Source organism: Carnobacterium divergens (assembly GCF_900258435.1).
GTDB classification, from domain to species: Bacteria; Bacillota; Bacilli; order Lactobacillales; family Carnobacteriaceae; genus Carnobacterium; species Carnobacterium divergens_A.
Map to the genome: position 1 here is coordinate 2,292,835 of NZ_LT992558.1, position 57,671 is coordinate 2,350,505.

Annotated in this window: 57 protein-coding genes and 1 pseudogene (1 of these 58 running past the window's edge); 21 read left to right on the forward strand and 37 right to left on the reverse strand. The window is 35.2% G+C overall.

Annotated features, from left to right (window positions below):
- Positions 1 to 487 precede the first annotated feature (487 nt).
- The 4 genes from CDIMF43_RS11555 to CDIMF43_RS11570 form a co-directional block, all read right to left on the reverse strand.
- The gene (locus CDIMF43_RS11555; protein WP_109842073.1) at positions 488 to 1,015 is read right to left on the reverse strand and encodes a GNAT family N-acetyltransferase; all 528 of its coding nucleotides are present in this window, start codon (positions 1,013 to 1,015) and stop codon (positions 488 to 490) included.
- A gap of 86 nt (positions 1,016 to 1,101) precedes the next feature.
- The gene (locus CDIMF43_RS11560) at positions 1,102 to 2,448 is read right to left on the reverse strand and encodes a glucose-6-phosphate isomerase (protein WP_034568603.1); all 1,347 of its coding nucleotides are present in this window, start codon (positions 2,446 to 2,448) and stop codon (positions 1,102 to 1,104) included.
- Positions 2,449 to 2,573: 125 nt separating this feature from the next.
- The gene (locus tag CDIMF43_RS11565; protein ID WP_034568601.1) at positions 2,574 to 2,963 is read right to left on the reverse strand and encodes a hypothetical protein; all 390 of its coding nucleotides are present in this window, start codon (positions 2,961 to 2,963) and stop codon (positions 2,574 to 2,576) included.
- Positions 2,964 to 3,061: 98 nt separating this feature from the next.
- Positions 3,062 to 3,439: a CvfD/Ygs/GSP13 family RNA-binding post-transcriptional regulator gene (locus CDIMF43_RS11570; RefSeq protein WP_074401803.1), complete on the reverse strand. Its 378-nt coding sequence runs from the start codon at positions 3,437 to 3,439 to the stop codon at positions 3,062 to 3,064.
- Positions 3,440 to 3,610: 171 nt separating this feature from the next.
- Here CDIMF43_RS11570 and CDIMF43_RS11575 point away from each other — a divergent pair, with 171 nt between their 5' ends.
- Positions 3,611 to 4,786 (forward strand): MalY/PatB family protein, encoded by a 1,176-nt coding sequence (locus tag CDIMF43_RS11575; RefSeq protein WP_109842074.1) that lies wholly within the window; start codon positions 3,611 to 3,613, stop codon positions 4,784 to 4,786.
- 39 nt (positions 4,787 to 4,825) lie between these two features.
- Here CDIMF43_RS11575 and CDIMF43_RS11580 read toward each other — a convergent pair whose 3' ends face one another.
- Together CDIMF43_RS11580 and CDIMF43_RS11585 are read right to left on the reverse strand one after the other, a co-directional pair.
- Complete coding sequence (locus tag CDIMF43_RS11580) at positions 4,826 to 5,683, reverse strand: ROK family protein (RefSeq protein WP_034568596.1); 858 nt, start codon at positions 5,681 to 5,683, stop codon at positions 4,826 to 4,828.
- Positions 5,684 to 5,812: 129 nt separating this feature from the next.
- On the reverse strand, positions 5,813 to 6,403 hold the full coding sequence (locus CDIMF43_RS11585; RefSeq protein ID WP_034568594.1) for a peptidylprolyl isomerase: 591 nt from the start codon (positions 6,401 to 6,403) through the stop codon (positions 5,813 to 5,815).
- A 161-nt stretch (positions 6,404 to 6,564) separates the two neighbouring features.
- Here CDIMF43_RS11585 and CDIMF43_RS11590 point away from each other — a divergent pair, with 161 nt between their 5' ends.
- Entirely contained in the window at positions 6,565 to 7,062 is a 498-nt protein-coding gene (locus CDIMF43_RS11590) for a divergent PAP2 family protein (RefSeq protein WP_074401800.1), read from the forward strand.
- A 133-nt stretch (positions 7,063 to 7,195) separates the two neighbouring features.
- On the forward strand, positions 7,196 to 8,203 hold the full coding sequence (locus tag CDIMF43_RS11595) for an NAD(P)/FAD-dependent oxidoreductase (RefSeq protein WP_193553786.1): 1,008 nt from the start codon (positions 7,196 to 7,198) through the stop codon (positions 8,201 to 8,203).
- Positions 8,204 to 8,244: 41 nt separating this feature from the next.
- On the opposite strand, the gene CDIMF43_RS11600 is transcribed toward CDIMF43_RS11595, so the two are convergent.
- Positions 8,245 to 8,481 carry a DUF1450 domain-containing protein gene (locus CDIMF43_RS11600; protein ID WP_034568588.1) on the reverse strand — a complete coding sequence of 79 codons (237 nt, stop codon included), beginning with the start codon at positions 8,479 to 8,481 and terminating at the stop codon, positions 8,245 to 8,247.
- A gap of 129 nt (positions 8,482 to 8,610) precedes the next feature.
- On the opposite strand from CDIMF43_RS11600, the gene CDIMF43_RS11605 reads away from it, so the two are divergent.
- Both CDIMF43_RS11605 and CDIMF43_RS11610 read left to right on the forward strand, forming a co-directional pair.
- Positions 8,611 to 9,123 carry a phosphatidylglycerophosphatase A family protein gene (locus CDIMF43_RS11605; protein WP_109842076.1) on the forward strand — a complete coding sequence of 171 codons (513 nt, stop codon included), beginning with the start codon at positions 8,611 to 8,613 and terminating at the stop codon, positions 9,121 to 9,123.
- Between the two features lie 129 nt (positions 9,124 to 9,252).
- Positions 9,253 to 9,897, forward strand: coding sequence for a DedA family protein (locus CDIMF43_RS11610; RefSeq protein WP_199198186.1), 645 nt, complete (start codon positions 9,253 to 9,255; stop codon positions 9,895 to 9,897).
- Positions 9,898 to 9,912: 15 nt separating this feature from the next.
- On the opposite strand, the gene CDIMF43_RS11615 is transcribed toward CDIMF43_RS11610, so the two are convergent.
- The 4 genes from CDIMF43_RS11615 to CDIMF43_RS11630 all read right to left on the reverse strand — a co-directional run bounded on the left by CDIMF43_RS11615 (position 9,913) and on the right by CDIMF43_RS11630 (position 13,498).
- On the reverse strand, positions 9,913 to 10,542 hold the full coding sequence (locus CDIMF43_RS11615) for a TIGR01906 family membrane protein (protein ID WP_109842077.1): 630 nt from the start codon (positions 10,540 to 10,542) through the stop codon (positions 9,913 to 9,915).
- A complete protein-coding gene (locus CDIMF43_RS11620; protein ID WP_109842078.1) occupies positions 10,539 to 11,306 on the reverse strand; it encodes a TIGR01457 family HAD-type hydrolase in 768 nt (255 codons plus the stop codon). Before CDIMF43_RS11620 ends, CDIMF43_RS11615 begins: the two co-directional genes overlap by 4 nt.
- A 13-nt stretch (positions 11,307 to 11,319) precedes the next feature.
- On the reverse strand, positions 11,320 to 12,027 hold the full coding sequence (locus tag CDIMF43_RS11625; RefSeq protein WP_109842079.1) for a YutD family protein: 708 nt from the start codon (positions 12,025 to 12,027) through the stop codon (positions 11,320 to 11,322).
- A 91-nt stretch (positions 12,028 to 12,118) separates the two neighbouring features.
- Positions 12,119 to 13,498 carry a bifunctional metallophosphatase/5'-nucleotidase gene (locus CDIMF43_RS11630; RefSeq protein WP_109842080.1) on the reverse strand — a complete coding sequence of 460 codons (1,380 nt, stop codon included), beginning with the start codon at positions 13,496 to 13,498 and terminating at the stop codon, positions 12,119 to 12,121.
- Between the two features lie 163 nt (positions 13,499 to 13,661).
- Here CDIMF43_RS11630 and CDIMF43_RS11635 point away from each other — a divergent pair, with 163 nt between their 5' ends.
- Positions 13,662 to 14,153, forward strand: coding sequence for a methylated-DNA--[protein]-cysteine S-methyltransferase (locus CDIMF43_RS11635; protein WP_109842081.1), 492 nt, complete (start codon positions 13,662 to 13,664; stop codon positions 14,151 to 14,153).
- Between the two features lie 21 nt (positions 14,154 to 14,174).
- Here CDIMF43_RS11635 and abc-f read toward each other — a convergent pair whose 3' ends face one another.
- Positions 14,175 to 16,007: a ribosomal protection-like ABC-F family protein gene (abc-f, locus tag CDIMF43_RS11640; protein WP_109842082.1), complete on the reverse strand. Its 1,833-nt coding sequence runs from the start codon at positions 16,005 to 16,007 to the stop codon at positions 14,175 to 14,177.
- A 111-nt stretch (positions 16,008 to 16,118) separates the two neighbouring features.
- Entirely contained in the window at positions 16,119 to 16,277 is a 159-nt protein-coding gene (locus CDIMF43_RS13635) for a hypothetical protein (RefSeq protein WP_156099050.1), read from the reverse strand.
- Between the two features lie 236 nt (positions 16,278 to 16,513).
- Here CDIMF43_RS13635 and CDIMF43_RS11645 point away from each other — a divergent pair, with 236 nt between their 5' ends.
- From CDIMF43_RS11645 to rarD, 12 genes are all read left to right on the forward strand, one after another.
- Complete coding sequence (locus CDIMF43_RS11645) at positions 16,514 to 17,242, forward strand: amino acid ABC transporter ATP-binding protein (protein ID WP_074401790.1); 729 nt, start codon at positions 16,514 to 16,516, stop codon at positions 17,240 to 17,242.
- 19 nt (positions 17,243 to 17,261) lie between these two features.
- Positions 17,262 to 18,053 (forward strand): transporter substrate-binding domain-containing protein, encoded by a 792-nt coding sequence (locus CDIMF43_RS11650; protein ID WP_074401789.1) that lies wholly within the window; start codon positions 17,262 to 17,264, stop codon positions 18,051 to 18,053.
- A gap of 23 nt (positions 18,054 to 18,076) precedes the next feature.
- Positions 18,077 to 18,724 carry an amino acid ABC transporter permease gene (locus CDIMF43_RS11655; RefSeq protein WP_109842083.1) on the forward strand — a complete coding sequence of 216 codons (648 nt, stop codon included), beginning with the start codon at positions 18,077 to 18,079 and terminating at the stop codon, positions 18,722 to 18,724.
- 17 nt (positions 18,725 to 18,741) lie between these two features.
- A complete protein-coding gene (locus tag CDIMF43_RS11660) occupies positions 18,742 to 19,392 on the forward strand; it encodes an amino acid ABC transporter permease (protein WP_034568567.1) in 651 nt (216 codons plus the stop codon).
- Positions 19,393 to 19,522: 130 nt separating this feature from the next.
- Positions 19,523 to 20,497, forward strand: coding sequence for an ABC transporter ATP-binding protein (locus CDIMF43_RS11665; RefSeq protein WP_109842084.1), 975 nt, complete (start codon positions 19,523 to 19,525; stop codon positions 20,495 to 20,497).
- Positions 20,497 to 22,011 carry an ABC transporter permease/substrate-binding protein gene (locus tag CDIMF43_RS11670; protein WP_109842085.1) on the forward strand — a complete coding sequence of 505 codons (1,515 nt, stop codon included), beginning with the start codon at positions 20,497 to 20,499 and terminating at the stop codon, positions 22,009 to 22,011. Before CDIMF43_RS11665 ends, CDIMF43_RS11670 begins: the two co-directional genes overlap by 1 nt.
- A 141-nt stretch (positions 22,012 to 22,152) precedes the next feature.
- A complete protein-coding gene (locus tag CDIMF43_RS11675; protein WP_109842086.1) occupies positions 22,153 to 22,797 on the forward strand; it encodes a response regulator transcription factor in 645 nt (214 codons plus the stop codon).
- Between the two features lie 67 nt (positions 22,798 to 22,864).
- Entirely contained in the window at positions 22,865 to 23,923 is a 1,059-nt protein-coding gene (locus tag CDIMF43_RS11680; RefSeq protein WP_162532945.1) for a sensor histidine kinase, read from the forward strand.
- An 80-nt stretch (positions 23,924 to 24,003) separates the two neighbouring features.
- A complete protein-coding gene (locus CDIMF43_RS11685) occupies positions 24,004 to 24,942 on the forward strand; it encodes an ABC transporter ATP-binding protein (RefSeq protein ID WP_074401782.1) in 939 nt (312 codons plus the stop codon).
- A gap of 27 nt (positions 24,943 to 24,969) precedes the next feature.
- A complete protein-coding gene (locus tag CDIMF43_RS11690) occupies positions 24,970 to 26,085 on the forward strand; it encodes an ABC transporter permease (protein WP_109842088.1) in 1,116 nt (371 codons plus the stop codon).
- The gene (locus tag CDIMF43_RS11695) at positions 26,086 to 27,237 is read left to right on the forward strand and encodes an ABC transporter permease (RefSeq protein ID WP_109842089.1); all 1,152 of its coding nucleotides are present in this window, start codon (positions 26,086 to 26,088) and stop codon (positions 27,235 to 27,237) included.
- A gap of 118 nt (positions 27,238 to 27,355) precedes the next feature.
- Positions 27,356 to 28,258, forward strand: coding sequence for an EamA family transporter RarD (gene rarD, locus CDIMF43_RS11700; RefSeq protein ID WP_074401779.1), 903 nt, complete (start codon positions 27,356 to 27,358; stop codon positions 28,256 to 28,258).
- A gap of 174 nt (positions 28,259 to 28,432) precedes the next feature.
- Here rarD and CDIMF43_RS11705 read toward each other — a convergent pair whose 3' ends face one another.
- Entirely contained in the window at positions 28,433 to 30,691 is a 2,259-nt protein-coding gene (locus tag CDIMF43_RS11705; RefSeq protein WP_109842090.1) for a putative mucin/carbohydrate-binding domain-containing protein, read from the reverse strand.
- A gap of 1,225 nt (positions 30,692 to 31,916) precedes the next feature.
- Here CDIMF43_RS11705 and CDIMF43_RS11710 point away from each other — a divergent pair.
- Complete coding sequence (locus CDIMF43_RS11710; RefSeq protein ID WP_135017071.1) at positions 31,917 to 32,198, forward strand: hypothetical protein; 282 nt, start codon at positions 31,917 to 31,919, stop codon at positions 32,196 to 32,198.
- Between the two features lie 111 nt (positions 32,199 to 32,309).
- Here CDIMF43_RS11710 and CDIMF43_RS11715 read toward each other — a convergent pair whose 3' ends face one another.
- From CDIMF43_RS11715 to CDIMF43_RS11775, 13 genes are all read right to left on the reverse strand, one after another.
- Positions 32,310 to 35,216, reverse strand: a complete 2,907-nt coding sequence (locus tag CDIMF43_RS11715; protein ID WP_109842092.1) for a DEAD/DEAH box helicase — start codon at positions 35,214 to 35,216, stop codon at positions 32,310 to 32,312.
- Positions 35,213 to 35,611, reverse strand: coding sequence for a (deoxy)nucleoside triphosphate pyrophosphohydrolase (locus CDIMF43_RS11720; RefSeq protein ID WP_109842093.1), 399 nt, complete (start codon positions 35,609 to 35,611; stop codon positions 35,213 to 35,215). The genes CDIMF43_RS11715 and CDIMF43_RS11720 overlap by 4 nt, the downstream gene beginning before the upstream one ends.
- A gap of 103 nt (positions 35,612 to 35,714) precedes the next feature.
- Positions 35,715 to 37,484, reverse strand: a complete 1,770-nt coding sequence (locus tag CDIMF43_RS11725; protein ID WP_109842094.1) for a DUF6119 family protein — start codon at positions 37,482 to 37,484, stop codon at positions 35,715 to 35,717.
- Positions 37,485 to 37,547: 63 nt separating this feature from the next.
- Complete coding sequence (locus CDIMF43_RS11730) at positions 37,548 to 38,444, reverse strand: hypothetical protein (RefSeq protein WP_109842095.1); 897 nt, start codon at positions 38,442 to 38,444, stop codon at positions 37,548 to 37,550.
- Between the two features lie 19 nt (positions 38,445 to 38,463).
- Positions 38,464 to 39,801 carry a deoxyguanosinetriphosphate triphosphohydrolase gene (locus tag CDIMF43_RS11735; RefSeq protein WP_109842096.1) on the reverse strand — a complete coding sequence of 446 codons (1,338 nt, stop codon included), beginning with the start codon at positions 39,799 to 39,801 and terminating at the stop codon, positions 38,464 to 38,466.
- Positions 39,802 to 39,992: 191 nt separating this feature from the next.
- Positions 39,993 to 40,955, reverse strand: coding sequence for an alpha/beta fold hydrolase (locus CDIMF43_RS11740; protein WP_109842097.1), 963 nt, complete (start codon positions 40,953 to 40,955; stop codon positions 39,993 to 39,995).
- Positions 40,942 to 41,598 carry a TetR/AcrR family transcriptional regulator gene (locus tag CDIMF43_RS11745; RefSeq protein WP_109842098.1) on the reverse strand — a complete coding sequence of 219 codons (657 nt, stop codon included), beginning with the start codon at positions 41,596 to 41,598 and terminating at the stop codon, positions 40,942 to 40,944. The genes CDIMF43_RS11740 and CDIMF43_RS11745 overlap by 14 nt, the downstream gene beginning before the upstream one ends.
- Before the next feature lie 113 nt (positions 41,599 to 41,711).
- The gene (locus tag CDIMF43_RS11750) at positions 41,712 to 42,695 is read right to left on the reverse strand and encodes an aldo/keto reductase (protein WP_109842099.1); all 984 of its coding nucleotides are present in this window, start codon (positions 42,693 to 42,695) and stop codon (positions 41,712 to 41,714) included.
- Between the two features lie 170 nt (positions 42,696 to 42,865).
- Positions 42,866 to 43,243 (reverse strand): DUF488 domain-containing protein, encoded by a 378-nt coding sequence (locus tag CDIMF43_RS11755; protein ID WP_109842100.1) that lies wholly within the window; start codon positions 43,241 to 43,243, stop codon positions 42,866 to 42,868.
- A gap of 27 nt (positions 43,244 to 43,270) precedes the next feature.
- Positions 43,271 to 44,665 carry a M24 family metallopeptidase gene (locus CDIMF43_RS11760; protein ID WP_199198170.1) on the reverse strand — a complete coding sequence of 465 codons (1,395 nt, stop codon included), beginning with the start codon at positions 44,663 to 44,665 and terminating at the stop codon, positions 43,271 to 43,273.
- Positions 44,666 to 44,805: 140 nt separating this feature from the next.
- Complete coding sequence (locus tag CDIMF43_RS11765; protein WP_109842101.1) at positions 44,806 to 45,159, reverse strand: DUF2200 domain-containing protein; 354 nt, start codon at positions 45,157 to 45,159, stop codon at positions 44,806 to 44,808.
- A gap of 70 nt (positions 45,160 to 45,229) precedes the next feature.
- Positions 45,230 to 45,976, reverse strand: coding sequence for an SDR family oxidoreductase (locus CDIMF43_RS11770; RefSeq protein WP_109842102.1), 747 nt, complete (start codon positions 45,974 to 45,976; stop codon positions 45,230 to 45,232).
- Between the two features lie 60 nt (positions 45,977 to 46,036).
- The gene (locus CDIMF43_RS11775) at positions 46,037 to 46,603 is read right to left on the reverse strand and encodes a DapH/DapD/GlmU-related protein (protein WP_109842103.1); all 567 of its coding nucleotides are present in this window, start codon (positions 46,601 to 46,603) and stop codon (positions 46,037 to 46,039) included.
- A 117-nt stretch (positions 46,604 to 46,720) separates the two neighbouring features.
- Between CDIMF43_RS11775 and CDIMF43_RS11780 the strand changes: the two genes are divergently transcribed.
- Complete coding sequence (locus CDIMF43_RS11780) at positions 46,721 to 47,587, forward strand: LysR family transcriptional regulator (RefSeq protein ID WP_109842104.1); 867 nt, start codon at positions 46,721 to 46,723, stop codon at positions 47,585 to 47,587.
- 102 nt (positions 47,588 to 47,689) lie between these two features.
- Here CDIMF43_RS11780 and truA read toward each other — a convergent pair whose 3' ends face one another.
- The 6 genes from truA to CDIMF43_RS11810 all read right to left on the reverse strand — a co-directional run bounded on the left by truA (position 47,690) and on the right by CDIMF43_RS11810 (position 52,626).
- A complete protein-coding gene (gene truA / locus CDIMF43_RS11785; protein ID WP_109842105.1) occupies positions 47,690 to 48,430 on the reverse strand; it encodes a tRNA pseudouridine(38-40) synthase TruA in 741 nt (246 codons plus the stop codon).
- A gap of 324 nt (positions 48,431 to 48,754) precedes the next feature.
- Positions 48,755 to 49,255, reverse strand: coding sequence for a GNAT family N-acetyltransferase (locus CDIMF43_RS11790; protein ID WP_109842106.1), 501 nt, complete (start codon positions 49,253 to 49,255; stop codon positions 48,755 to 48,757).
- A gap of 78 nt (positions 49,256 to 49,333) precedes the next feature.
- Positions 49,334 to 49,771, reverse strand: a complete 438-nt coding sequence (locus CDIMF43_RS11795; RefSeq protein ID WP_109842107.1) for a GNAT family N-acetyltransferase — start codon at positions 49,769 to 49,771, stop codon at positions 49,334 to 49,336.
- 242 nt (positions 49,772 to 50,013) lie between these two features.
- Positions 50,014 to 50,325: a serine O-acetyltransferase gene (locus tag CDIMF43_RS11800; protein WP_109842108.1), complete on the reverse strand. Its 312-nt coding sequence runs from the start codon at positions 50,323 to 50,325 to the stop codon at positions 50,014 to 50,016.
- 107 nt (positions 50,326 to 50,432) lie between these two features.
- A complete protein-coding gene (locus CDIMF43_RS11805) occupies positions 50,433 to 51,182 on the reverse strand; it encodes a hypothetical protein (protein ID WP_233218323.1) in 750 nt (249 codons plus the stop codon).
- Positions 51,175 to 52,626: an ATP-binding protein gene (locus CDIMF43_RS11810; protein ID WP_109842109.1), complete on the reverse strand. Its 1,452-nt coding sequence runs from the start codon at positions 52,624 to 52,626 to the stop codon at positions 51,175 to 51,177. The genes CDIMF43_RS11805 and CDIMF43_RS11810 overlap by 8 nt, the downstream gene beginning before the upstream one ends.
- Positions 52,627 to 53,351: 725 nt before the next feature.
- Here CDIMF43_RS11810 and CDIMF43_RS13930 point away from each other — a divergent pair.
- Positions 53,352 to 53,495: pseudogene (locus tag CDIMF43_RS13930) on the forward strand (site-specific integrase); the annotation flags it as partial.
- Positions 53,496 to 53,630: 135 nt separating this feature from the next.
- Here CDIMF43_RS13930 and sufB read toward each other — a convergent pair.
- The 4 genes in view from sufB to sufD are tightly spaced (at most 37 nt apart) and all read right to left on the reverse strand, a layout consistent with a single transcriptional unit that may run on beyond the window.
- Positions 53,631 to 55,025 (reverse strand): Fe-S cluster assembly protein SufB, encoded by a 1,395-nt coding sequence (gene sufB, locus CDIMF43_RS11815; RefSeq protein WP_109842110.1) that lies wholly within the window; start codon positions 55,023 to 55,025, stop codon positions 53,631 to 53,633.
- A gap of 37 nt (positions 55,026 to 55,062) precedes the next feature.
- Entirely contained in the window at positions 55,063 to 55,530 is a 468-nt protein-coding gene (gene sufU / locus CDIMF43_RS11820) for a Fe-S cluster assembly sulfur transfer protein SufU (protein ID WP_109842111.1), read from the reverse strand.
- A complete protein-coding gene (locus CDIMF43_RS11825) occupies positions 55,517 to 56,752 on the reverse strand; it encodes a cysteine desulfurase (RefSeq protein ID WP_109842112.1) in 1,236 nt (411 codons plus the stop codon). Before CDIMF43_RS11825 ends, sufU begins: the two co-directional genes overlap by 14 nt.
- Positions 56,749 to 57,671, reverse strand: the 3' portion of a protein-coding gene (gene sufD, locus CDIMF43_RS11830; protein ID WP_074401746.1) for a Fe-S cluster assembly protein SufD. The gene runs 364 nt beyond the window's last position; 923 of the gene's 1,287 nt are visible here — the last part of the coding sequence; its start codon lies off the right edge, out of view; it ends in the stop codon at positions 56,749 to 56,751. Before sufD ends, CDIMF43_RS11825 begins: the two co-directional genes overlap by 4 nt.

A 57,671-nucleotide genomic window follows, 5' to 3' on the forward strand; every position in this document is an offset into this window, starting at 1 on the left:
CACTAATTTGTTTGTTTCTCTTGACCTAGTCAAGAGACCCTACACATTTGGTTCGTCTTACTTTGTTCAGTTTTCAAAGGTCTAAGTTGTTTCGTTGTCGTTTTAACAACTTCTATATAATAACATCTTGCTAGAAGCTTGTCAACACTTTTTTGAATAAATATTTTTTTGACTGAATAATTATTCATGATCGTCTCCGTCTTTAATTGGCGACTTAGAAATATTATCACATTCAACGAATGTTTGTCAATACTTATTTAAAAACATTTTTCAATGTATCTTTAAGAGTTAGTAGCTCTTAGCGACATCAACTACTATACCAAGTTTCTGATTATTGGTCAATAGAAATCCACACATTTTTATACATTTTTTTAATAAGACGTACATTTCCATTTATTATTATGCTTTCATACTGTATTATCCAGTATCTTAACCAATTAAGACTCTCTTTACATACGTGTTTATTAATAAGTTAGACTGCTTAAGGTTAGCAATCTAACTTATATAAATTAAAATCTGCTATCTGTTCTCCAGCATTATGTTGATAGATCGTTTTATAAAAATTAAATCCAGCATCTTGGTATAACTTATTTAACACTTGATTATCCGCAATACAATCCAATCGAATTTCTTTTTTATTTTCTTTTTTACTATATTTTTCAACCTCCGTCAGAATTTTCATCGCTATCCCTTGACCTGAATAATGACGATTAATCGCTAATCGATGCAAGTAAAAAAAATGATCACTCTTGTCTACTCCCCAAAGTTCTTGGTCCCATGAACTTTGTTTGTTCCACAATATACACATGCCTACTGGAGAATTTTCCATAGTGAAATAAAATACGTCTCCTCTTTCAATCGCTGATTTTGTATCGTGATTATCCTTTCCTTCTAAAATACCATTCCATTGCTTGGAACCTTTTGATTTCAACCATTTTGCAGATTCTATTAACAATTCAGTAATCAGGGGGTACTCATTCATATTGGCTTTGTTTAACTTTAGTTGTGTATCCATTTTTCCCTCTTTTCTTCTATAGTAAGATATAAAAATAGACATGCACTTTTAAGTACATGTCTATTTAGTTTGTTTAATGAGATATTTTATAGACGTTCATTTAATTCTTTTGCTAACTCTTCGAAACCAGGTTTGCCTAAAAGGGCGAACATATTTTTTTTATAAGCTTCAACTCCTGGTTGGTCGAATGGATTGACACCATTTAAATAACCTGAAATTCCTACTGCAATTTCAAAGAAGTACATCAAGTAGCCTAATGTGTACGCGTCTGTTTCTGGAATTGTAACTAACAAGTTCGGAACTTCTCCATCTGTGTGTGCCAATAATGTTCCTTGGAATGCTTTTGTGTTTACAAAATCAATTTCTTTTCCTTGTAAATAACCTAGACCGTCTAAGTCTGATTCTGTTACTGGGATTTTAATATCATGACGTGCTTTGTCTACTTTGATAACTGTTTCAAAGATATTGCGACGTCCTTCTTGGATATATTGTCCTAGGGAGTGTAAATCAGTTGAAAAGTTTGCACTTGATGGATAGATGCCTTTTTGGTCTTTTCCTTCTGACTCTCCGAATAACTGTTTCCACCATTCTGAGAAGTATTGTAGACTTGGTTCATAGTTGATTAAAAGCTCGGTTACTTTTCCTTTGCGGTATAAAGCATTACGAACAGCTGCATATTGATACGCTTCGTTTTCTTCTAGTTTATCACTTGAATAAGCAACGCTGGCGTCAGCTGCACCTTTCATTAAAGCATCAATATCTGCTCCACTTGCTGCGATTGGCAATAATCCAACGGGTGTTAAAACAGAGAAACGTCCGCCTACATCATCTGGGATAATAAACGATTCGTATCCTTCTGCGTTGGCTTCTTCTTTTAAAGCGCCACGTGCTTTATCTGTTGTTGCATAAATACGTTTTTTAGCTTCTTCTGCTCCGTATTTTTTAATTAGTAATTCTTTAAAGACGCGGAATGCGATTGCAGGTTCTGTTGTTGTCCCTGATTTTGAAATGATGTTTACTGAGAAATCGCGGTCACCAATTACTTCAATTAAATCATGTAGGTAACTTGAACTAATGCTATTTCCAGCAAAGAAAATTTGTGGTGCTTTACGGTCTTCTTTGCCTATTAGGTTATAGAATGAGTGGTTTAAAAAGTCTAAAGCAGCTTTTGCTCCTAAATAAGAACCGCCAATACCAATTACAATCAGGATTTCAGAATCTGATTGAATTTTTTTAGCTGCAGCTTTAATTCTGCTAAATTCTTCTTTATCGTAAGCAGTTGGTAAATCAATCCACCCTAAGAAGTCACTGCCTTGTCCTGTTCCTTTACGTAGCATCTCATCTGCAGTTGTTACTTGTTGTTGTAAGTAATCAACTTCGTGTGGTTGTAAAAATTGGTCGATTTTTGAATAATCAAATTGAATATGTGGCATATTTTACCCTCCGATATTAAATTTTACAAGCTTTGTATTCCCTTTCTACTTTAGTAGTTTTTGAAGGAAAATGCAAGAAAAAACAGGAAGTTCTTTTAAATAAGAGCTTCCTGTTTTAGTTATATTTAAAATTGTGGTACTCCTGAGATTTCCCAAGTTTTCAATGCATCTCTCAACGCACTTGTGTGCTGCCATGACAAATTGGATTCTGAAGGTTTTAAAAGCATTTCTAAATTTTCCATTTCTTTTGGCATTTCAAAGACAAATAAAGGAATTCGCATGTCATCTACTACGGCATTTGTTAGTTCAAATAAATTTAATGATGAGACTTCAATGGTTAATTTCTCTTTTAAATCTTCTAAAATACTGGCTAAACCAGTTCTATCTTTTGATAGTTTTGTTGCCGGAAAAGAAAAGTCATCTGCTTTGCCAGACTGATTGGCAACTAAAAATACGGACTTTCCATCCTTATCAAGAGCCATTACGGTTCCTGCAACCCATTGTTTCTCAATCATTTTATATGCACCCCACACTATAATTTTAACTTCTAGAAATAGTACAATTTGTATCATAACATAATTTTTTAAAATTAAAAGCTCTAATTAATAATTAATTAATTGTTTCGGGCTTTCTCATCTTTTTTAGCTTCTTCAATCCATTTTGGTAGCATTTTCGCAATGGATTGAAATCCTGGTTTGACTGCTTTGTCTTGCCTATTTTTGCGTTTTTTATGGTGGTATTGGAATGTAACATTTTCTTCAAGTGATCGCATTGATAAACTGATTTTCTTAGTGTACTCATCAACGTCAATAACCATTACTTCGATTTCTTCTCCAACTTGAAGAACTTCATTTAAATTTTTAACAAAGCCATGTTTGCATTCTGAAATATGAACAAGTCCCTGCGTTTCTTTATCTAACGAGACAAATGCTCCGTATGGTTGAATGCCGGTTACTTTGCCTTTTACAATAGTTCCGATTTTGTAGTTCATGTTTTCACCTCTTTTGTTTAGATTTTCATGAATCAATTCTAGTTCATTATAGCACCACTTTTTTAGAAATGGGGAATTTTTACTTATTTATTCGTGTAGCTATTTTTGAGAAAACGTCTTCAATGCAGTATACTACTCTATATAGAATGTTTTTATTTAAGGGGGAATTTTATGGAAAGTCATTTTGATGAGGTTATAAATCGCTTAGAAACAAACTCGATTAAATGGGATACGTTGGAAGATCGTTATGGATCAACTGAGGTTTTACCAATGTGGATTGCTGATATGGATTTTAAAACGCCAAAAGTTGTGTTGGATGCTTTAAAAAACACCTTGGAAAACTGTCCTGTTTTAGGGTATACAAAAGCGCCTGATTCACTTTATGAGGCAATTATTGATTGGCAGCAACAAAAACACAATATGTCTTTAACAAGAGAGGCTATTTTATTTTCACCAGGTGTTGTGCCTAGTCTCGCGTTAGTTGTCAATGCCTTTACTTCACCTGAGGATAACGTTATGATTCACGATCCAGTATACCCTCCCTTTACGTCTATGATTACTGCCAATCAACGAAAGGTCCTTCGTTCTGAACTGACAATTGAAGACAACCAGTTTGTCATGAACTTTGAAGAGATGGAACAGCAATTCAAAACAAAGAATGTGAAATTGTTTATTTTATGTAATCCTCATAATCCTGGTGGACGAGTTTGGTCAAAAGACGAATTGATACAGCTTAGTGAACTGTGTTATAAATACAAGGTTATTTTAGTAAGTGATGAGATTCATGGTGATCTGATTTTTAATCCACATCGTTTTACTTCAGTTGTAACGATTGATGAACGTTATCAAGATTTTGTTGTTACATTAACAGCTGCAACGAAAACATTTAATATGGCTGGAACAAAGAATTCGATGATTTACGTTTATAATGAAGGGTTACGAAATCTATTGATTCAAGAACAGCATAAATCAGAACAAAGTGGCATTAATACTTTCGGTTATGTAGCAACAGAAGCAGCTTATCGATTAGGTGATGATTGGTTAGCTGACTGTTTAGACTATTTGGAAGGAAACTTAACTTTGGTCTTAGACTTTTTTGCAACTGAATTACCTGAAGTAATGGTTGTCAAACCACAAGGAACTTACTTAGTTTGGTTTAATGCTTCTTCTTTAGGATTAGAGGACCAAGCCTTGACTCAGCATTTTGTGGAGGTAGGAAAAATTGGGTTGAATGCAGGCATTGACTTTGGTCCTGCTGGTAGTCAATTTCTTCGGATGAATATTGCCACATCAAGAACAACTTTAGTCGAAGGGTTAAAACGAATTAAATATGCATTTACTCATTAAAAATACCATTCAGTCTTTAAAGGACTGAATGGTATTTTTTTATAGACTGTCTGCTGCTAATAGTAAACAGCCTGTAATTCCAGCATTATCTCCAAGTGCTGGTGGGACGATGTACTCATCTAATGGAGGAACTTGAACATAGCCTGCTAGCATTTTCTTAAATTCTTGACGTACTAGTGGGAATAATTGTTCTTGTTTCATCACACCACCACCCAATACAATTCTTTCTGGGCTTAAAATCAACGTGTAGTTCATTAATGCTTGCGCTAAATAGTAGGCTTCCATTTCCCAAACGTGTTTTTCATCCGCTAAATGATGTCCTTTTTTCCCGTGACGTGCTTCGATTGCCGGTCCTGCTGCTAAGCCTTCTAGGCAATTTTCATGGTAAGGACACGTACCTTTATAGGTTTCATCTGGATGAAGACGGACTAAAATATGTCCCATTTCTGGATGTCCAAATCCTTGTAGTAGCTTTCCATTCATGACAGCGCCACCGCCTACTCCTGTTCCAACGGTTAAATAAAGGCAACTTTCGGTTCCTATTGCTGCGCCTTTTTTGATTTCACCTAGCGCTGCGGCATTAACATCTGTTGTCCAGCCTACTGGTATCTGGTAACGCTCTTTTACTGCACCTAGAAAATCATAGTTTGTCCAAGCAACTTTTGGGGTTGTCGTAACATAGCCGTATGTGCTGGATTTTAAATTAACATCAATTGGACCGAATGAGCCAATTCCGATTGCATCTAGTTGGTAATTATCAAAAAATGCAAATACTTGTTGAAGCGTCTCCTCTGGGGTTGTCGTTGGAATACTGATTCGTTCGATGATTTCAAATGCTTCATTACTGACTGCACAAACAAATTTTGTGCCACCTGCTTCAATTGCGCCATAGTTCATTTTTTTACTCTCCTTTTAGCTCTTCCCTTTTTCCTATTTATTGTAGCATAAATTTGAATGAAAATGAGGGCGTTTTCATTTTTTTATAAAAAAACTGCTCAAATCTTTTCAGAGTTGAGCAGTTTTAGTTTATGCGATTTCTACAGATTCAATTCTAACACCATTTACAGGTTTATCTTGAGGTCCGCGTTTTACTTTTTCAATTTCATAAACGACATCCATACCGTCAACGACTTGACCAAAAACTGAATGACGGAAGTCTAACCATGGTGTTCCACCATTTTTAGAGTATGCTTCGATGATTTCTTTTGGATAGCCCGCGCCTTCTAATTGTGACACCATGTTTTCTGGTACGTTTGTGTTTGATACGATAAAGAATTGGCTGCCATTTGTGTTTGGTCCAGCGTTAGCCATTGAAAGTGCACCGTTTAAGTTAAACACTTCTTTTGAAAATTCATCATTGAATGAATCTCCCCACAAGCTTTCTCCGCCCATACCTGTACCAGTTGGGTCGCCACCTTGAATCATAAAATCAGGAATTACACGGTGAAAAATCACACCATCGTAATAGCCTTTTTTAGCTAGTCCTAAAAAGTTTTCAACTGTTTTAGGGGCAACTTCTGGGAATAATTTAATTTTAATATCCCCCATTGTTGTTTTTAAAGTAACTAGTTCTTCATTTTCTGCTACTTCTGTTGTTAGTTGTGGAAATTGAGTCATTGTTATAAAACCTCCTACTTTTTGTTTACTTGTCTATCATAACTAAATTTAAGCTATTTTGCCAACTTTTCTTTTTAAATTTTTGAAAAATCTCCTCTCTAGGAACAATTCATGATATGATGAAGTTATTAAAAATCTTAATTTTTTAAAGGATGATGTCGATGAGCTTTCTAACCAATTTCCCTTTAATTTCCGCTTTGACAGCTATTTGTTTTTCACAAGTTGTAAAGGTTCCGATTGCTTTTTTGCTAAAAAAGAAAACAACCTGGGCTTTAGCAGCCTCAACAGGCGGGATGCCTAGTTCTCACTCAGCTAGTGTTACTGCGCTGATTGCTTCATTAGTGATTCAGCATGGTTGGAACTCCCCATTAGTGGCAATTGCTGTCACATTTGGCGTCATTGTGATGTTTGATGCGATGGGTGTTCGTAGACAAAGTGGTGAACAGGGTCTTGTTTTAAATCAACTAATCATTGATTTGCAAAATTTAAAGTTAAAAGATCAACAGGCTAAAGAATCGTTGCGTAGAGAGCAACAAAAAGACAAACACATTAAAGAATATTTAGGTCATAAACCACTAGAAGTGCTATTTGGAATGGTAACAGGTGTTTGTATCGCTTATTTTGTTCACTTTTTAATGTCCGTTTTTCATGTTCTATAATCTTTTCTTTCTTTAATTTCTTCTATTTATCATAGAATTGAGATTAAAGTTTTTTTAGTTTTATTCTTTATATGTAATCTAAGGGAATTTGTGCTATACTGATAATCATTCTCAGAGCAATCCCATTTCAAGTATGGAGGAATTTAAATTGGAACATACAAAAGACGTATTTGACATAACCATCATTGGTGGTGGACCTGTTGGTATGTTTGCTGCCTTCTACGGGGGCATGCGAAACGCAAAAGTAAAAATCATTGAAAGCTTACCTAAATTAGGTGGCCAACTTTCTACTCTCTACCCAGAAAAATATATTTATGATATTGCTGGGTTTCCAGAAATTAAGGCGCAGGATTTAGTTCATAATTTAACCAAACAAATGGAGCGGTTTGATACAACGATTTGTTTAGAAGAAGAAGTTCTTGTCGTTACTAAAAATCAAGATAAATTATTTGTTTTAGAAACCAATCAAGGCATTCATTATTCAAAAGCGATTATTGTGACTGCTGGTAATGGCGCTTTCCAACCACGTAAATTGGAAATTGAACATGCTCGTCAGTTTGAAGGAACGTCTCTTCACTATTTTGTTGATAATATGGAACAATTTAAGGATCGCAAAGTAGCGGTTTGTGGCGGTGGAGATTCGGCTGTCGATTGGGCTTTGATGTTAGAGCCAATTGCTAAAGAGGTTTTTCTGATTCACCGAAGAAATCAATTCCGCGCCCATGAACACAGTGTTTCCTTGTTGGCTCAATCTTCAGTTCACTTAAAAACGCCTTTTGTTCCTTCAAAAATCAATGGGAGTGGGAAGAATTTAACGAGTATCACCTTAAAGGAAGTCCGAGGTGACGGGGTTGAAGATCTTGAAGTTGATGATTTTTTAGTGAATTATGGTTTTAGTTCTTCGATTGGGAGCATTAAAGATTGGGGACTTGAAATCGATAAAAATGCGATTGTGGTGAACAGTAAGATGGAAACAACGATTGAAGGCATTTATGCTGCTGGTGACATTTGTACGTATGATGGCAAAATCAAATTGATTGCTGCAGGTTTTGGGGAAGCTCCTACTGCGATTAATAATGCAATGAGTTACATCAATCCAGATTCAAGAGTTCAACCCATGCATAGTACTAGTCTATTTTAAACGCATAAACACCGTTACTTTCTACTAGTAACGGTGTTTTTTTATAGCCAACCTTCTTCTTCTAACGATTGGTAAATGCCTTTGATTAAATCATCTGTTGTTTTTGCACGAACTAGTTTGCCTTCTGCTAATGCAAAAAAATCTTGCGCACAGATGACACATTCATTTAAACAGTCATATGTAACAACTTCTACTAGATCGTCTGCTTCTAATTTATCGAGGACAATTTGTCCGCCATTTGCTACATTATTAACACAAAATTCAACGATTGGTTTCATTTATACCCTCCTTTTTTTTAATCTGTTAGGGTTAGTATAACATGGTTTACAAGTACTAGCGGAATCATTCGCTTTGCTTTATGAATTTTTTTATGAAATAAGGTATACTAGATAGATAGAATGGAGTGGATGAATGTGGTAAAAGATACAACAGAATTATATCGTAAAGCGTTAGAGTTATTGAAAGAACGTAAAGTTGAATTGACAGATATCGCCGAGCTTGTTATGTTTTTACAACAATCTTATATTGAAGATTTAACGTTGGCTATTTGTTTAGAAAATGTGCATGCTGTTTTGAAAAAACGCGAAGTTCAAAATGCTATTATTACAGGAATTCAGTTAGATATACTAGCTGAAGAAAATAAATTGATTCAACCGTTACAAGATATTATCGCTGAAGATGAGGGCTTGTACGGAATTGACGAAATTATGGCTCTTTCTATTGTGAATGTTTATGGATCAATTGGGTTAACCAACTTTGGGTACATTGATAAAGTAAAACCAGGTATTTTAAAACGTTTAAATCGTCATGTCCCTGGCGAAATTCATACTTTTTTAGATGATATCGTTGGAGCTATTGCAGCAGCTGCTGCTAGTCGTTTAGCCCATTCAGATCCTACTAAAAGTGATATTACCCAGTGAAGTCCTTGCCTAGCTATCTGTAAGATTCCTTAAACAATTGGAAAATAGATACTCAGAGACTTGTTTTTATGCTACAATTATTACGTTTAATACTAAAATAAGAATAGAGGGAACTTAATTATGTCTGTCATTTATGGACTGATCGATTTTATTTTACATATTGATCAGCATTTAGTAACAATTATTGACCAATTTGGAATTTGGACGTATGTCATACTATTTTTAATCGTGTTTATTGAAACTGGATTAGTCATTTTTCCATTTCTACCAGGTGATTCTCTACTGTTTGCAGCCAGTGCGCTAGCAGCTTTACCCGCTATCCATTTAAATATTTGGATTCTCATCGCTGTTTTTGCGGCGGCGGCCATTATTGGAGATACGGTAAACTATGAGATTGGGAAAAAAGTTGGGCTGTCGATTCCAGAAGATAGTTTGCTGGGGAAAGTCTTAAATAAAGAAAAAATGGAAAAAGCAGAAGCTTTCTTTAATAAGCATGGCGGAAAAACAATTTTAATTGCTCGTTTTATGCCCTTCATTCGAACTTTTGCTCCTTTTATTGCGGGTGCAAGTCGGATGCATTATGGTTACTTTATCCGTTACAACTTTATCGGTGGCGCGGTTTGGGTATTGCTATGCTGCCTAGCTGGTTTCTTTTTTGGAAATATTCCTTATGTAAGAGACAATTTTACAATCGTCGTCTTAGGGATTATCTTTGTTTCATTAATTCCAATGATTGTTACATTTATTCGTGGAAAGATGAAAAAAACAGCTTAAAAAAAACAGATTCGCTTAGATGCGAATCTGTTTTTTTGACCAATAATACCCAATAATAAATTGAATTTCCATTAATAAGATTGCTAAAATAAAGCAATGCATAAAAAAGGCTTCTGGAAGCACGTTAATAATTGGGTCTGTTGATGGATTAAACATCCAATCTTCATTGTTAAACAAGACTTCATGAAATACAATAAACAATTGATCGAAGCTAATCATCATCACCACTCCAAGTACAACTGGAGCTACTATTAATACTTGAAAGGGTCTAATCAACGTCCATCCTAATTGGTGTTTTTTTAAATAACGAATATAGAAAAAGCTTCCTACTCCACTAATAATCACAACTAGATAATCAACTAAAAATAACCGCTTCACTTCAAAGAAATGTTTCAAGCCATTTGCAGAGCTAGGAAAATCTGGCATTTCCAATGATCGAATCCAAGGGAAGTTTAAGTAGCTCAGTAAGTGATGGTAATTATCCATTAATACTGCCTTCGACAAGCCTGACTGTTGATCAATTGCTAATAACGAGATATCTACGCGATAAAGAATCGTTACATTAATTGTCAGCGCAATTGAAATTGACAGAATAAATAGAATCAATAGAGTGACTCCACCTAGTTGAATTGCTTTTTGTTTCATCTTAATGACCAATCATCTAATGAAGGGACTTTATAAGTAGGCTGCTCTTTGACGTTGAGCAACTCTTCTGGCTTTGTAAAACCAGAAAACACGAGTAAGCTATCGATGTCATTTTTGATTCCTGCCATAATGTCTGTCTCATAGTTATCTCCAACCATCAGGACCTCTTCTTTTGCTAAACCAATCACGCCTAAAGCTTCATTCATAATAATCGCTTCTGGTTTCCCAATATAGGTAGGTTGCTGCTTTGTTGAAGCTATCAATAACGCCGTCAACGCACCTGCTCCTGGAACTAACCCTTTTTCACTAGGTAGATTAGTATCTTTATTGGTAGAAATAAAACGAGCTCCATTGTGAATGGCTAACGTCGCTGTTTCAAAATCTTGATAGCGAGCTTGACGATCCAAGGCTACAACTACATAATCTGGATTTTTTTCTTCACTAATAAAGCCTGCTTCGTGTAATTCTTGTTTTAAACCCGATTCACCAATTACAAACACTTTATTGCCTTTATCCAATGACTTTAAATAACTAGCAGTTGCCACTGATCCAGTATAAACGGCTTCTTTTGAAACATGGATATCAAAATGAGTCGCTAAATTTTCTGCTACTTCTTCTTGAGATTTCGTTGTATTATTTGTTACAAATAAAAAAGGAATGTTTGCTTCTTGTAAACGCGCTATAAATCTAGTTGCTGCAGGAATTGGTTCTTTTCCTCGATACATCGTGCCATCTAAGTCAATTAAATAACCTTTATAAGTCAAAGTAATAAGCCCCTTACGATTTATTTTTAACTTGTTCAACGTCATTGCGACGAATGTTAAAGTGACGTTGCCCATTTTTTTCTTCTACTGTTTTAATTTTTGCTTTTGGTTCTTGCTTTTGTTTTTGAACAACTGGCGCTTGTTTTGATTGTGTAGCGTCTTTTGTTACAAAATTCTTTTTAGGTGCTTTTTGTGCTGTGTTGTTTGGTTTGGTTGTTTTATTTTTTTGTGCTTTTGCTTCTGGCTTTGTTGTTACTGCTTTAGGATTTGAATGAGTTGGACGGTTCCGTGATCTTTTTGGTTTAAAACTCTTTTCTTTTTTCACTTCCCCAACTCGTTGCAACACAAAGTAAGCACAACCAAAATTACAATATTCATACAGGTAATCTTGTAGCGTACTGATGCGTTGATCTTGCGAAACTTTTCGATTTTTATCATCATAGAAGCCTTTTAGTCTTAATTGTTCAAAACCCCAATCGGCTACGATGTAATCGTATTTTGATAGAATTTCACTGTATCGTTCTGAAAGTCTTTCAGCATCAAATGCCTCTCGATAGTTTAAAACGATCTCATAGGTTTGTTCTTCAATCATAATGGTTGTGTCATCAATTCGTTTAACTAAGAGATTTTCTTCTAATGGTTCAGTCACAGCCACTTCTTCAACTACTGCTGCTTCCATTACTTCTTGCTTAGGTTCTTTTGTTTTATTTTCCTGGGTCATTTTGTCACCGCCCTATTTTAGTTATGATGAAATGAAGCCACATAAAGTCGTATCTTCAAATTTTCATGTTCTTATCTATTATACTGAACTTTTAAGCAATTGGATAGTTTCTCTTTAAATATTGTCCTAAAACATCGCGAATAAAAAATGGAAACAGAACTTGATTGCTTCCTTTGATTTCAATCGTTGGAAAAAAAGGAACATATAAAAAATGATCGACAGTTGCGAGTGTGTACTCTTTTTGAGGTTCTAATTTCGCTCCTTGCCAATAAACGGTCTGGCTTTCATTGTCATAGGAAATGCCATCGTAACAAATTTCACCAAATAATTTCCCACGAAATCCTAATCCTTTGATAGGAAAATAACGCAAATAGTTACGGTTTTTTTCCATTTCTAAAATCAAACGTTCCAGATTTTCACCATCTAATGTACACGTTAGAACACGCATTGGGTGTGGCAGAATTTGATGCAAGTCGTTTTTAGAAACGATCCCTTTTTGTAAAGGTTCCATAAAAAGACCCGCATTGACAATCGCAACTTCTGTTTGTGCATAATCTTTAATGGCTTTTAATCCTAGCTTGACTAATGGAGATGAACCTTTCCAACTTATGGGGAAGGCATTTGGTAAATAGGCAATTTGTTGTTCTTTTAACTGACTATGGCCTTGCTCTTCGTAGTCTGAAATCAGTTTTGCTTCATTCGCTGTTGGAGGAAGTGAACAAGTAGCAATGACTTCGGCTTCTTCATGTTGGATTTTACCAGCAGCTAGTTCCAAGGTAATGTGTCCAATATGTTGACCAAATTTGCCGGCTGCTGTCACAAAAGTTTCTCGATTTTTCTCACCAGTTGGCAATAGATGGTGGGTATGGGAACCCATAATCAGATTAATCATTGGATACATGTTTGCAATTTTACGATCTTCTTCAATTCCTAAATGGGATAATAAGAAAATACTATCTACCATTGGAATTAGAATTTCTAGTAGTTCGGGGATACAATCATCGGGCTCAATCACATGCCAGCCATTAGGTTCATAGCTAGTTGGAAAGGGAGCCGTTAAACCAAAGACGCCGATTCGATGTCCTGATTTTGTTTGATAAATTTTAAATAACTCTGCCCATTCTGGTTTTAAATTTGTTTCTTTATCGATTAAGTTAGCCAGCAAAACAGGAAAATTGGCTTCGCTATAGAGCTGATTCAATTGTTTTTTTGAATTTCCTACGCCTTCGTTATTGCCAATTGTCGCACCGTCATAATGAATTTGATTTAAGGCTGCGATATTTGCTTTGCCATCAGTGGCTTCTGTTAAAGGATGAACTCGGTCTAAGGCGTCGCCGATATCAAAAATTAATACTTCTTCATTTTTTTGACGATTATACTCACGTTGCTCTAGTAAAAATTCCTGAATTCGTGGCCAATTTTCAAAATGTGAGTGGAGATCGTTTGTATGGTAAATATGAATGCGTTCCATCTAACCAGCCTTCTTTTCTTTTAGAATTCGTTTTCTTTTATTATAGCAATCTTTTCTTATTTTTTCTTAAAGTTCGTTCATTAGGATGAATTTACCTTTTATTGTCCAACTGTTTCTACTATAATAGAAGCAACTTATATCAAATGAGACAAGGAGGTCCTTTATGTTAGTCGAAAGCCCAGTTGGTTTACTTGAATTAAAGGAAGATGAATGTGGTATTACTAGTATTCATAATTTAACGATTCACCCGCAGGATGCACAGAATGCGATTCAGGATGAACCTTTTTGTTTGGCTTTGAAAGAAGAATTAGAAGCTTATTTTGCAGGAAATTTAACTGAATTTACGGTTCCTCTTTCGATTCATTCAGGCACTCCTTTTCAACGTAGCGTTTGGCAGGCGTTAAGAACCATTCCTTATGGCGAAACAAGAAGTTATGGGGATATTGCTGAAGCCATTGAAAATCCAAAGGCGGTCCGGGCTATTGGGCAAGCGAATCGCAATAATCCTTTTCCGATTGTGATTCCTTGTCATCGGGTAATTGGCAAAAATGGCAAGCTGGTTGGGTACAGTGGCTCTTCGGAAATCGGCTTAACGACGAAAGAATGGTTGTTGCATTTTGAAAAAAATAATCATCTAAAAGAAGCTTCAATCTGATCATGGATTGAAGCTTCTTTTTTAGTTGTCTATTTGTTGGAACCAGTCATTTTCTAATAAATGAATCGCTGTTTTCACTTCATTGATTTTTTGACGTACTGCAGCGTTTTCTGGTTTTGTTTCTAGTGTGTCCGTCAATTTTGTCAATTCAATCGTTTTCTCTTCTAATTTCATTTCAATCGTAGCTACTGATAATGTTCTTTTTTTGTTTGAAAGTGGAATTGATCCAATTGGAGGTTGTTGTTTTCGTTTAGTCGTTGCCCACTGATAACTGCCAGGGTACATCGTTAGGCCCTTTTTATCTAACCATAATGTTTCATTCGTTACTTTTGCTAAAAAATAACGGTCATGGGAAATTGCAAAAATGGTTCCTTGATAATTAGACAGGACGTCTTCGATTACTTCTCTGGTAGAAATATCTAAATGATTGGTTGGCTCATCTAATATCAAGAGATTCGTTTCTTGTTCCATTAAAATGGCTAAACGTAATCTCATTCGTTCCCCGCCACTCAATTGCCCAACTTTACGAAAAACATCGCTGCCAAAGAATAAAAACGTCGCTAGAAATTGTCTAGCTGCTCCTTCTTCCATGCCGATTTCTGAACGGAAGGTCGCTAATACCGTTGCTTCTTCTTTTGGAAAACTAATTTTTTGAGGCAAGTAGCCTATTTTTACGCCTTCGCCGATTTTTATTTTTCCTTTATCAGGAGCTATTTCTTTTAAAGCTAAACGTATCAAGGAAGATTTACCGGTGCCATTTTCACCTACCATTCCTACTCGCTGTTTCCATAGTAAGGTGAAATCAAGTTCTGTAAATAAGTGTTTCTCACCAAAAGCTTTACTTACATTGTGAAAGCTTAAAACTTTTTTTCCACTTCGTTGTGTGACCTCTAAAGTAAGTTTAACTTTTTCTTTTTCCATAATTGGCTTAGCTAGCTGTTGAATTCGTTGCACCCTTTTTTCTAAGCTTTTAGCCTTTTTGAACATGTCTTCGTTGCCACTTTCATTTCCCCATTGTCGGTAACGGCGAATGGCATCTTGAAGTTTTTTGATTTTCTTTTGTTGTTCTTGGTAATCTTTTAATTCTAGTTCTAGCTTCTTTTGTTTTTGAATTTTATAACGACTATAGTTGCCATTAAAAATACTCACTTCACTGTCTTCAAGCTCGTAGATTTGCTCCACTACTTCATCTAGGAAATGGCGGTCATGAGAAATAATAACCACGCCACCGCTGTATTCTTTTAGATAATGTTCTAACCATTCGATTGCTTGTAAATCCAAATGATTGGTAGGTTCATCTAATAATAATAAATCAGGATTTTGTAGCAGGGTTTTGATTAAACCGACTTTGGTTTGCTCGCCTCCACTTAATTGATTGAAGGTTGCTTTTAAAAGTGTTTCTATTCCTAGACCTGTTGCTAGTTTTTGGATTTTGTAATCTAACTCATATCCACCAATTTCAATAAACTCTTCTTGTAATTTCCCGTATTTTAAAAGCAGAGAAGCCATTTTATCTTCATCAGTTTCTGTTGCTAATTCACACTCCATTGACGTTAAGTCCGTTTTCATTTTGATAAAGGTTGGAAAGCTTTGTTCAATTACTTGGTAGACCGTTTGATTGGGTAGCGCTACAGGCAATTGTTCTAAATAGCCGATTTTCAACCCCTTTTTTCGGATGATTGTTCCACTACTAGGGAATTCTATGCCGAGTAAAAGTTTAAATAAACTTGATTTCCCACTCCCATTGTCTCCAACTAAACCGATTTTTTTATTTTCTGGTATTGTAAAGGAAAGTTCTTCAAATAAGGTTAAACTTCCGAAGGTTTTTCCGATTTCTTTGACTGTAATAAACATGATGTTACTCCTTTGTGCCATCATCTTTATCTTTTATTGCAACAAAAAAGGACAACTGGAGACGATTCTCCACCTGCCCAACTGACTTCCTAGTTACAGATTATTTCTGAATTAGGGAAATAAAAGACAAGTTGGCAAATTATTTTTAATTGAATTGTTGAAATTTTGGGCAGACTTATCCCTTGTTTGCGCAACATTAAAAATAACGGCATGGCAGAAACTAACAAATAAAATTGTAAAATCAATCATTCCAACTAAATTACCACTCATCTTTTATTCACCTCCATTTCATTTATTAAAATTAGATTAACACAACCTGACCTTTATCGCAACTTTTCTTTGATATGTAAGGAAATGTAACACCAAGATAGCACTTTTATAAAAAAAATTTCACTAAAAACTTTACAAACTGCTTATTTAGCCGATATAATAGCTCTATCATTAAAATATAATGAACGTATTCTAATAGTTTCTTTAGATTATCGACTTAATAGAGGAGTGATTTCATGATTGAATTTAAAGAGGTTGAAAAATATTACGGCTCATTTCACGCCTTGAAAGACATTAATTTAACCGTACAAAAAGGGGAAGTTGTGGTTGTAATCGGTCCTTCTGGCTCTGGTAAAAGTACGATGCTTCGCTGTATTAATGGGTTGGAAGATATTACAGAAGGGCAGCTTTTGATAAATGATGTGGATCTACATGGTAAGGGAACAAATATGAATCACGTTCGTAAAAACCTAGGCATGGTCTTTCAGCATTTTAATTTGTACCCTCATAAAACAGTGTTAGAAAACATCACACTTGCACCAATCAAAGTCTTAAAAAAATCAAAAGAGGATGCCACTAAATTAGCAGAAACGTTGCTTGAAAAAGTCGGCATGTTAGATAAAAAGGATTCCTACCCTTCACAATTATCTGGTGGTCAACAGCAACGTATTGCGATTGCAAGGGGTTTAGCTATGCAACCGGAAGTAATGCTGTTTGATGAACCAACGTCAGCACTTGATCCTGAAATGATTGGGGAAGTTCTTGAGGTGATGAAAAAATTAGCCCGTGAAGGCATGACGATGGTTGTTGTTACCCATGAAATGGGCTTTGCAAGAGAAGTGGCTGATCGCGTAATTTTTATGGCAGATGGGCAAATTTTAGAAGATGCAAATGCGATTGAATTTTATGAGCAGCCAAAAGAAATCAGAGCACAACAATTTTTAAGCAAAATCATTAATCATTAATTAAAGGAGGCATTTGCTGATGAAACAATTATTAAAAAAAGGCGCTCTCCTCTTCTTGATGATGCTCGTCTTAACGGCTTGTGGCAAAGCAAGTGTTGCGAACGAGGACATTAAAACAAGAATCAAAACCAGTCCAACGATTGTTTGGGGAGTAAAAACAGATACACGGCTTTTTGGTTTAATTAATATTGAATCTCGTGAAATTGAAGGCTTTGACATTGATATTGCAAAGGCCTTAACAACAGAAATGCTTGGTAAGAATGGAAAAGCGGAGTTTGTAGAAGTTACTTCTAAAACAAGAATCCCCTTGTTAAAAAACGGGAATATTGATGCCATTATTGCTACTATGACGATTTCTGACGAGCGTAAAAAAGTAGTGGATTTTACAGATAGCTATTTTGATGCAGGGCAATCTTTGTTAGTCAAAAAAGGCAGTCCAATCAAAAGCATTGCGGATTTAAATGCTAACACAACGGTTTTAGCGGTTAAGGGCTCCACTTCTGCTATAAATATTCGAGCAAAGGCACCTGAGACAAAAGTATTGGAATTAGAAAATTATGCAGAGGCTTTTACTGCCTTGCAATCTGGCCAAGGTGACGCTATGACTACAGATAATAGTATCCTTTTAGGGATTGCTGAAGAAAATCCTGATTATGAACTTGCCGGTGGGAACTTTACTGATGAGCCTTATGGGATTGCCATTAATAAAGGGCAAGAACCTTTCCTAAAAGAAGTGAATCATGCTTTAGAAACAATTAGAGCTAATGGAACTTATGATAAGATTTATCAAAAATGGTTTCCTAAAAAATAATTTAAGTGAGGTGACGCGTAACTATGGGTACAATTCTTTCAACTTACTCAACGCCTTTGATTGAAGGTTTTAAATATACACTTTATGCAAGTTTGCTTGCATTGCTTTTTAGTTTGATTATTGGAACGTTGATGGCTATTTTTCAACTCTCTCATAAAAAATGGGTTCAATACCTTGCAAAGGCTTATGTGGAATTTTTCCGTAATATTCCGTTATTGATTATTGTTATGTTTTTCTACGTGGTTGCCCCTTTGTATTGGTTTCAATTGAATGGCTTTACTGCGGGAACCATTGGGCTAACTCTTTATACTTCTGCTTTTATTGCTGAAACGGTTCGTGCAGGAATTGAGAGTGTTCCAAAAGGTCAATTAGAAGCTGGGCTTTCTTCTGGTTTCACCTATTCCAAGGTGATGTGGTACATTATTTTGCCCCAAGCCTTTAAGATTGTCATTCCCCCACTAGGCAATCAGTTTATTAATCTAGTAAAAAATTCCTCTATTTTAGCGATGGTTGCAGGTCTTGATTTGATGTATCAAGGGGATTTGATTGCAAGTGAAACCTTTAATACCTTTGATACGTATTTGATTGTTGGTGGGTTTTATTTGATTTTAACATTGCCTTTGTCTTATTTGATGAAACATATTGAAAAACGTTTAGAGGTTAAACATTAAGAAGGAGGAGAGTTGATTTGAACTTTATCGAGGCTTTTTCATGGATCAATATTCGCTTCTTATTAGATGGTTTATGGGTCACAATTATGGTCGCTGTCTTGTCGATTATTTTTAGCTTTGTCATCGGCGGGATTGCAGGTCTGATTCGTTTTATGAAAGTTCCATTTATTTCAGCGATTGTCGGTGTTTTAATTGATATTATCCGCAATTTGCCTTTGTTGTTGATTATCTTTTTTACTTATTTTGCATTGCCACAGGTTGGCATTCGTCTAAGTATTTTCTGGTCAAGCGTGGCTGCTTTAACTATTTTTGAATCGGCAATGCTCTCTGAAATTATTCGAGCGGGCTTAAATGCCGTTCCTAAGGGGCAAATGGAAGCTGGTCGTTCGACTGGGTTGACATATGGTCAAACACTTTGGTCGATTATCTTTCCACAGGCCTTTCAAAAGATGCTTCCGCCGATTGTCAGCCAATTTATTTCATTAATTAAAGATACGTCTCTTGCTGTTATTATTTCTTTACCAGAATTGACTCATAATGCAAAAATTATTTACGGTCAAGATACAACAGCCGTCTTACCGATGTTTGCTGCTATGACATTCTTGTATTTTATTGTTTGTTTCTTACTTTCCCGTGTATCGAAACGACTTGAGCTGAAACTTCAATAAGTATCTGTTATTTGAACAATAAATGATTCGTCGTTTATTGTTCTTTTTTTTTATTTCAAGTCAGCGAACTAGCGTTCTAAATTAAAAAATGCTATAATTTTGTTTACAAAAACATTAAAGGAGGGATGAAATGATTCGCTTTGAAAACGTCTCAAAATCTTATTCTCCAGGAAAACCTGTTGTTTCGGACTTAACTCTTGAAATTAACGAAGGAGAATTTTTTGTCTTGATTGGTCCTAGTGGAAGTGGAAAAACCACTACCTTAAAAATGATCAATCGCTTAATTCCATTAACAACTGGTACGATTCGAATTCAGAATAAACCGATTAGTGATTATACGATTCATGAGTTGCGTTGGAATATTGGCTATGTCTTACAGCAAATTGCTCTTTTTCCAAATATGACGATTGAAGAGAACATTACAACTGTACCCGAAATGAAAAAATGGTCAAAAACGCAAATGAAGGAACGAGTAACAGAGTTGTTAACGAGTGTGGGCTTAGACGCTGAAAGTTACCGTCACCGTTTGCCTTCTGAATTATCTGGTGGTGAACAACAACGTGTGGGTGTTTTACGAGCAATGGCGGCTGACCCAGATATTATTTTAATGGATGAGCCCTTTAGTGCACTGGACCCTATCAGTAAAAAGAAGTTGCAAGAAGATGTGGCGAAACTTCATCAACAAGTTAAAAAGACGATTGTCTTTGTGACTCATGATATGCAAGAGGCTTTAAAGTTAGGCGATCGCATTTGTATTATGAAGGAGGGGCATGTGGAGCAAATCGGGACTCCTGATGAAATTTGTCAGAATCCTAAAAATGAGTTTGTTCGCGAATTTCTTCAATCTGGGAATGTAGCTGTTACCACTTCTCAAACCGTTCAAACGTTGATGGCTATGAATCATTTTTCAACATCACCTTTAGCACTTGAAGAAACGGAGGCTTTAGTGGTCACAAAAGAGACTTCGGTTGATGACTTGATTTTAGCCTTAACAAGATTTCCAATTGTTCAAATCATAGAGAACTCCACTTACTTAGGTAAAATCACTCATCAAGACTTCCTTGCATTTCTAAGTTCTGGTATTCAAAAAGGAGGGACAGATTGATGATGACGTTGATCGAAACATTTCAAGAACGTAAAGAAGATTTAGCAACGGCTCTCCTTCAACACATTCAAATTTCTTTTATTGCCTTGTTGATTGCGGTTTTAATTGCACTGCCTTTAGGAATTTATTTAACTTCTCATAAAAAAATTGCGGAGCCGATTATTCAAGTTGCGGCTATTTTCCAGACAATCCCCTCTCTTGCCTTATTAGGCTTAATGATTCCTTTAGTAGGAATTGGAACGTTGCCTGCTGTGATTGCGTTAGTCATTTATGCACTCCTTCCAATTTTGCGAAACACGTATACAGGAATTGCGGAGGTTGATCCTTCTCTTGTTGAAGCAGCAAGTGCGATGGGGATGAATCGTTGGCGTAGCCTATACAAGGTTCAAATTCCAATTGCTATGCCTGTTATTATGGCAGGAATTCGAACAGCGATGGTCTTAATTATTGGTACGGCCACCTTAGCGGCTTTAATCGGTGCTGGTGGTTTAGGAAGTTTGATTTTACTTGGCATTGACCGAAATAATCATCAATTAATTTTACTGGGGGCAATTCCTGCTGCTTTGTTAGCTATTATTTTTGATTATTTATTACGGATTTTTGAACGTATCTCCTTTAAAAAAAGCTTGATTACTTTGGGCACCTTAGCAGTCGTTATTCTAGGCTTTATTTTAATCCCGCTTATTAATCAACCTCAAAAGGAAGTTGTCATTGCAGGGAAATTAGGTGCTGAACCAGAAATTTTAATCAATATGTATAAATACCTCATTGAAGATGAAACGGATTTGAAGGTTACGTTAAAACCAAATATGGGGAAAACTAGTTTTTTATTTAATGCATTGCAAAAAGGCGATATTGATATTTACCCAGAATTTACTGGGACGGTTTTAGAGACCTTCTTAAATGAGCCTTCTAAAAGTCATGATGAAAACCAAGTCTATCAACAAGCTAAGACCGGACTGGATAAGCAATTTAAAATGGCGTATTTAGACCCGATGAAGTACAATAACACTTATGCTTTAGCGGTTTCTCAAAACTATGCAAAAGAACATCAACTATCCTCTATTTCTGATTTACAAGCAGTTAGTCATACTGCAAATGTTGGATTTACTTTAGAATTTGCTGACCGCAATGATGGGTATAAGGGAATTCAAAAATTATATGATATTACCTTTGATCGTTTACAAACGATGGAGCCTAAACTTCGTTACTCTGCTATCGAAGCTGGTGATATTCAAGTGATTGATGCCTACTCAACAGATAGTGAGCTGGCTCAATACAAGTTAACGGTCTTAAAAGATGATCGACAGCTCTTCCCTCCTTATCAAGGCGCGCCATTGCTTTTAAACAGCACGCTGGAAAAATATCCAGAATTAGCAGATGTTTTAACTAAGCTAGGTGGAAAAATAACGGATGATGAGATGCGGAAAATGAATTATGAAGTGAATATTAACAATCAATCGGCAGCTACTGTTGCGAAAGAGTTTCTTCAAAAAGAAGGATTGTTGAAGTAACGAGTAGTTGAATTAAGAAAGAATCTTTCATAGTTGGAAGGTTCTTTTTTTCTACAAAAAAATATCTACGTGTATTTAGATTAATTTAACGTGCAAATGAACCTAACTCTCCGTATAATAAAAGTCAAAGAGGTGGATGGAATGATTCGGATTTTAATTGCAGATGACAATGTCTTTATTACAGGTGGAATGGCGATTGTGTTGAATTCTTATGATGATATTGAAGTGGTTGGTACCGTTGCTAACGGGCAAGAAGCCCTTGATTATTGCTTGAAAACGCCAATTGATGTTGTGTTAATGGATGTTCGGATGCCTATTATGGATGGTGTGGCAGCTACACAGAAAATTGTTCAACAAACACAGACAAAGGTATTAATTTTAACGACTTTTGATGATGATGATTACATATCGGAAGCTTTGGAAAATGGCGCAAAGGGTTATTTACTTAAAAATAATGATCCTGATGTGATTGCTCAAACCATTCGGAGTGTTGCATTGAACCAGCATGTCTTGCAAGAAACAATTTTTGAAAAATTTAGGCTGCAATTAAAAACAAATCAGAATGAGGCGTTGTCGCCTACGATTGACTTGAGCCCGTTTACTACTCGAGAAGTTGACATTATGGCAAGTATTGCCAAAGGCTTGTCTAATAAGGAAATCGGTAAAGTTTTGTTTATTTCTGATGGAACTGTTGCCAATTATATTTCAACGATTCTTAGCAAAACGGGGTTGGCCCATCGGACACAGATTGCGATTTATTTTTTAACTGGGAAGATTGGTGAATGACATGGTTTTGAATCATAAATTGATTTTTCAGTTGCTTTTACTTTTTGCTTTAGGGGCTTTTCAAGAAATGCAACACTTTCAACAATTTGGCTTCTTTTTATTAGGATGCTTACTTTATTTTTCAATTAGTTTGCTTTTTTACAGCTGCAAAACAAAAAAACAGCAACAATTAGTAGCGCTTGGGTTACTTGTAAGTTTAGTTGTTTTTGGTACTTTTTGTTCTCAGCTTTTTTATTATTTAATACCGATTACAATAGGTGGTTATTGGGTTGATTTTGCTTTATTTGATCGTTTTACCTGGCTAACATTTTGCTTAGTAGGTGTCCCTTTTTTTATTTTTAAGGATTCCTTCTTGTTGATTGCAAGTTATAGTTTAGTCAGTTTATTGACTTTCTTTGTCTTATATTTGGAAGAGAACATTCAAACGTTAACCCTCCAATTACGTGATTATCAGCTTAATCAAAAGCAAGCCACTCAACGGAAAGAACAGCACGTATCTCAGCAACAACAGCAATTGCTTCAATTAGAAACACATAATCAGTTAGCCCATTTATTTCATGATGAAATTGGCCATTCTCTGACGGGGGCTTTGATTCAAATGGAGGCTGCGAAAAAAACAATGCGGGGGAACCCCAATCAATCTGAACATTTATTGAATAATGCTATTGCCATTACAAAGGAGGGCGTTGAGCAAATTCGGTTGGTTTTGAAACAGTTGAAACCGCCACAAGAAAGTTTAGGCATTCAGCGTTTAAAAGGAGATTTAACTGCTTTTTCAACAGATTATACGATTCAAACGTCTCTTCAATTTTCTGGTGATTTGACGGCTATTTCGCCTGTCATGTGGCACGTTTTTTCTCAAAATTTAAAAGAAGCTTTGACCAACTGTTTAAAATATGCACAAGCTTCCCGGATTGAAGTGGAATTGGCTGTTTACCATAAATTTGTCCGTTTAGAGATTAAGGACAATGGGATTGGAACGAAAGATTTCCAAGCAAGTTTGGGTTTGACTGGTATGGAAGAAAGAACTGCCCAACTTGGCGGAACGCTTTTAGTCGTGGGACATCCTCATTTTACGGTCACTACACTGATTCCATTGTCAACACATGAGAATTCTCATATCTAAAAGATGACTGATTGCACTAAGCAACGGTCTTTTTTTTTTGCTATGATAGAGCTATCACAACGGTAAGGGAGCGGATTGAAATGAATTGTATCGTTATCAAAGATTTATCAAAACAATTTGGGCAACATCTGGCTGTGGATAATCTCTCATTGACGATTGAAACAGGGGAAATTTTTGGTCTATTGGGACCAAATGGCGCAGGAAAAAGTACGACGATTCATATGATCTGTGGATTATTACAGAAATCAAAAGGCAGTATGACGATTTTAGGTCATGAACAAACTGGACAAAAAAAGGATGACATTAGAAAAAATATTGGCTTGGTTCCGCAAGATATTGCGGTTTATGATGAATTGACTGCTTATGAAAATGTTCATTTCTTTGCTGGTCTGTATGGTTTTCGTGGCGCTGATTTAAAAGATAAAGTTCTAAAGGCGCTGGCTTTTGTAGGGTTAACTGAACATATGAATGATAAACCTGCCTCTTTTTCTGGTGGCATGAAACGTCGTTTAAATATTGCCTGTGCGATTGCCCATGAGCCACAACTTGTTATTATGGATGAACCGACTGTCGGAATTGATCCTCAATCAAGAAACTACATTCTGGAATCTATCAAAAAATTAAATCAACAAGGAACTACGGTGATTTATACAAGTCATTATATGGAAGAAATAGAAGAAATTTGTACAACGATTGCCATTATTGACCACGGCAAGGTCATTGCTGAAGGGAGTAAAGAAGCCCTTAAGAGTATGGTAACGGATGTTCATAAAATTAGGATTGAAATTGGACAAGATCAAGGAGTCGAACTAAGTGATTTGGCTTTAATTCGCGGCGTTAAGCATGTTGAAAGAACCGGGGACTTTATTGAGATAACCTCTGCAATTGAAGTTACGAATTTAAACGTTATTTTAATTTACTTAATGGAGCAAACTATTGAAATTAAAAGTGTTGATGCTCAAAAAATTAATTTAGAAACTGTCTTTTTAACACTAACGGGTCGAACGTTACGAGACTAAACATTTTATTGAAAGGAGGAATTGAAAATGTCTATTTTTACGATTGCGTTAGCTGAAATCAACTTAACGCTACGTGAGAAAAGTGCGATTGTCTATATGCTCGCTTTGCCTATTTTTTTAATAACCGTTTTAGGACTTGCCTTAGGTGGTAGTTTTGATCAGAAAGTTCAAGTAGAAGACATTAAAATTGGGTACACGATTACAGAAGCTCAGCTTCAAGAACCTTTTACTGCGTTTAGCAAGGACGTTGAAACAGCTCATTTTGCTTTTCAAAAGGTTTCGTCTTTAGCTGATGGAAAAAAGAAAGTTCAAGAAACGGAGTTAACTGCTGTTGTTGACGTTGGGAAACAAGGATTAATTCTTTATTATGCGGATACGTTAAGTGATTTTTCTAAATCTGTCATTGAAGGTTATTTGAATGGATTTAGTGGTGAATTTCAATTGATGGCGACACTAAACCAGCTAACGCCAGAAAAGGCTGCATCCTCCTCTACTATTCCACAAGCCTCCACTGTTACGATTGCTACAACAGGGATTGCTGGAAAAAAAGCGGAAACTTCTATTCAATATTATTCCATTGCGGTTATTGCAATGATGATGCTTTATGGATTGCTTTATGGCTCGTCGATTTTAAGTTCTGAAAAACGTTCGCATACGTTGAGTCGGATTTTGATGACCCCTATTACTAAAGCTCACTTATTTGCTGGAAAATTAATTGGCTGTATTTCACTTCAAGCCCTCTTTCTAGCAATTACAATGCTTTACAGTCGCTTTGTTTTTGATATGAATTGGGGGCCTTATGGGTTGGCTGTCTATGGTCTTTTCTTGCTGGAAATGATTGGTGCAGTCTCACTTGGTTTATTGTTTGATGGGATTACAAAGGGAAATTCTCGTGCCTTAGCTAGTCTATTTTCGGTTGTCATCACTATTTTTTCAGCTATTGGTGGTGCGTACTTTCCGATTTCTGACACTCATACGTGGAAAAATATTTCTCCTGTTGGTTACATTTCAACAGTGGTTAAACAAGCGGTTTATCAAGATAACGTTAGCGACCTTCTGCTTCCTGCTAGTGTGTTACTTCTGATTAGCTTTGGATGTATTTTTGGCTACGGACTATTGACTCGAAAAAGGGAGGTGCTGTAGATGAAACAATTGGTTTGGTTAGTTACTCATCACTTTAAAAATGCTTTTGCGAATAAACGAAAATTAGTGACCTATGTAGTATTTCCGCTAGCTTCGATTCTATTTGTACTTGTTTTAAACTCCATTTCTAGTGGGGAAACGGTTCCGGCCGCTTATGGTGTTATTTATCAAGAAGATACTCCTGCTGGCAAGCAAGTAATGGAATGGATGAAGGATAGTGGTAAAAAAATCACGGTGTATCAAACAAAACGTGAGGCAGAACAGTCTATTGTTGAAAATAAAAATACGGCGTTAATTCTCTTTAAAAAAGGCTTTGAAGCTTCTTTAGCAAAAGGAGAAATTAATGACCTTGAGATTAGCTCGATTCAAGGAGATGTCGTTAATACTGTGCTTAAAAGAGAATTAACGACCCACTTAAATCACTTGATTCCATTAATTGCTGCTAGTCAACAGGGTGCTGATTTTAACTCCTTACTAGCGGACTACCAAAAAAATGCGTATCCTGTAACTGCCAAAAAGCTTTCAACTACGAAACAAACAGGACAACTGCTTAGTACGGCTATGTTAGGCGTTTTAACCTTTTTCTTACTTTCTTCTGCTGGGAATATGAGTGATTTTATGGCTAAAGAAAAAGAAGAAAAAACGTTTTATCGTTTGTTAAGTACGCCGATTAAAAGTAGTACGTATAGTTTAAGTACGATTATTGCAAATTTCTTATTGATTGAAGGACAAATTTTTCTGACGTTGTTTGTGATGAAATTTTTGGTACAGATTGATCCTGGTGTTTCTTATTTTGTTTTATTTTTGATGCTGAGTTTATTTGGATTGGTTGCGGTTAGTTTAACCTTAGTCATTTTTTCTTATAGTACCAGTTACCGTGTGATGAACTCTATGAAGATGTTTATTTTCACTGGCAGTAGTATGTTGGCCGGGATGTTTGTTCCGATTGAATTGATGCCTCGCTTTATGCAAAAAGTCGCTCACCTTTTCCCTCAATTTTGGTTGATTGATGGTATTAAAAAGATTCAAAGTAGCGGCTTGTTAAGGGACAGTCTGCTGAATATTGCAATCTTAGTTGGCTTTAGTAGTTTGTTTTTTTGCTTAGCTATTTATCGTCAGGCTAACAGTGAACAAGAAAAGAACTTTGTGTAAGGATAAAGCCTAGTCGCTTCGGTGACTAGGTTTTTTATTTTTAGTGACAACAATTTTCAAAAAAAAAGAAAGAAATTTGAACATCTTCCTGTATACTATTTAAAAAGGGGGTTTGTAAATGAACAATCATTCTGAACAAAATGAAAAAAAGGGCTTGCTATCTGGTATTGGAGCTTATCTAATATGGGGTGTCTTGCCATTATATTGGAAGGCTTTAGGAAGTGTGACACCTTTATCGGTTTTATCTTATCGAATTATTTGGTCGTTTGTTTTTATGTTAGTGGTCTTACTCGTAACTAGAAAATGGCGTAGTTTTAAAGAAGAAGCCTTAACGGTTATGAAGGATACCAAAAGACGTCGTGCCATTATTTTAGCAGCATTATTAATTACGGCTAATTGGTTTATTTTTATTTTTACTGTCACGAGTGGCAATGTTGTTGAAGCCAGTCTAGGTTATTATATTAATCCTTTAGCAAATATCTTGATTGCGACTCTCTTTTTAAAGGAGCGTTTAAGTCGAGTTGAAAAAGTGGCTTGCGTGTTAGCTACGATTGGTGTGGTTGGACTGGCCATTCAAACTGGCGCCATTCCTTGGGCCGCTTTAGCCATGGCGACTACTTTTAGTCTGTATGGGTTAATCAAAAAGCAGGCCTCTGTAAGTTCTTTGACAGGTTTAACTTTGGAGACTAGTATTATGGCTCCTATTGCGATGATTTACCTGTGCTTTTTTGCACCAGCTGGTTTTATGAGTTACTCCCCTTCAATCAATTTATTAGCAATCGGTGCTGGTGTCGTGACGGCGATTCCCTTATTTTTATTTGCTGAGGCTGCTAAAAATATTTCTTATATTTTACTTGGTTTTTTACAATATATTGGCCCAACACTGATGTTGATTTCAGCGGTCTTTCTATTTAATGAAACGTTTGCGGGTCCACAATTATTAGCCTTTGGCTGTATTTGGTTAGGGATTTTATTGTTTACGATTAATAATTTAGTCTTGCTTCGAAAACGGTATCGTTAGGAGTAGTTAAATAGTGCTACATTTTTAGTGAAAGTTGCTCGTAATCATGTTCTTTTTTATGTATTGGTTGCGTTTTAAGAGTAACAATCGCTACTTTCATTTACCTATAAAAAATACTTTCTACTTAGTGAAGACAGTTGTCTCCTAATGTAGAAAGTATTTTTAAATTATTTTTTACTTAAGAAAATCTTTGTACGCATTTAAAAAATAAGTGCGATTTGGTTCTGAAAATGAATACATCGCAAACCATAAATCATCTTTCATCTTTAAAAGAAGCTCCTCATTGACAACTACGTCACCATTACTATCTTCTTCTTTAGTGATTTCTTCCAATATATCGAAAACTTTGTCTTTAAACCTATTTTCTGGATTATAGTCTAGTTGCTTATTGTCTAATCCATATTGAGTCATAGTAAAATTATTTTCTTTTTTAGATAAATCTAAAATTTCTTCATTACTCTTCAAACGATTTTTAGTCTCATCGTGGAAAATTGATAATTTATACCCTATTTTAAAAGGAATTATTTCTGTTCCTACACTAGCTTTGGTTCCTTGTATTTCTTTAGTATAAACAACTTGATCCTTCGTATCGCGTACTTCAATTGCTACATATTTTTTTCCACTATAATAACTATGTGGATTGGCAGATAACATAGTTAAAGCTGCTTGTTGCTCTCTTAGATTTGTTGATAATTCAGCAAATTTGCGATCATTTAAACCTAAAAATTGAATTGATTGATTCACTAGATTACTTGTTTTGATTTCTCTATATTTATTAAATTTAATTGTTAACTCATTTTGATTTTCTTTAACGAACAAATAGGGTTGATCCATTTGGTATTTTTGCTGCTCGCTGTTTTGAAAAATCATTGTATAAACGCCGTTTGGAATACTTTCAATCGTTATTTCTTTACTATTTAGCTTAATTTCTTTAACAATTTTTGAACCTTCTTTTATTAAAAGCGATTGATTCTTAAGTTCTGCTATATCAGGTATATCTATTGTTAAGTGAACCGTTCCTTTTAATCCTAACGGCGCAATGTCTTGATTATCTACCATTTCAAAATTTGAATTGATTAAAATTTCTGGATCAACTAGAGCTCTTGCTGCAACTAATTGTGACTCTGGTACAATATCTGCAAGTGAGGCCGTCGCTTGGTACTCTTTTTTACGATTTTCCATTGCTTGGGTTTCTTCAGTTGCAACTTGCCATTTATTAAATACTGGTGTAAAGTCATATCCACTTACTTCACCATAATATTTATTCATTAAATCAGGTAATTTGTAATTAGCTGATTTAAAATCAGCTTCACTTGCCAATCTTCGATATTCTTGATTCATTTTTATAAAAGCATCATTTCCTGCTTTTTGCTTCATCATGGCTAATAAAATCAAGCGAAAACGATGGTTTTCTGTTGATGAATAACTTTTACCGTCTTTAATCATTGCTTGATAAAGGTTTCTTTCTACAATCTCTTTGCCACCTTCAAACATCCAGCCTTTTTTATCGGCTTCTTTTCCATATTGACTGTATTGAAAATCAGCCGCATATAAATTATTTGAAACTTCTCCAGTATACATCCCTTTCCCATCAAACCCAGCTTGATAACCATGTCCGATTTCATGAAGTGCACCCCAGCTGTTTTTTTTCAGCCACATTGAAACAGAATTTGACGTACTTGCAGTCCAATTACTACTATAGTACGCTCCGCCAGCTCCATTTTTATCCGCTTTCATAAAATAGCGATTTTGGTTAAGTTTATCTGTTTCTGTATCTTTGGGATCTAACCCAAGCATTTTATTGTAATGTGTAAATATTTCTTCATAATACGTAACTAATTCATTAATTGAAGTAAAATCTTTTAATTGACGAACGGCTTCTTTATCCAATTTTGGAATAAATAATTGAAAACTTTTACTTTGGATTAAAGCAAATTCTCCATCTTCAGCATCCCACTCTTCAAAAAATTCTTTTTCTGTTGTTTTTTGATTAAAGACAGACAACATCTTAAATTTACCTGTTATTTCATATTCAACCGTTGCATTATTTTCCCCATAAGGCGTTTCAATAAATGGTACCGCACTAGCATCTGTCTTGACTGATACCCATTCCGTTCCTATTTTTGAAGACTTTTCTGTTTTAGAATCATTTGTTAATAATCTTAAAGTCACATCTCCTTTGAAGTTTGGATTTTCTTGTCTAATTTTAATTGTTGTATTCGGTTCTAATATCACGCCTAAATCTTGTCGGTCATGGTATTTTCCTTTGCTAGTTCCTGCCTTAAATAACCATGTTGGTTCTTCAATACTATAAATTTCTTCTCCTAATATAGCATCTGGAACTGACTCCCCTTCAGTTGCTGCTTGCGTTTGGGTACCTCCTAGTAAAAGCGTTACTAAACAAACCAAACTTGTTACAATCCATTTTTTCATATTTCTTCCTCCTTTTTAATTTATCAGTTTAGCACATAAAAAAAGCGCTAACATTAGAATTAAATTAAAATAACAACAGTTAAAATAACAGCTAAAATTATAGCTATAGATAAAGTTTAATGTCTAAATTACAAGCGCCAAACTAGCAGAAACTCATGATTATTCCTGTTTTATTCAAATGTTATAGTTAATAAGCTTTTTCTTTTTTTAATAAATAATTAGACTATTTTCGTTGTAAAACCCTTCTACGATATTTTAATAGTTGATTTGTGAAATTAAACGAGACAATTGTTTCTCGTTTATGTAACTCAAAAATATTTCTAATTTGGTTGAGTTTGAAGTGTAAAAGTAAAACAGGATAGTTTGTTGATTTGGTAGTTTTTGAAAATTTACTTTTGGTGTAAATAAAGTAGGCATTATCTTTCTTTATTCGTTTGCTAAGGATTGTGTTTTCTTTTTTCTAACCTTACTTTATGATCTATCGTAATTTTAGCATGAGTGTCCACTAGGATTTATTTTTATTCAAAAAAGTAATTCGAATCATTTTCCTCTTCGGATTCATTATCGTCATTGCCACGATAATGCGGTTTCATTTCCAAACCATTCTGTTTGCTATCGTGGATAGTGATCCGATTTCCAATAGGTTATTTATTAATTCTTTGATTATTTTCTATTTTAGGTTGAAAAATTACTCGCGTTTCTTTATAATAGACGCAAGTAGGATAGAATCAAAAAAACTTTATATAAATAAAAAAATTGGCACTTTGAAGTTTGGCGGGAACCAAACTTTCAAAGCCTTGTAGAGACAGCAGACACTGCCCATACAAGTTGCCAATAGTCACTAACAACATGTGTTAGCTTATTTTATTGTACTCCATTTCTATGTACTTTTATAGAAGAACTTTTGTTCAAATGAGGGAATAAGATGGGTTGAGTGTTTTGTTTGGTGTCTATTGACGATTAGTATTGGGAATTTTTTCCTGATACTTTTTTTATTTCTATCCTACTTTGCAAAAAATAGTCTGAATCAAAAATAAAAAAATGGCACTTCATAGTTTGGCGGGAACCATGCTATGAAGCCCTGTATAAACAGCAGACACTATCTATACAAGTTGCCAATAGCTAGCACCGAAGCACTAGCTTTTTCATTGTACCTAATTTCCACTCTTTTTTCAATGAGAAGTCCGCTACTTTCTTTGCTAATCGCTATTTGGAACGGTATTGGTTGTTCGCCTTTAGCGTTTTTTATTTTGTGATTGGGACAAAAATGGGGGGATTTTTAATGATGGATTGGAAAGAAATTGATGGTTTGGTGGTTCGGATGGAGGAATGCTGTGAGGAAGCGTTAGAGCTGTCTCGTGGCGGTGAATTTGAGAGAGCGGAATACTTATTAGATGAGGCGAAACTTTTGGAGACAGCTGTTTTTGAGGCGTTTAATGGCTGGCACTTTTCGAATGGGGATATTGGGGTTGTGGGTATGGGAATGCACGCGTTGGGTTGCGATTAGGGAGGAGTATTTTGGGGTTGGAGAGGAGGATGGGGTTAATTAATTAAACAAAGAGTACAAAAATCTACCTCTTTAATTAGGATGATTTTTGTACTCTACTATTTAACTTATTTATTTTTGTTTAATAAAGTCATAGGTTTCAAGAGGAACCATATTAGCTAATTTCATCTCAATACTCACAATATCAGTATCCTTCCCATCTTTATCTTTGACTACTTCTTCTTTAGCCGTTTCAATTTTTGGATAGGCTCTACCTAAATAAATAAACTCACTTGCTTTTTTTACTTCTTTTTGCACAAAAGCATGGATTGCTAGGTCATTGCTATGATAATTGAGTATGGCTTTAACAGTAGCATCTTTCATTGTTTTCCTTGCCTTTGTATACCAAAGTAAGGTGTGGCGATCTATTAATTCATCTGCATATTTTACTTTATTCGCAATATCATCATCTTTATGATAATTAATAAAAATGGGACAAGTATTGTACTTCATTCGATATCCATAAATAGTAGATTGTTCATCATTTTCCCAATTTAGCAACCTACAAGCATCTTTACGGCTATAAACTTCATTATAAGTAAATACCTCTGATAAATCATAGCGCTCACTGCGTTTAAACGATGTTTGAATTAAGTCCACTACACATTTTTTAAACCAGCTATTTGTTTTTAATGACTGCTTAAATTCTTCTGATAGTTGATAAATATCATTTTTTTGTAGGATGATAGGAGTATTTCCATATTTCTCTCGTTCTTTTTCTACAAAAAATTCTAAATTAAACATTCGATTAACAGAATTTAGGGTATTCGTATCAACTGTATAATCGTACTGTTTCAACAACTGAGTGTACTCAAATAACGAAATATTATCTGATTCAATTAATTTATTTAGCAATATCATTTCATGATTTCTTTTACCGTTTAATAGCTCTTTAGATAAAAAAGTTAGACGTTTTGTTTCTTGCTCAGTTAGCTCAGGAATATCTTCTTTCATCCATTTCAAAAATTCAGGATAGTTCTTACGATAATTTGCAACTAATAATGGATCGATTGTGTCGTTTTCAATATAATCAAGTAATCTAGGAATTTTACCAATCTTATTTTTTAAATTCCGATATGCTTCTTTATAGTTTTTAGCACTATTTGAAGTCGATGTTTCAATGGATTGAAAAATTCGATTTTTAGAGATTTCATCAAAATTAATGGTTGATAAGCCCGAAATGTATTTTGTTCCCATAGTTTTTTTTCGTAAATCATTTTTATTTAATGAACTGTCACCTGTTAATGCGATTGGAATCAAATAATTGTTATCGTAATTTCCAATAAAATCAATAATCGTTACAAATTCTTTATTTGACGATTTTCTTAAGCCGCGTCCTAGCTGTTGAATAAAGATAATACTGGATTCTGTTTTTCGCAACATGACAACTTGATTAATAGAAGGAATATCGATTCCTTCATTGAAAATATCCACTGTAATTAGATAGTCCAGTTGACCATTTTCCAACTGTTTGACTGCTTTTTCACGCTCTACTATGGAATGAACTCCTGTTAAAGCTTTTGTTCTAAAACCTCTGTTGTTGAATATTAATTCCAATTCATTTGCTTCATCTTTACGACTACAAAATATTAAACCTCGAACAGACTCTCCAGAATAGCCATAATAATCCATTTTTTCAAGAATATAATTCATTCGTTCATTGCTTACTAATTGATTGAAAGTTGCCTTATCATCAATCGAGTGTCCATCAATTTGCAAATCTGTGATACCAAAATAATGAAAAGGACAAAGCATATCTTCTTTTAATGCGTCCTGTAATCGAATCTCATAAGCTATGTTGTAATCAAATAATTCATAAATATTGAAACCATCAGTTCGTTCAGGTGTTGCTGTCATTCCTAATAAAAATTCAGGATTAAAATAATCAATTATTTTGCGATATGTTTCTGCCCCTGCTCGATGAACTTCATCAATTAAAATATAATCAAACTCATTTGTTGCATATTTTTGTAGTGTCTCAGATTTAGATAGGGTTTGAATTGTTGCAAAAACATATTTTTCATTTGTGATTTTTTGGTTTCCTGAAAGTATTCCATAGTCACTATTGGAACCACCTAAGATTTTTTGATAGTCATTCATTGCTTTTTGTAGAATTTGTTCACGGTGCACAATAAAAAGTAAGCGTTTAGGCGAATATGCTTGAACATCAAAAGCAGATAAATAGGTTTTTCCTGTTCCTGTTGCTGAAATCACAATAGCTTTCTTTTTTCCTTCGTCGCGAATTTTTTGAATTTCTTGAATTGCTTGTTTTTGCATATGATTTGGGGTAATTATTTCAGTTTGATAACTAGCATTTTCTTCACTTACAATTTCTTTTTCAAGTACGAAGGGCGACAATGTGCTATCAAGCTTTTGTGTATTGATAATCGGCTGATAATTTAATTCATAGTTTTCAACCCACGCTTTTGTCAATGAAAAAGAGGCATTCCACATCGTATCAAAACTTTTTTTTATCGAATAAATTAAATCACCATTTAATAAAGAATTTATTTTTAAATTCCATTCACAGTTAACTTTTAGAGCTTTAATAGTTAAATTTGAACTTCCTAAAATCATGGTTTCATATTCTTTATGGTTAAAATAATAACCTTTCGCATGAAAACCTTCCATATTTGTGATACGAATTTCAACATTTTTTAACTTTAAAAGCTCATTAAACATTTTGGGAGAGTTAAAATAAAGATAGTTTGAAGTAATAATTTTACCCTTGATGCCTTTTTCTGCTAAATCAGAAAGAGTTGTTTTTAAAGCCATTAAACCACTTTCAGTAATAAAGGCTACTGCAAAGAAAAAATCTTCACAGGTATTTAACTCATCTAGCAATTCATTTAATACGAAGCTTCCATCTTCATTTTGATTAGCTAATAATTTGGCTTTATACAGTTCGCTGGATTCCTTCGACTGGTCGATAAAGCTGTGTTCCAAAGCAGATTGAAAATTCGATACTAGTGAATTCATTTATTTTCTCCCTTAATTAATTTTTCAATCGTTGGAACGTCAGCTGGTGCCCACTCTAATAAAGTTAATTTTTTAATTGGTAGCCATTTAATCATTTGATGCTCCGTTAATGTAGGAACTCCCTTTTCTAATTTACATAGAAATGTTGTCAAAATAACAACTCCAAAATCATATTCATAACGAGTTGTTGTGATTTTATGAGTAATAGAAATATCACATAATAATTCCTCTGTAATTTCTCGAGCTAAAGCCTGTTCTGGAGTTTCATTTTTTTCAATTTTTCCACCGGGAAATTCCCATAAACCAGCTAATGTTTTATCAAATCCTCTTTGTGCACATAAAATTTCTCCATTTTTTTCAATGACTGCACCCACTACGTTAATTTCTTTTTTCATCATTTATCGGTCCTTTGTTATTTGATTATGGGTTTATTATAACTGAATTAGAGAGTATATTGTAACTTTTTATTCAAAAATAAAAAATTGTATTATATTTTTATTAACTGTTCAAATCTATCGGGCACTCCATATAAATTGTAGGACTCATTTTATTTTCTATTGAAAATTGTGCCCATGATACTAATTTATTTTTTAATAATATTGATCCTAACTGTTTTAAATCAAATTTCTCATTTAAAACATTGTTTGTATGTTGAAAATTATTTATCGGAGTTTTATCACTTTTTTTTAGAGGTAATAACCAAATAATACTAGCTTTTTTTGAAAACGGAATATTTTTTAATTCATCAGTAGTTAATACTTTATTTAATCCTGATAAATTATAAGAACTTAAATCACTAATAGCCTCTATACTTAACATTGACTGTTCTAAACTATATAAAGATAATGAGGTTTTAATACCTTTTTTTACAGTAAATAACTCGTTTTTTTCTTTATGATATAGATCAGCCAATTCAAGTCCATTTCCTTTTATTATAAAACTATTGTCTATAGGTTTTATAAAATGCTTATGCACAACCTTATAATCATCACAATTTTTTTCTTGTAATTTAAAAATATAACTTTCCTCTTCTTGTTCAAATTCAATAGCCGATTCAGATAATTTATTTAATTTTAAATCTATTTGAGTTAAATAACTGTTTAATAATTTGAAATATTCTTTGTTAAAAATCCCCCAATAACCATTTTGAAGTAAATATTTCTTATCTCTATAAACTATTTCAGCATGCAATATGTCTTTTAAATCTAGTATATGTTTAATTGCATCATCACTACTTATTTCTAGCTGAACTACGTTCAAATCTGTTACTTTGTTGTCCAACAAAAATTTCTTAATGACATCAATATAATTTAATTTTTCATTATCTTCATCTATTAGTAAAGTTTCAGTTCTTAGTTTATTTGATTTTATAAACAAATTTACAGAAGTCTGTTCGTCTAAAATAAATAAACTATTTTTTATTTCAAAAATTAATGAAATATCAACAATGTTAGAATTCTTTTCTTCGTGGATAAATTCTGATAATAGCTTATTGTCTAGAATTAAAATTTTATCCTTGTCTTCATCTGATTTTGTAGAAAGTATTTTAAGTCTTGGAAAATCATTCAATATACGTCCTCGCAAAGCCTCTTCGATATCAGGGATTAATTGGCATATTTTCTTTGAAAAATTTTCTAATTCTAATGAAATATTAAATGCAATACCTGTACCACAATTTATTGTCTTTCCATATTTTTTTGGTAACTCTGGGTTTCCTGAAATATAAGAAAATGATTCTGTTGCTTTCGCAATTGCTCCATTCTTTCTTCGATAATTACTAATTTCCTTAAGCTTATTTTGTTGATAAAAGCTAACGTTTTTAATTTTAACATTGTCTTTTTTTATAGTTCTTTCAGCAAAATCAATACCAAAATTTGGATCAATAAGTTTATTGACCCTATGAAAACTTTGTCCAAATGACATTAAAAAAACTTCTCCATTCGCGTTATTATTATTTTTAATCATAAGAATCCCATCGAAAGTATGCGTTTCCATTGGCATGAAATCATCAAGCTCATTATTCAAAATATTAGAAAATAAAAACTGCCATTCAGATGCTGTTTTTATTTTTCGTTTTATAAATACTTTAATTGAAATACTTGCTAACTCCTCATCCTCCCCTATTTCATGTACAGGAAATTGTATAGGATCAAATTCATAATATATATCTTCAATAACTCTTTCCTTTATTTCATCATATTGTTCAGAATTCAACCTAGTTATTGTTTCATTCCAACTATAATTGGACTTAAAAATATTAAATTTCATAAAAGTACACCCTCTATTCTAATTTTTTTCCAAAAATTACCCATTCGCAAAATTTCAATTTTATTACTTCAAATGCTTTTCAAACATCTCATTAATTTGACCACAATTCCCTAATTGCTCAATTTCTTCAAATACTTTAAGAGGAATTTGATATTGGCGAACATTGCCGTAGGAAGTATATTCATCCTCCAACATAAATTTGCGGTCAGAGAAATTTCCAATCACCTTTTCATAGTGAGTTGAAACAATCGGCTTCACTTTATTTTTTTCTTCCCAAGCGGTGATCTCATCTACACTTTTTTCTTGTTTCCATCGAACGCCAAATTTTTTTTGCCCAGAATCTTTGATAAATTTAAGCATTAGTATGTCTTCTGGCGAAAGAATCTCTTTTTTTAATAAGGCTTCAATAGAATTTCCATTTATTTCTTCAGCAATTTCTTCTGTTAAAGTAGCTTTTGATCCATCTTCAAGAGAGCGTACTTTGCTATATAGGTGTTTAATGATTGATTCTTTATTGTAGTCTGAATAAATACCGCTAAAGGCTTGTTTGTATTCTTTTAATTTCTGAATTTCTTCTAAATCACTTTCTTGTGGGAAAGCCTCTTTTTTGAAATAGACCATAATTTCATTTGATTGCTTGTTTTCAATAAATTTACTGATTTCTTCAATCGCTCCTGATTTTGAATGTTTTGTTGGTGTGCCTAATTTAGTCCAAAATACACCTATTACATAGTCACAATCATTGACAATTTGTTCGTTGATAATTTCTTGTGGATCATTTTTTTCACTATAGGACGGTGTTACAGCACTTTCCCATCTAATAGGCAATAATATTTTATTTAAGGTATCTGCATACTGCAAATTCCATTCAAAAATAGCTCGCTCAATTTCATCTCGCTCATTTAGAACATCTGATGGAGACGCTATTAATACTTTTAAGACAGTTGCGTTAAAAGACATCGTTTTTCACCCTTCTTTTTTAAAATAATGTGTCATGCAGTTTTTTAGCGTAGCCATCTGTCATATTGCAAACGAAATCGACAGCCATTTTAAGCCGATAATACTCTCTAATGGATTCATCTGTGTAGCCCTCAACTTCTTTTTTATACAATGTTTTAGCGCTTTCAGAAATATTGTTAAATAGGCGTTCTTCATATTTATTCATAAATTGACCTGTTTTTTCATACTTTAATGTTACTGGCACGAATTCATCTAGCAATCGGCTCATAATGTTAAATCCAAGAACCTCTTGATCAAGGATTTCTTTCGTATTAAAAATATGTTTATGAGCAAATTTCTTTAAAGCATTGAATAATTTAATTTCATCACTCTCTTCTATCATTAAATCAGAAGTAAAATTACCATTCATAATTTTATTGTAGTTAGACACGAATACCTGACTTGCACTTTTATAAACTTTTTGCTGTGTTTCACGAATAAATCTTTGGAAAATTGCATTATCAGAGCTCGAATAGATGTCTTTAAATATTTTATCAGTGGATAATTTGGTTTCCTTTTCTAAAAAGTTTTTTATCTGATCAAAGGTATACAACCCATAACCATAAGCATCTTCGACATCTGAGAAGGTATACGAAATATCATCTGCAGCTTCTAATAAAAAAACTAATGGATGTCTTACAGTTCCTGTTCCTGTTGCTTCTTTAATTGCAAAAAATTCTGTCTCTTCAGAAAAAAAGTAACCTATCTTTTTTCTAAGTAAGTAGTCTTTGTTAACCTCCGCAGAAGTCGCTGTATATTTTATAACTGAATCAAGAACCGATGCGGTTAGTCTCATTCCATTCGCAGAACTTCCATTATAGTCATAAATTTTAGTTAACAATCGAATTGTTTGTGCGTTCCCTTCAAAATTTAAAAAATCAAATTGTTGTTGTGTTGATAATGAATTCCAACATTCTAATGTACTGCCATTTTTCTTAAACCAGATACGAATAGCTTCTTCACCAAAATGTCCAAACGGCGGATTTCCAATGTCATGAATCAAGGCTGCAGTTTCCATTAAACGATAAGAATCATTAAGCAAATCTACATTTTCTCCAGATTTCTTTAACGCTTTGATAACTTCTGTCAAGATATCTCTGGAGACCATCGCTACTTCCAAGCTATGCGTTAATCTCGTTCGAACAAAATCGTTGCGCTCTAATGGAAAGACTTGTGTTTTATCTTGCAGTCTTCTAAAGGCATCGCTTTTAACAACTCTCCTGTAGTCACTATCAAAAGCTGATATACATGCTGTATTTTCATAATCATAACTTAAAGAAGGGACTCTTTTATTGCTTACTAGTCTTTGCCATTCCATTTTTACTACACCTCATCCTTTAGTATATAAACCGTTATTTATTCTCAGTACAAGTGTATAATAAAATAACTTTACTTTCAACTTATTTATTAAAATAATTTTTACCGAACATTATTAATTGAAATAAAATAATAAACCTATTGAGTTTCATTTCATGAATGCTCAATAGGTTTATCATGTTCAATTTATTTTTAGTTCATAAACTCCCGAACCTCTTCCCCAATCCTTTCAGACTGCGTATGGTGCAAGTAGTGGGTGCCTGTTAGTTCGATCACTTTGCCTTTGTCTAAATGTTCCACTTGTTTTTGATGAAGTTCTAGCCAACCGGCTACTTCTGCATCGTCTTTTACAACGAAGAGTAGAACGGGTAGATTTTTTGGAAAGGTTTGTTTATTCGCTAGCTCGAAGCTTGCGTTTAATGCTTTGCCTTCGTTTCGAAGGGTTTGATTCCCTCCATTTTTCATTGTTATCAGACGAATTTGTTCGTTAGTTTTTGCATCGATCGCTTCAATTTTTGATCCTTCTGGATTCAGTTTAGTGATTGTTCTAAGAATTCCCGCCTTTTGGACAAAAGTGATTAGGTTGTCGTTAAAGCCAGGCCATGGTTGATTTGATGTGCTCGTGTCGATTCCAACAAAGGCTTTTAGCTGTTCTGGATACGTGTTAGCGTAGTTTAAGCTGTAAATGCCTGAAATGGAGTGTCCCATCAAAATAAAGGAATCTAGTTTTAATTGTTTGGTGACTTCATGGATTTCTTCCACCATGTTGTCTGAAGTCCGTGGTCGTTTTGTTTGACTGCTTAGGCCGTAACCAAATGGCTCAATCATGATCACTCGATAATCCTTTTTGAGGTTGTTCATTAAAGGTGTAAAGTCAAGCCCAGGACTTGCTGTACCGTAACCTGTTAATAATACGATGGTTTCCTTGCCCTCACCTTTGCCTTCATCTAAAATATTCATTTTCCCATCAAAAACAGAGAGCTTCTTTCCGTAGTTCTCAATCCGCGGAGCTTCGCTTTTTAGGCTTAGGCGATGTGCCGTATAGATTCCAGCCAAGGCTAACACAATGATGCCAATCAAGGTTGCCACAATCATTCCGATAAGATGGAAGAAACGTCGAATTCCAGTTTTTTTAGCTTTTTTAGTTGTTTTCATGTGCGCCCTCTTTTTCTATCATTATTTTTTTGATATTTTCAATCAAATCATCGCTTAAAATAGGTAAGCCAATTCCGTCTAATACATATTTTGATGCGCCAAGCTTCTCCCAGAAGGTTTCTACTGTGTTTGGATAAAGTGAAACGATAAACCATGTGCTGAGTAGCAACACCACGATTTCGCTAATTTGTTTAGGGTATTGAATGTTTAGAGAGCCGTCTTGATTGCCTTCATTAAGGTAAACTTCTACTTGGGGTGCAATGAATTCATTACAGTTCATCATGTACATCATAAAAAATTTAGGATTATTAAATAACGAATAGGTCAATGAAAAGGACGCGCCTACTTCTTCGTTAAATAAGGTTTCTAAAAATAAATGCTGAATTTTTTCTAAACCGTTTAAATCTTGACGATTGGAAATGGCTTCGATGTATTTTTTTTCTGGCAATAAGCGTTTGATAACGCCATCAACAATTGCCTCTTTTGATGCAAAATGGTGATAAATTGCCCCTCTAGATAAGCCATCTAGCTCGTTAACAATGTCTTGAATCGTTGTTTTCTCATAGCCTTTTTCGGTGAATAAGCGTGTCGCTGTATCTAAAATCAATTTGATGGTTTCTTCGGTATTGTATTTTTTTGCCATTTTTCTGTCCCTTTCTAAAAAAACATTCATTCGGTATGTTTTTAGAATACAGGTTTATTTTCTAGTTGTCAACTTATTTCGCCTTAAAAAAAAGAACTCACAATGAGTTCTTTTTATTTCCAATTGCCTGTTAAGATTTCGCCACGATCCGTTGCTGGTTGTGGGCTTGGCGATAGTTTTGATAATTCTTGATAAAATTCTTCGGTCATTTCAAAATTAACGGCTTCTAAACTAACTGCTAACTGCTCCATGTTTCTTGCGCCAATAATCGGTGCTGTGATTCCCTGATGATAGTTTACCCATGCAATCGCTAAAGGTGCGGGATGTACGCCTAATTTTTTGGCAAACTGCGTAAATTCAGCTGCGATTTTAAAGTTTGTTTTTTCTCCATAACGCTGTGCGTAGCGCTGATCTTCCACAAGTCGCCCACGGACAGGTCGCTTGGTTTCACCGTATTTTCCTGTTAGTAAGCCACCACCTAGTGGACTATAGCTAATCACTCCCATTTTTTCAGCTTGAGCCATTGGTAAAAGCTCTACTTCGGCTTGACGCTTCACTAAATTGTACATGGGTTCCATCAATTCAAAGGGGGAATAGCCGTTCTTTGCTTGAATTCCTAGGGCTTTTTCAATTTGCCAAGCTGACCAATTGCTGACTGCGGGATGCAGAATCTTTCCTGCTTTCACAAGTTGATCTAAGGCTTCAAGGGTGGTTTCCATTGGGGTATTGTGATCAAAATCATGAACAAAATAAAAATCAAGATAGTCGGTTCCTAAGCGTAATAGGGTGTCATCAAGGCTTTTGAAGAGATTCTTTTTAGAGAGACCTTTTCCATTAGGATCTTCTGATGTTGGCCAATAGACCTTTGACGTTACCACGTATTTTTGGCGTTCTTTTTTAATAAATTCTCCTAGAAATAATTCTGCTTGACCATTGCCGTAAACATTCGCTGAATCAAAAAAATTAATGCCTTTTTCAACAGCAGCGTGAAACATTTTTTCTGACTCTGCTTTGTCGGCAGTGGAGCCAAAGGACATGGTGCCAAAAGCAAGTTCTGAAACTGTGATACCTGTTTTTCCAACGGTTTTAACGTTCATTTTCATTTCCTCTTTTCTGTTAGTTCATTTACACCTTACACATTTTGTACTAACTTTTTCAGCCTTAGTTTACACCTTGAAGTTCACTCTAGGTCAAGTGAAAGTGCCTTTTTAGAGAGCAAAAAAAACAAGTTAGACTCCCTTCTATTTTAAGAAGGTCTAACTTGTTTTTAAGATTTTTGAACGTTTGCCTTAAAGTTCTGTTTTAATACATTTAGTAAGACTACCACGTGATTTTCTAGTTGATTTTTTGCACCATAGACGAATGTGAGGGTCTCTTTTTGACTTTTATTCGTTAATTCTACTAGTTTTTCCACCGCTTTTGGATTGGTTAGTAGTTCCTTTTGATACACTTGGCTAAAAGCTTCAAATTGATCCAGATGTTGGTGATACCACTTGCGTAATTCTGTTGAGGGGGCAATTTCTTTTGCCCATTCCGTAAGATGAGCTCGTTCTTTCGATACGCCTCTTGGCCAAAGGCGATCCACTAAAATACGTTCGCCATCGGTTTCTTGATAGTCTAGGTAAATTCGTTTCATCGTAATCATTTTGCTCACTCCATATTGCGCTAAGTTTTAATCCTTTTCTTCTTTGGTAAAGGCCACTGTTTTATTTAAAAAGAAGGGGTTGTAAAAGGCTACGCCACTAGAAAGAGGCAACACTGAATCATGTAGCTGGATGTGTAAGACTTCTTTTAAATAGCTACGTCTTGCAACGATTCGTGCCCATAAATCAGGGTAGTCTTGTTTGATTTCATTTCGCAAAGCTTCATCTGCAAGAGCAATGCCATTTTCACACCCAACGCCGCCATAGCCTTTAACCGATGGGATAATGTCGATTTGGAAAAGCATTCCTGATTTCAGTGGGATCGCGGAATCTTTTTTTATTGGAGAAGACATCCACTCTTCGTCTGCTGTTAAGTGTCCTGGATTTAAATGCCAGCCAAAGCGGGACTTAGGTAGAACCTCTTCTATTAGTTGGTAAAGCTCTTGACCTTCCACGCCAATATCAATGGCTTCTAACCAATTGACTACTGCGTTATAGTAAGGCTTCGCCACGCGTTCCAAGTATTCCTGTTGATCACTCGGCAGCTCTGAAACTTGGCTTACTGCGTAACCGCCTCGACTTGCTAAACCACCTTTAAAGCCGGTTGTAATCGACATTTTATCGCCTAACTGGACACGTTTAGGGGATGGGTATAGGTTGGCTTGTTCAAAACGCTCGCCGGTTGCTGCAATTGGAACAACGGTTGGATTTTGACCGTATTTGGTTAAAAAAGTGCCTAATTCCATTTCTGATTTTCCAACTTCGATGGCTTCAATTGTTTCTAACACACAGTCTGAAGCAAGTGACGAACCGAATTCGTAATGGGCAATTTCATTGGCATTGTTTGTTGTTTTGGCACCATAGGCTGCATCAATAAAAAGATCGGAACGGTTTTCAATAGTTCCCTTGGTTACGACTGATTGAATGGCAGAAAGCAGATAGCTTGGGACGTCAAAGAGTGTGCGGTTGTTTTCAGACACTGCTGTAAACATTTTCCAACCAACAACCCCCACATTGCTTGCCTTTGTTAAGCCTGCTTGTTCAAAGAGAGTTTCCAATTTTACTTCGCCATCCATCGGTTGATCCGGTAATGAGAAGAAGGGACAGTGAATCAAATCGGCTCTAATTCTAGCATGTTGGGCCATTTTTGTATTTTCGTTTCCTAGCATTAAAACCGCTTCGCCAGTTTCATGTAAAATTAAAACGCCTTCCTCAAAACGCGTCACAAAACCCGTTAAATAAGAAAAATTCCCGCCATGTTCAAGATCACCGTAAATGACCAATGAATCTAAATTTTCTTGCTTCATGAGCGTTAAAAGCTTGTCCTTGCGTTCTTTAATGGTTTCATCCGTTAGCGGAATCGTGATGCCGCTGTTATCTGTCATTGGATAGGCCACTTCGGTTAGATTGATTGTATTTAACATGATATCCCCCCACTTTTCTATCAGTTTTTCTGATAAACTTGTTATTCTTATCATAACCTTTGGCTTACGGATAAGCAAATGAAAGTCAAAAAAGCACTCCCTATTGGTTGCTGGTGAGTGCTTTCATTGATTCGATTTTCTTATTCACTTCGCAAAATCTTTTCTAGTTTTTTGCCTTTAGCCAATTCATCAATCAGCTTGTCTAAATAGCGAATCTTTTGCATCAAAGGATCTTCGATTTCTTCTACTCGAATGCCACAGACAACGCCTTTGATTAAATCCGTATGTGGGTTCATTTTCGGTGCTTCGTCAAAAAATGTTTTAAAATCAACTTCTTTTTGGATTTGCTTTTCTAAAGTGGTTTCATCATACCCCGTTAGCCAGAAAATCAGGGTGTCCACTTCTTCTTTGGTACGATTTTTACGTTCTGCTTTTTTTACATATAACGGATACACACTTGCAAAGCTCGTAGTGAAAATGCGGTGCTCAGACAATTCCAACGCCCCCTTTTCTTCTTATTATAGCAAGAACGTGGTGTTTATTATACTGAATGGCTTTATTTTTTTACCAAGGCTGACTTGTTGGTCCTACTGTAAATTCACTTACATTTACATCTGCTGGTTGATCAATGGCATATGCGACAATACTTGCCACCCGATCTGGACTGATTCCATGTTGCTGGTACAATGCTGTCATACCCTTTGCTGTCTCTTTATCTGTAATTGTGTCTAATAATTCTGTATGAATGGCTGCTGGGTAAATCGTTGCTGTTCGAATATTCGTTCCTTCTTGAGCGGACTCTATTCGTAAAACTTCCATTAAGTCTCGCACTGCCCACTTCGTTGCTCCGTAAACAGCACTGCCAGGATAGGCCTTCAAGCCTGCTACCGAAGATGTTGCAATAACATGTCCTGATTTTTGTTCAATGAATAACGGCAATACTGCGGCAATTCCGTTTAAGACACCTTTAATATTGATGTCAATCATTTCGTTCCATTCTTTGACCTTAAGAGCAGATAGCGGTGAGCTTGGCATAATGCCTGCATTTAGAAAAATCACATCGATTTTTCCATAGGTTTTTTTAGCAAAGGCTACTAAATTCTGATTGTCTTCCTCTTTTGTAACATCTGTGACGAAATAAACAGCTTCACCTGAATCGGCTTTAATTTCGTCTACAAGTTTTATCAGGTTCCTTTCTCTGCGGGCAGCTAAGACAAGTTTTGCGCCCTTTTTAGCTAGCAACTTAGCGGTTGCTTCTCCGATACCAGATGAAGCTCCTGTGATAATGACGACTTTTCCTTTTGTGGTCATTGTGTTTTTCTCCTTTAAATTCTTATTTTCTGCACTTCATAAATAAACTTTCAAAAAATATTAGCGATTTATTTCACGCATTATTTTGGCTGGACTTCCTGCTACGATGACATTTGCTGGTACATCTTTCGTCACCGTAGAATCTGCTGCAATAATGGCATTTTCACCCACTGTAATACCCGGTAAAATAGTAACGTTCGCTCCAATCCAAGCGTTCTTTTTGATCCGAATAGGTGCTACGCTAAGTCCACGGCGTTTTTTTGGGTCCGTTAAGTGATTGACTGTGATTAAGCGCGCGCATGGACCAATCAATACTTGATCCTCAATTGTAATGCCGCCTAAATCGACAAAGGTCACATTTTGATTGATGAAAATATCCTTGCTAAAGGTGATGTGTTTGCCAAAATCACTGTAAAAGGGTTGCGAAATGTTAACTGAAGCATCAACTTCCTTACCAGTGATTTTTTTTAAATAGTTCTGTATTTCTTGTGGGGTATGATAGTGGCTATTTAATTCCATCACTAAGCGCTCATTGTCTGCTTTTACAGTGTGAATTTCTTTATAGAGTGTCGTTTCTGGTAGTATTTCTTTGCCAATTAGTTTTTCTTGTAGTGTAGGTTTAAGCATACTTTCCCTCCTAAACATAAATTATTTTACTACTTTATTGTAATGGGTTACGTTATACTTAACTAATACTTATATACAATAGTTAGCTATTGTTTTTAACTATAGGAGGTGTTTTAAATGGAATTGCGTGTTTTAAACTATTTTTTAACCGTAGCTAGGGAAAAAACAATTAGTCAAGCAGCACAAGTCCTCCATCTTTCTCAACCTACTCTTTCAAAACAATTGAAGGAATTGGAGGAAGAACTGGGTGTGACGTTATTTGAACGTGGCAATCGATTCATTACGTTAACGGAGGATGGTGTTTATTTGGTCAACAAGGGGAAAGAAATTCTTTCTTTAGTTGATTCAACCACTGCTAATTTAATTAAAAAGGATCGTATTAGTGGGAAAATAACCATTGGTGGAGGTGAAACGCTGGCCTTTCAGTTGATTGGGAAAGTTCTTTATCACTTAAGGGAAGAACACCCTGATATTCAATTGGAACTTTATAGTGGGAATGCGGATGATGTGTTGGAAAAAATTGACAAAGGTGTGCTGGATTTTGGATTGGTGATTGATCCTGTTGAAAAACAGAAGTATGATTTTATTCAGTTGCCTTTGGTGGATCGTTGGGGGTTAATGGTTCATTCAGCTAGTCCTTTGTTTTCTAAACAAACGATTTCTCCTAAAGATATTGAAACGGTTCCTTTATTGGTTTCTAATCAATCTTTTGTGGATACTCAATTAGCTGAGTGGTTAGGGGGAAATTTGGATCATTTAAATGTAGTGGGCACCTATAATTTGCTCTATAATGCTTCTTTATTAGTAAAAGAAGATGTGGCTAGTGTACTTTGTATTGATGGCATTATCAACACCGCTGGTACGAATTTAACCTTCATTCCATTAATGCCAGAGTTGACTGCCTCCATCAGTATTGTTTGGAAAAAGGATTCATTTTTTTCAAGATCTGCTACTGCTTTTTTACAGTGTATTCAGTCGATTTAACTCCCTTACTTACAAAAAAGGCTTTTCTCTAAAAACAAAACCATGAATGAGTTTATTTTTAGGAAAAGCCTTTTTGCTTATTTAGTTGAGGGTTTTTTCAGCTTAACGATAATAGACTTCATCCAGAAACAGTCCATGAGAAGGAGCTGTCTCACCTGCATGTTGTCTAATTCTATTTTTAAATATCTCTTCAATTGCACTTACTTCCAGCGTACCTGCTCCAATTTCTAAAAGGGTGCCCATGATAATTCGAACCATATTGTACAAGAAGCCATCCCCTACAAAAGTGAAATGGAGTAAGCTGCCTTCTCTTTGAATAGAAAGCTCGTCAATGGTTCTAACCGTTGATTTTTTCATTTTTTTAAGAGATGAAAAACCAAGAAAATCATGGCTTCCTACTAATAGGCTACAAGCTTGATTCATTTTATCAATGTCTAACGGTTGAGGATAGTGTAAGCTATAGTAACGTTCAAAGGCAGAAGGAATGGCATCATTCCAAACATAGTAGCTGTACTTTTTACCTGTCGTGTTATAACGCGCATGAAAGCGCTCAGGAACGTCTTCTACTTTTTTTATGATAATGTCTTGTGGTAAGTAACGGTTCATAAAATCAAGCATTTTTTCTCGCTCCATGGTTGTCTCCGTTTTAAAATTTGCCACCTGTCCCCTTGCGTGGGCGCCAGCATCGGTTCGTCCTGAACCGATAATTTCAATTTTTTCTCCTGTGAGTTGGGTTAAAACACCTTCGATTTTCCCTTGAATGGTGTTATCAGAATCTCCCAGCCTTTGCCAGCCTAAATAGCGTTTTCCATCGTACTCAATTGTTAGTTTGATATTTCTCATCGTTTTAGTTTGCTCCTCTGATTGCTTAGATTATTTCTTGTGGATGTATTTATTTGTTTATTGTAGCAGTAATGAGGGGAATTCACAATTGGGTGGTTTTTGTTCAGTTACATTCTAATTTTTAAGTATCCATTATTGAGTTCGTCTAAACGGTTTAACAAACTATCCCCTATTTCATCGTAAGAGACAATATGAGTCAGTATCTCTTGTACTTCTGCTAGACCAATTTTTTTACTCTAGGCTAGGTTACAATCAATCTCTAAAAGAAGTATTAACCGTTTTGTTGCAATCCTTAGTCTTCTCTCCTCAATAAAGTAATGCGTTTCACCTCGCAACTAATTTCTTTACCATGTGATAGTTGATTAGGTTTTCACCATTTCGATGATTGTCTTGTTTTCTCATCACTTCTAAACCCATTTTCGTAAAAAATGGAACTGCTGTTATTGAAGCATCTGTATAGATAGACGCCGCTTTTTCTAACACTGCATACTTCTCTAATTCATTGAAAACGAAGCGACCTACACCTTGATGGATCATAGTATAAGAAATATAGAATAAATCAAGATACCCTTCGCTTGTTATATTGCCAAATCCCACTAAAGTTTCGTCTTTAATAGCCACTAAACAATAGCTAGTTGTTAACTTCTCATGCCACGAATCAAGGTCAGGCTTTTTTTGAAGCCACTCATTTAATTCAGCTTGACTGTAATCCTTACTATTTACCCTTTGAATGGTGCTGTTAAATAGCGTTACGATAGCTGGTAAATACTTGCGATTGTATCTAACTAAACGAATCTCCATTTCATTCATTATGATCTTTTTCATGTTTATGCACCTTTCACTATCCGATTTTTTGCTAATGTTCTTTCGCCATATCTCTGACAATCAATTGGGAGGAGTTGTTTAAAAATCAATCGCATATAAAACCGAATCATCCAGTTTAGTGAAGCCCGTGGATTGATAAAATTTTTCAGCTGGCATATCTCGATCCGTGTCTAAAATAATCGTATGAACTTCGTCAGCCACTAGCTCATTCTTGATTTTATTCATAAATAATTTTCCGTAACCTCTACCTTGAAAAGCTGGATCTATACAGAATGTGTCGAGGTGGTACTGATTTCCTTTATACCACGATCTTGTAAAACCTAATGCGATTCCTATCATCATTTGATCTTTTTCTAAAATAAAGGATTTTTCCGTGTTCATCTGGGTTAAACGTTGAAAATGCGCTACGATATCCTCTACTTTATTTTTTTCATTCCAAGGTTCTTGGCTAAATGTTTTGACGTAAAGTTCAGCTGCAATTGTCCTATCTTTATTGGTTAATTTTCTGATGTTCATTGTTTCCTCCAAATAAGTTCTTTTTTTAAATTATACCGACTATTTTTAAATAGTACAAATGTAGCTTTTTGGAGATAGATGATGGTTGATTTCTTTTTTCAATAACAAAGAATCTAAGAAATTCTAGACGTTTGGAGAAGCAGTATAGTATGGTTTTTTAATAAAAACGCCATCAGGAATAGTAAGCTATTCTACCTTTTAAAGTCAAAAAAACTCGCCTAAAGCGAGTATTCTTAATCCATTTAAACGATTTTCCCTGGATTTCCAACTACTGTACAATTACTAGGTACATCCTTTGTCACTACTGCGTTAGCTCCTATTTTAACATTATCCCCTATCGTTACCGCTAAGATAACTGCCCCTGCTCCAATAGAACAATTATCTCCAATTTCAGCAGCTTTTTTATTAGGTCCATCTTGTGCAATTGTTACATTTTGAAATAGTTCACAATCTCGGCCTATTTTAGCATAATGAGAAATTACAATTCCATTCAGTCCGTGCCTAAGAATTGGGGGAGATTTAAATTGAGCTCCACCACCTATTGCAGTTCCCATCGTGGCATTGTTAAAAGCATCGGCTTTTTTTATCTTATAAAACCAAAGGAAACACTGTAAAATTAACTGCTACAGATACCTCCATGGAAATTGGAACCCTTCAATATTTAATTGCCAAAGAAGATTCTAATGGACAAATTTGTATCTACGCTAAGAAAATAGACGCTGATACTGAAAAGCGCTAGCCAATGCCAATTAAAATCTTTATCAGCATTAGTCAATGCTAAAGTCTGTTCATCATTACCAAAATCTCTAACAGTTTGACTTTTTGATTCTCTCTTACGACTTGCAGTAAAATAACCAAAGAAGCCTTCTTCTATACGTACTTGAGTTTGTCGTCTTAGCTTCTCGATTGTTCCTGTCGTAATAACAATCATGTTGTAGCCCGAATCTGCTGCCTTATTCATTAATGCAATAAAATTGCCAGTTTTTCCAGATTGAACATCACCAATAACTAGACCCTTTTTCGAAAAATCACCTTGAAAGTTAGGATCACCAATATTATTCATGATCGTATCCATAGAGTTACTAATAGTCGTCACAACATTTGATGAATATCCTGCAACATTTTGAAGATACTTCTCATACGCATCAAACCTCTTGCTTCCACGATCTGCACGAGTCTCCGTAAACCATTTTGGACTTGGTTCAGATAATATCATTGCTGGTTCTAAACTAGTAGGTACAATAGCTAAAATTCTGTCAACCATCTCCTTGAATGTTTCTTCATTCATTTCAAAAATTTGTTTGAATAATTTTAGATGAGCTTCAATATCTTCTGGAGTTTGTTTTTTTTCACTCTCAACAGCATTCTTAGCGGTATTAAAATGTTTTTCTACTAATTCATAATCAATCATTTAATTCACTCTCAATTCTAGCCAATAAGGCTGTTTTTTTTGAATAAACTTCTGAATATTTCAGACTATTTAATAATAATTTTTTACTTTCCTTACTTGTTTGGTTATTAATTAACAACATTATTTCTTCATAGACCTTATCATCTGACTCATTTTGTTTCTCAATTTCTCGGTCAGATGCCATATCATACTGAATACTTTCTATTGGTAAATGTTCTTCTATCTGTTTCAATAACGCCAAAAATAATCTATTATCTGAATCTTGTAAATTATCTTGGAGTTGTTTTATTAAAGGGTTTTCAATATTTAAATGATAGCTAACTTTACTTTCTTTCTCGATACGATTAAAAACATATTGAAGATTATCTTTATTTCGTTTTATTCCACGATGTTTATATACCTTTTCAGATTCTCCAATACTTTTTGTAATTATATTTCTAAGTTGAGTTCGAAGGCTCCTTGGAATGATTAATTGCGACTTCTTCACATCTATTTCCCAAAGATCATCTATTGTATTAGGAATATCAATCTGAATTTTAGCTAAATTGGCTAATTCATTTGGACGAACAAGTTTAAACCATTTTCCCCAAGCGATTAATCTGCGATTTCTATAAATATATAATCCTGGGCTCAACTGGTTATGCTCATATTTTTTCAACATATGTCTTTCTTTTTGTGTCAATCGCTTTTGATAAGGAATGATATAGGGTTTAACATCAATTTTCACGTTACGAATGCTCTCCAAGATCACATCTGGTGATTTGGGCTGTGTTGCTTTATTGTCAGTAAAAAAAGGATCAACAAAATCAATTTCTCTATCGTTAAAGGTAATTATTAATTTTTTTTCTTGTAAATAACGGTGAAATACTAGTGATAAATGATCTTCAGTTCTCTCTAATACTTCATCAAAATTAGCCATGAAATTAGCATGTTGCTCTAATTTATCAAATTTTTCCCAAATAACAATCGTACCAGATTTTAGTTTTGTTAATTCATCAAATTTAATTGTATTTTCAATTTCCTTATCATCTAAAACTTGAACAGTCCAAGCCATATTACTTTTAACTACATCTAAATCCCATATAGCACCAGAAACTTCATCTTCCTTAATTGAAATCACAGTCAATTTTCTACACTGGCTAAATGTGGCCATTTTCAGACCAAGCCCAAAACGACCAAGGTCTCCTTTAGCACGTACATCTGATACAGATTTAGATCCGTATCTCATTGCTTGTAATAACTCTTTTTTTGACATACCATACCCATCGTCAAGAATAAGCACATATTTTTGTTGGTTATCAAAAAAAACATCTACTTTTTCAGCAAGTGCCGAAACTGAATTATCAATTATATCAGCTATGGCCGTTTCAAATGTATAACCAACAGACCGTTGACTTTCTATAAGATTAGAAGCATCAGGAATTAATTCATAATAGCTACTCATAAAGATAAACCCTTTCAATTTTTCATAATTTTTTTGTATCAGCAAAAATCTATTCGCCATTTTTATATTTAACAAATTTCATTAATAAGTACCTTATATCTTCATTTCTAATTATAACTCTAGGGTTAAACTTACATCATTATATGCTATACACCATAACTGTAAAACCAACTAGAGTTTTCATATCTCTTTGCATATTAACTTCTCTTTCACGACTCTCTCATAAGCAAAATTCACACATATCAATTATATTGTACCATAGTAGATTCAAACTTAAACATAAATATTCAAACCTTATATAGTATCTATTCTAGAATATAATAAACAATCGATTCATTAGATAAAAAAAGTATACCATACATGATTATTTCAGAAATGATATGTAAAAAGAAAGTACTCAATGAACAATACGAACAACAACAAAAATAATAGCTGAACTATTATTAGAACTTAAAAGTAAAATTGAACTCTTTCCTCCATAAAAATCCTTACATTTCAAAATCTGAAATTGCCATTGGAAAAGAAAAAATACTAGGTAAACAAAAATCATCTAGTATCCCCTATGATATTCTTTCAAAAAAATTTCCTATACCTTGAATAAATCTCCTACGAATGAACAACGATAAAAAATTTCAGTTGAAAAAAAACTGTTGAGACTATTGGCAATATCAAATTAAGTAATAGAAAGTCAAAGAAAGAAAACGAGGCTGCTATGAATTATCATCCAGAAGACGATAATCTCCTTATGCGCAATGGCAGTTAATAACTTAGAGAATATTATGTACCCTGTTGGCCATAAAGATTCCAAGATGACTCGACAAGTATATAACTACTTCTATCCCGAACGTAAGGAGCGTAGTGCTGACTAATTTGCTCATTTTATTGAAAAGGAAAAATATCTTTTCTGAAAGAAATTGTAGTTAGTTTTGTAGTTAGTTTGCTTTTTAAAAAAAAGAAGCACCAGAAGCATTGATAAATCAACGTTTCTAGCGCTAAAAAATATTTTATCCTACACTGCCTTCCATCTCATACTGAATCAATCGATTCAACTCCACCGCATATTCCATCGGCAGTTCCTTCGTAAACGGCTCCACAAAGCCCATAATAATCATTTCAGTCGCTTCTTGTTCACTCAACCCACGACTCATTAAATAATAAAGCTGCTCCTCAGAAATCTTCGAAACCTTCGCTTCATGCTCTAAAGAAACGTTGCTATTACGAATTTCATTAAATGGAATGGTATCTGATTTCGATTTGTCATCCATAATAATCGTATCGCACTCGATATGTGAAATCGAGCCTTCACTCTTACGGCCAAAGGTTACTTGTCCGCGATAGTTTACTTCCCCGCCATCTTTAGCAATCGATTTTGAGACGATTGAGCTTGAGGTGTTTGGTGCGTTATGAATCATTTTTGCACCAGTATCTTGGTTTTGACCTTCCCCTGCAAAGGCAATTGACAACATCGTGCCACGTGCGCCACGGCCATCTAGGAAGATACTTGGGTATTTCATCGTTGTTTTCGCGCCTAAGTTTCCGTCAATCCATTCCATTGTTGCGCCTTCTAAGGCTTTGGCTCTCTTCGTTACAAGATTGTAAACATTGTCTGACCAGTTTTGGATTGTGGTGTAACGACAATAGGCATCTTTGCGAACAAAAATTTCTACGATGGCAGCGTGTAAGCTGTTGGTTGTATAGCTTGGTGCGGTACAGCCTTCTACATAATGCACGCTTGCTTCTTCATCCACGATAATTAAGGTACGTTCAAATTGTCCCATGTTTTCTTGGTTGATTCGGAAATAGGTTTGTAAAGGAACATCACATTTAACGCCTTTTGGTACATAGATAAAGGTTCCACCTGACCACACCGCTGAGTTTAATGCGGCTAGCTTATTATCTGTTGGTGGTACAAGCTTAGCAAAGTACTCTTTAAACAATTCTGGGTACTCTTTTAAGGCTGAATCTGTGTCGGTAAAGACAATCCCTAATTTTTCAAATTCTTCCTTCATGTTATGGTACACCACTTCTGATTCGTACTGAGCGGATGCGCCGGCTAAATATTTCTGCTCTGCTTCTGGAATTCCGATTTTTTCAAAGGTTTCTTTGATTTTTTCAGGTACGTCGTCCCAGTCACGGGCGGCTTTATCACTTGAACGGCTGAAATAAGTGATAGCATCGAAATCGATATCGGATAAATCCGGTCCCCATGTTTGCATGTGCATTTTATTGAAGGTTTCTAAGGCTTTTAAACGGAAATCTAGCATCCATTCAGGTTCATCTTTAACTCTTGAAATCTCGCGAACAACGTCTTCGCTTAAACCGGTTCCGGTAGTAAAGACCGATGTGACCTCATCATGAAAACCAAATTGGTAATCTTCTAATTCTGGTACTCCACTCATGTTGGATTCACTCCTTTTGTTTTGTTTTTAAGGTTCATCAGTCACAATGTAAATGACTGTTTAGTTCAGTTTGATTGCCTTCGGTTAGTGCTTTTTCTAAGGCCTTCCAGCCAAGGGTTGCGCATTTAATTCTCGCTGGAAATTTTGCCACGCCGCTTAGCATTTGGGCGTCTCCTAGTGCGTCTGGATTGGTCAGCTCTTCGCCTAGTACTAATTTTGAAAAATCGTCTACTAGCGCTAAGGCTTCTTCACGGGTTTTGCCAATCACAGCATCTGTCATCATACTCGCGCTTGCCGTACTAATCGAGCAGCCGCTTCCTGAAAAACGAATGTCCTTGACTATATCCTGCTCAACTACAAGCTGAATTTGAATCACGTCCCCACAAGTAGGGTTGTTTAATTCTATCTGATTGGTTGAGGCATCTAAGATTCCGTGATGATGTGGATGACTTGAATGATCCAAAATCACTTGACGGTATAAGTTGTCTAATCTAGAAAGGGCCATTGGTGAAAAACTCCTTTGTCGCTAAAAGGGCTTTGATAAATGTATCGGCGTCGCTTTTAGTGTTGTAAAAATAAAAACTTGCTCTTGCTGTCGAATTGACTTCTAAATAATTCATTAACGGTTGCGCGCAATGGTGCCCCGCTCTTACCGCTACGCCTTCCATATCCATCGCCGTTGCCAAATCATGAGGATGAACGCCTTCAAGATTAAAGGTAATCACACCTGTTCGCTTCGCTGGATCAGTTGGGCCATAAATCGTAATTCCTGGAATTTCTTGAAGCTTTGGCACTACATAGGCCACTAATTCTTGTTCATAGTGATGAATGTCTTCCATGCCTACTTCTGTTAGATAATCAATCGCTGCACCTAGGCCAATTGCTCCTGCTATATTCGGCGTGCCTGCTTCGAATTTCCAAGGCAACTCTTTCCATGTACTGTCTTCAAGGTACACAAAATCAATCATTTCCCCACCAAATTCAATCGGCTCCATTTTTTCTAGTAGGCTGCGTTTGCCATATAAGACACCGATGCCGGTTGGCGCTAGCATTTTATGGCCACTAAAGGCGTAGAAATCAACATCTAACTGTTGCACATCGACTGCCATATGTGGGACTGATTGCGCGCCATCAACAACCATCACCGCTCCTACTTGATGAGCGATTTCAGTTAATTCTGCAATCGGATTGACTACTCCTAACACGTTAGAAACGTGGGTGATCGCTACGATTTTGGTTTTTGCGGTAATCAGTTTTTTAGCACTGGCTAGATCCAATTCACCAGTTGGTGTTAACTCAATATATCTAAGAGTTGCTTTTTGTTTTTTAGCTAGCTGCTGCCACGGGATGATATTCGAATGATGTTCCATATAGGAAATCACAATTTCATCACCTTCGTTGACATTCGCTTCCCCAAAACTTTTAGCGACCCAATTTAAGCTGGTTGTTGTTCCTCTTGTAAACAGAACTTCTGCCGTTTCTTTAGCGTTAATAAAGGTTTTGACCTTTTGACGGGCTAGTTCGTACTTGGCAGTTGCTCGTTCTGCTAACGTATGAACCCCTCGATGTACATTGGCATTGTCTCTTTGGTAATACGTCTTCAACGCGTCTAAAACCTGCTGTGGCTTTTGGCTCGTTGCGGCATTATCAAGGTAAACCAGTGGTTCGTCATTGATTTCTTGAAAAAGGATTGGAAAATCTTTTTTTAAGGCCTTGGCATCAATCATATGCTTAGCTTCCTTTCAATAACGTCTACTAGTTCCTCTCGCACAGATTTTACTGGAATTGCTGCAATAACAGAACCTAGGAAGCCACGAATGACTAGGCGTTCAGCATCTACCTTTTTAAGTCCACGACTCATTAAATAATACATTTCTTCTGGATCAACACGACCAACGCTGGCTGCATGTCCAGCAGTGACATCATTTTCATCGATTAAAAGAATCGGGTTCGCATCGCCACGAGCCTTGTCAGATAACATCAAAACACGACTTTCTTGTTGAGCATCTGCTCCTTTTGCGCCTTTGATAATATGACCGATACCATTAAAGGTTAACGTCGATTTGTCACGAATCACACCATGCTGCAGAATATGGCCAATAGAATGACGTCCGTAGTTGGTCACACGTGTATCGATTCCTTGAATTTGTTTGCCCATGCTGATTGCCACGATTTTCACTTCACTGTGACTGCCTTCGCCAATCAAATCTGAATCAAAATCAGCAACCATATCGCCATTGTTCATAATGCCTAGTGCCCAATCGATTGTTGCATCTTTCAATAGATGACCACGTCGGTTAAAGTAGGTTGTTGTTGCTTCCCCTAGTTGATCTACAGCTGAGAATTTCACCTTTGATCCTGGTTTAGCTACCACTTCTACAATGATATTGGCTAGGTTTTTTTCAGTTCCAATTGTTTCGTATTTTTCTACATAGCTAAATTGACTGTTTACGTCAGCTAAAATCAATACGTGCTTCACAAAGTTTTCTTTGACTTCACTATTTTGGATAAATAAGGCTTCAAGTGGCTCTTCAATCACCACGTTTTTCGGTACGTATAGGAAAATCCCACTGTTCATAAAGGCTGCATGAAACGCCGTTAATTTGTCTTCATCTGCTTTAACAGCGTATTGCATATACGCTTCTT

Bases quoted from the DNA above. Each gene is read 5' to 3' on its own strand.
- CDIMF43_RS13635 (WP_156099050.1), bottom strand. From the start codon at position 16,277: ATGAGTGGTAATTTAGTTGGAATGATTGATTTTACAATTTTATTTGTT.
- CDIMF43_RS11755 (WP_109842100.1), bottom strand. From the start codon at position 43,243: ATGATTACGATGAAACGAATTTACCTAGACTATCAAGAAACCGATGGC.
- CDIMF43_RS11715 (WP_109842092.1), bottom strand. From the start codon at position 35,216: ATGAATTCACTAGTATCGAATTTTCAATCTGCTTTGGAACACAGCTTT.
- CDIMF43_RS11655 (WP_109842083.1), top strand. From the start codon at position 18,077: ATGGGTACAATTCTTTCAACTTACTCAACGCCTTTGATTGAAGGTTTT.
- CDIMF43_RS11615 (WP_109842077.1), bottom strand. From the start codon at position 10,542: ATGAAACAAAAAGCAATTCAACTAGGTGGAGTCACTCTATTGATTCTA.
- CDIMF43_RS11760 (WP_199198170.1), bottom strand. From the start codon at position 44,665: ATGTTAAATACAATCAATCTAACCGAAGTGGCCTATCCAATGACAGAT.
- CDIMF43_RS11720 (WP_109842093.1), bottom strand. From the start codon at position 35,611: ATGAAAAAAGAAATTAACGTAGTGGGTGCAGTCATTGAAAAAAATGGA.
- CDIMF43_RS11645 (WP_074401790.1), top strand. From the start codon at position 16,514: ATGATTGAATTTAAAGAGGTTGAAAAATATTACGGCTCATTTCACGCC.
- truA (WP_109842105.1), bottom strand. From the start codon at position 48,430: ATGAGAAATATCAAACTAACAATTGAGTACGATGGAAAACGCTATTTA.
- CDIMF43_RS11790 (WP_109842106.1), bottom strand. From the start codon at position 49,255: ATGAAAAAGATCATAATGAATGAAATGGAGATTCGTTTAGTTAGATAC.
- CDIMF43_RS11805 (WP_233218323.1), bottom strand. From the start codon at position 51,182: ATGATTGATTATGAATTAGTAGAAAAACATTTTAATACCGCTAAGAAT.
- rarD (WP_074401779.1), top strand. From the start codon at position 27,356: ATGAACAATCATTCTGAACAAAATGAAAAAAAGGGCTTGCTATCTGGT.
- CDIMF43_RS11675 (WP_109842086.1), top strand. From the start codon at position 22,153: ATGATTCGGATTTTAATTGCAGATGACAATGTCTTTATTACAGGTGGA.
- CDIMF43_RS11810 (WP_109842109.1), bottom strand. From the start codon at position 52,626: ATGAGTAGCTATTATGAATTAATTCCTGATGCTTCTAATCTTATAGAA.
- CDIMF43_RS11770 (WP_109842102.1), bottom strand. From the start codon at position 45,976: ATGACCACAAAAGGAAAAGTCGTCATTATCACAGGAGCTTCATCTGGT.
- abc-f (WP_109842082.1), bottom strand. From the start codon at position 16,007: ATGTTTATTACAGTCAAAGAAATCGGAAAAACCTTCGGAAGTTTAACC.
- CDIMF43_RS11800 (WP_109842108.1), bottom strand. From the start codon at position 50,325: ATGGGAACTGCAATAGGTGGTGGAGCTCAATTTAAATCTCCCCCAATT.
- CDIMF43_RS11590 (WP_074401800.1), top strand. From the start codon at position 6,565: ATGAGCTTTCTAACCAATTTCCCTTTAATTTCCGCTTTGACAGCTATT.
- sufU (WP_109842111.1), bottom strand. From the start codon at position 55,530: ATGGCCCTTTCTAGATTAGACAACTTATACCGTCAAGTGATTTTGGAT.
- CDIMF43_RS11775 (WP_109842103.1), bottom strand. From the start codon at position 46,603: ATGCTTAAACCTACACTACAAGAAAAACTAATTGGCAAAGAAATACTA.
- CDIMF43_RS11560 (WP_034568603.1), bottom strand. From the start codon at position 2,448: ATGCCACATATTCAATTTGATTATTCAAAAATCGACCAATTTTTACAA.
- CDIMF43_RS11685 (WP_074401782.1), top strand. From the start codon at position 24,004: ATGAATTGTATCGTTATCAAAGATTTATCAAAACAATTTGGGCAACAT.
- CDIMF43_RS11740 (WP_109842097.1), bottom strand. From the start codon at position 40,955: ATGAAAACAACTAAAAAAGCTAAAAAAACTGGAATTCGACGTTTCTTC.
- CDIMF43_RS11635 (WP_109842081.1), top strand. From the start codon at position 13,662: ATGTTAGTCGAAAGCCCAGTTGGTTTACTTGAATTAAAGGAAGATGAA.
- CDIMF43_RS11565 (WP_034568601.1), bottom strand. From the start codon at position 2,963: ATGATTGAGAAACAATGGGTTGCAGGAACCGTAATGGCTCTTGATAAG.
- CDIMF43_RS11705 (WP_109842090.1), bottom strand. From the start codon at position 30,691: ATGAAAAAATGGATTGTAACAAGTTTGGTTTGTTTAGTAACGCTTTTA.
- CDIMF43_RS11665 (WP_109842084.1), top strand. From the start codon at position 19,523: ATGATTCGCTTTGAAAACGTCTCAAAATCTTATTCTCCAGGAAAACCT.
- CDIMF43_RS11745 (WP_109842098.1), bottom strand. From the start codon at position 41,598: ATGGCAAAAAAATACAATACCGAAGAAACCATCAAATTGATTTTAGAT.
- CDIMF43_RS11730 (WP_109842095.1), bottom strand. From the start codon at position 38,444: ATGTCTTTTAACGCAACTGTCTTAAAAGTATTAATAGCGTCTCCATCA.
- CDIMF43_RS11570 (WP_074401803.1), bottom strand. From the start codon at position 3,439: ATGAACTACAAAATCGGAACTATTGTAAAAGGCAAAGTAACCGGCATT.
- sufB (WP_109842110.1), bottom strand. From the start codon at position 55,025: ATGAGTGGAGTACCAGAATTAGAAGATTACCAATTTGGTTTTCATGAT.
- CDIMF43_RS11555 (WP_109842073.1), bottom strand. From the start codon at position 1,015: ATGGATACACAACTAAAGTTAAACAAAGCCAATATGAATGAGTACCCC.
- CDIMF43_RS11725 (WP_109842094.1), bottom strand. From the start codon at position 37,484: ATGAAATTTAATATTTTTAAGTCCAATTATAGTTGGAATGAAACAATA.
- CDIMF43_RS11630 (WP_109842080.1), bottom strand. From the start codon at position 13,498: ATGGAACGCATTCATATTTACCATACAAACGATCTCCACTCACATTTT.
- CDIMF43_RS11650 (WP_074401789.1), top strand. From the start codon at position 17,262: ATGAAACAATTATTAAAAAAAGGCGCTCTCCTCTTCTTGATGATGCTC.
- CDIMF43_RS11780 (WP_109842104.1), top strand. From the start codon at position 46,721: ATGGAATTGCGTGTTTTAAACTATTTTTTAACCGTAGCTAGGGAAAAA.
- CDIMF43_RS11825 (WP_109842112.1), bottom strand. From the start codon at position 56,752: ATGATTGATGCCAAGGCCTTAAAAAAAGATTTTCCAATCCTTTTTCAA.
- CDIMF43_RS11735 (WP_109842096.1), bottom strand. From the start codon at position 39,801: ATGGAATGGCAAAGACTAGTAAGCAATAAAAGAGTCCCTTCTTTAAGT.
- CDIMF43_RS11575 (WP_109842074.1), top strand. From the start codon at position 3,611: ATGGAAAGTCATTTTGATGAGGTTATAAATCGCTTAGAAACAAACTCG.
- CDIMF43_RS11750 (WP_109842099.1), bottom strand. From the start codon at position 42,695: ATGAACGTTAAAACCGTTGGAAAAACAGGTATCACAGTTTCAGAACTT.
- CDIMF43_RS11595 (WP_193553786.1), top strand. From the start codon at position 7,196: ATGGAGGAATTTAAATTGGAACATACAAAAGACGTATTTGACATAACC.
- CDIMF43_RS11690 (WP_109842088.1), top strand. From the start codon at position 24,970: ATGTCTATTTTTACGATTGCGTTAGCTGAAATCAACTTAACGCTACGT.
- CDIMF43_RS11605 (WP_109842076.1), top strand. From the start codon at position 8,611: ATGAATGTGGTAAAAGATACAACAGAATTATATCGTAAAGCGTTAGAG.
- CDIMF43_RS11795 (WP_109842107.1), bottom strand. From the start codon at position 49,771: ATGAACATCAGAAAATTAACCAATAAAGATAGGACAATTGCAGCTGAA.
- CDIMF43_RS11625 (WP_109842079.1), bottom strand. From the start codon at position 12,027: ATGACCCAGGAAAATAAAACAAAAGAACCTAAGCAAGAAGTAATGGAA.
- CDIMF43_RS11695 (WP_109842089.1), top strand. From the start codon at position 26,086: ATGAAACAATTGGTTTGGTTAGTTACTCATCACTTTAAAAATGCTTTT.
- CDIMF43_RS11580 (WP_034568596.1), bottom strand. From the start codon at position 5,683: ATGAACTATGGCGCAATTGAAGCAGGTGGCACAAAATTTGTTTGTGCA.
- CDIMF43_RS11680 (WP_162532945.1), top strand. From the start codon at position 22,865: ATGCAACACTTTCAACAATTTGGCTTCTTTTTATTAGGATGCTTACTT.
- CDIMF43_RS11585 (WP_034568594.1), bottom strand. From the start codon at position 6,403: ATGACTCAATTTCCACAACTAACAACAGAAGTAGCAGAAAATGAAGAA.
- CDIMF43_RS11600 (WP_034568588.1), bottom strand. From the start codon at position 8,481: ATGAAACCAATCGTTGAATTTTGTGTTAATAATGTAGCAAATGGCGGA.
- CDIMF43_RS11670 (WP_109842085.1), top strand. From the start codon at position 20,497: ATGATGACGTTGATCGAAACATTTCAAGAACGTAAAGAAGATTTAGCA.